A 47,265-nucleotide genomic window follows, 5' to 3' on the forward strand; every position below is an offset into this window, starting at 1 on the left:
AGTTGATCAGACCTTCCTTAGCCCGCGAAATCCAACCGCGCATTCACCCAAGCCGCGACAATGGCAGCGGCAACCTGTTCGGCTTGCCTGGCCGGCATGCGCTTTTCGCTTGCCACCCAGGCGGCTGTCTCTGCGCGCACCTTGGGCAACAGCGTGCGCATGGCGTTACGCTCGGCTACCGGCCAGTCGCTGTCCTCGCCGGACCACGCAGCAATCGCCTGATCCGGATCGTTGCCGTAGCGCTTGCGCAATTCCGGCTGCAGATACAAGGCCGGCGACACGGCAGCGCGCAGCGCGATGATTTGCCACTCCGCGTAGCTGGCGTAGCGAATGGTGCCCGCGTCCTTGCTCAAGGCTTCGATCAGCCCTGCGAACCCGGCATCCAGCTGTTTCCAGCTCGGTCGCGCGAACAGCCCACCAGGCGGCTCGCAGATCGGCGCGAAACTGTCGCGTGTCGAGCCATAGAGCGGACCGAACGCGTCATAGGCCGGCTCGCCCACTGCAGCGAAAATGAAGCAATGCACGTACGGCCGCTCGGAACGATCCTCGCGCTCGATCCACATGCGCAACAGGGTCAGCACACGCTGTTGCTGTTGCATGGCAGGCGCGCCATCCACATCGTCGAGCAAGGACGCTGCGAAATCGTCGGTCTTGCGTAATGCCTTGCGTGCGCTTTCAAAACGCGCGTTCGCCAACGCCGCATCCACGCCTGCGGCAGGCACGAAGTGATGCAGATACGCCAGCCATGCCGATGCCAGCGGCGCGTCGTAGCCCTGCAACTGGCGCGCAGCGTCCGCTGGCGTTTTCGGGATGCTGGCGATGATGCGGTCCAGCGTTTGCTGCTGGGCGTCGAGTGTCTTGCCCAGCGCATCGACCCTGGCCTTCAAACTGCGTTGCAGGCAGTCATCCACCTTGGCGTCCTGCGCGCAGGCATTGCGCTGGCGCAACCAAGCGCGTTGCTGATCGCGTACTGCGGTGAGCGAGGCACGCGGCGCGGTGTCCAGCACGCCGCGATACGCCTCATCCAGTTGATCGTCCAATTGACCGAGCGCAGGCACGGCGCACAGCCGCTTTTCCACCGGCGTCCCCGCCTGTTTGCAGTCGAACGACGCCGACCATGCGGCGCCAGCACTCAGCACTAACGCACCGCCCACAATGCACCGCACAACCGGCATCCGATCAATCACTGCAACGCCTCCTTGCGCGCTGGCAGCAGCGACAGCAACAGCAGCGTCGCCGCCAGGGTCACATAGGCACCGACGAACTGCCAGCTGATCACCCGCGCCAGGCCTTGCAGCGACCACGGCAGATAGATGCCGCCGCGCGGGTCCACCGAGTGGATCAGGCCGAACAGGGTCAGCCCGGCAGCCACCAGCAGGAAGACCGCGCCGCGTCGTAAGCGGCCATCGATCATCGCCGCCACCGTGGCGATCCACAGCATCGCGGTGATGATGAAGCCATTGCCCAGCGCGAAGATCACTGCCAGCTCCGGCAGGCCGTGGCCATCGACCTTGCTGGTCAGCGCGACCAGCTGATCCGGCGCAATCCAGCCCGGCGCCTTGATGGTCAACAGGTACGCCACCGAGGGCAAAAAGCCCAGCACCATCGCGCCGGCGTGCTGTTTGGGCGTGGCCTGGAATGCCTGGGTGGTGATGTCGATCGAGACGTACACGATAATTGGCGCCAGCACGGCCAGCGGCAGCCATTGCACCAAGCCGCTGATCACCCCGAGCATGCCACCGATCCCGACGAAGACCCCGGTCAGCAGCGTATAACCGGAGCGCGCGCCCATGTGCTTGTACGCGGGCTGGCCGATGTAGGGCGTGGTCTGCGCGACGCCGCCGCACACGCCGGCCACCAGCGTGGCCAGGGCTTCCACCAGCAGGATGTCGCGGGTGCGGTAATCATCGCCGGCCGCACGCGCGCTCTCGCTGACGTTGATGCCGCCCACCACCATCAACAAGCCGAACGGCAACAGCAACGGCAGGTAAGCCACCGTGGCCGGCAGGCCGTCGATAAAGCCCAGCGTCGGCAGCGGCAGCACGATCTGCGGCGGATTCCACGCCGGCAAGGCGAAGCCGGGGGCACCCAATCCCGCCAGGCCAAGCCCGTAATACAACGCGGTGCCGATCACGAACGCCACCAGCACGCCGGGCAATTTGGTCGGGAGGCGGCCCTTGGCGAGCAGCACGTACAGCAGCAGGCCCAGGGTGACGAAGCCGGCCACCGGCGAACGTAGCGTTTCCAGCAGCGGCAACAAGCCCATCAGCACCAGCGCGATACCGGCGATGGAACCGAGCAAGGCCGCACGCGGCAGCGCGCGCGTCACCGCTTCGCCTGCGAACGACAGCACCAGCTTGAGCAGGCCCATCACCACCAATGCAGCCATGCCGAGTTTCCAGGTGGCGATCGCGGCGGCCTGCGGGTCCAGCCCCTGCGCCTTGAAACCGGCAAATGCCGGGCCGAGCACCAGCAGCGCCATGCCGATGCTGGTGGGCGCGTCCAGGCCCAGCGGCATGGCGGTGACGTCGTCGCGCCCGGTGCGCGCGGCCAGCCGCCGCGCCATCAAGGTGTAGAGGAGATTCCCCACCAAGACGCCGAACGCGGTGCCGGGGAACATGCGCGCGAACACCACCTCGGCCGGGAACTGGAAGATGCCGACCAAGGCCATCGCGATGAAGCCGAGGATGGACAGGTTGTCGACCACCAGGCCGAAGAAACCATTGAGATCGCCAGCGACGAACCAGCGCGGATCAGCCGCAGGACGCGAAGAGGGAGCCGACATGAGAACCAAACAAGCGTGGGGGGTCGGCCGATGGTAGCCGCTGCATTGCAAGGGCGACAGCGGCGCGGTGGATCAGAGCGTGTCGTGGCCAGAGGCCATCGGGCTGTCCGTGAGCAGGCAGCCCGGCGCCATCGCCCGCTACTGCATCGCTGCATCCACATCGATCCAGCCCAGGCTGTCGCTGCGGCCGGCACTGCGATAACGCACCTGCAGCCGCCTACCATCGGCGCTGACGTCCAGCGCATCGGCCTGATCGCCGCGCACCAGATAGCGCTTGCTGGCAGTGGCCGTCGGCGTGGCGTACAGCGGCAAACGCGCCACCTGTACGTGCAGTTGCACCGGCATGGGTTCTTCGAGCGTGGTGCCGATTTCGCTTGCCACCTTGGTGCCGCGCGGGTCGTACATCGGCCACACCGATAACGGCATGCCATCCTCGCTTCCCGAATCCAGCAAGGTCTGGATCTGCGGCGACTCGATCCGCTGCTGCGTCCGCCAGACGTACAACCGCCCGCCAGCGTCGTAGCGGTAGACATCCGCGTACCACATCGGCCCACTGCGGCAGGAACTGGTCAGGCTGCGTTGCTGTTGATCCGCAACCAGATTGAAGAATCCTTCGCACTGCACCGTCGGCCGCGTCGGTGCAGCGAGCGCATGAAAGCGGCGCTTTGCAGGATCGAACACAAAGACCCACACCGCCTCGTTGACCTGACCCAGCATTGCCGACACCGCAAGATCCGGGCGCCCATCGAAGTTGTAGTCGTCGCTGCGCAGCTGCGCGCCGCCCTCGCCATCGTCCACATTCGCGTCGAACCATTGTTCGGCATCGCCGGGAGACAGCACCACATGCAGGCGCTGGCCGACCAAGGTGGCGGTCGCATGGGTGTGCGCATCTAGCGTTAAACGAAGACTTGTGTCGTCTGCCGCAGCGCCGAACGCCAGCCCGCCTGCCATCGCAACCAACAGTGCGCACGCGGTGCGCATGGACGGCAACTGCAACGCGCCAAGGCGCATGCGCAGCTGGCCAGAAACGGTGCGCAGATACGCGCTCCCCGACGACGCATGCGATACCCGCCCGCGCCGGAGGACGCGCGGCATACGACCACCAACGCCGGCGAGCGTGGTGGCCGGCACCTGTACGGACCTGTCAGTGCGCAAGCCAGGCCACCGACTCAGAACGAGACCTCGACCGGCTGCCGCGACCACAGCACCGACTGGTGTCTGGTGGCCTGCTTCCAGGCCAGCCGGATCGCCTCGATGTCGCTGCGCCGTTGCGGGGTGTCTTCGTGCAGGATCACCAGCACCTTGGTCCCCAGCCGGTTCGGCTCCTTGGCGCCGCGGAACAACCATTGGCCGTAGGCGTCGAACACGGTCAGACCATCGGGGAAGCGCGGAGTCACTTCCTTGTCCAGAAACGCGCGCCATTGGGTTTCGTCGATGGTGCGGGTCTGCGGGCGGTCGGCCGGGCCGGATTCCTCGCCGACGCCGAAATACAGCTCGCTGCGCACCCAACCCCGTGCCGCCGCCGGCCGCGCTGCATCGCCCTGCAGGCTGGCAGTGGTCGCGGTCGGCGCGGTGCCGGGCGTGGTGGCGCATGCGGTCAGCGCCAACATGGCGGCAAGCAGGCAAGACGGCAGCAACTTCATCGACTTCTCCACAACAGATCGGGGGACAGGATTTGGGGCAGGCTCATGCAAGGCTGATATCAGCTCATGCCGGCGCGCACGGACTGTGCCATCTCGCGCCGGCCTGAACAACGCGATAATATCTTTCCATCCGGATGAATGTGGACAATCCGCCCTCTTTGCGCCCAGCCCGGCCGGATGCCGACCGCGCGGCGCGTTGCAGTTGCAGGAGAGAGAACAGCATGACCCGCCCCACCCTTTCGGTGATTGGCCTGGCCATCGCCGCCGTGCTCAGCGCCAACGCGCAAGCCCAGCAGGCCGATGCCGGCGCCACCACCCTGGACACCGTGATCGTCACCGGCACCCGTGCCAGCGACCGCACCGTACTGGAATCGACCGTGCCGGTGGACGTGCTCACCGCCGAAGACATCCGCAAGGCCGGCGTGGTCAACGGCGAGCTGGGCAGCGCACTGCAGGCGCTGCTGCCCTCGTTCAACTTCCCGCGTCAGTCCAACTCCGGCGGCGCCGACCATATCCGCGCCGCGCAGCTGCGCGGGCTCTCACCCGACCAGGTGCTGGTGCTGGTCAACGGCAAACGCCGCCACACCTCTGCGCTGGTCAACACCGACAGCAAGATCGGCAAGGGCACCACGCCGGTGGATTTCAATTCGATCCCGATCAACGCGATCAAGCGCATCGAAGTGCTGCGCGACGGGGCCGGGGCGCAATACGGCTCGGATGCGATTGCCGGGGTCATCAACGTGATCCTGGACGACAACCCCGAGCGCGGCGAACTGGAAGCCAACTTCGGCGCCTACAACACCGATGTGAAGCCGATCGACCGTCGTGTCACCGACGGCCAGACCAGCTACGCCAGCGCCAAGGTCGGCTCGCTGCTGGGCGACGACGGCGGCTTCTTCAAGGTCGGCCTGGAACTGAAAAACCGCGAGGCAACCAACCGCGCCGGCTTCGACCAGATTCCCTCGTTCGAAGAACAGACCCCGGCCAACCTGGCGCTGCGGGGCCAGCGCAATTACGTGCTCGGCGATGGCGCCACCAAGGGCCTCAATGCCTGGCTCAACACCAAGGTTCCGTTCAGCGCCAGCGGCGAGTTTTACGCCTTCGGCACCTACAACCAGCGCGATACCGAAGGCGCCAATTACTTCCGTTACCCGGACAGCAGCGCCAACTGGCGCGAGATCTACCCCAACGGCTACCGCCCGATTTCCGAAGGCGAGAATCGCGACCTGCAACTCGTGGCCGGTGCGCGCGGGCAGTGGGGCAACTGGGATTACGACGCCAGCGTCAACTACGGCCGCAACGACTTCACCTACCGGCTACGCAACTCGCTCAATGCATCGCTGGGGCCCGGCAGTCCCACACGCTTCAAGACCGGCGATTTCGCCTTCGCGCAGACCGTGGGCAACCTCGACCTGACCCGCGTGTTCGACGCCGCCGGCGCCACCCATACCTTCGGCACCGGCGCCGAGTTCCGCCGCGAGCAATACCGCACCCACGCCGGCGACCCCGCCAGCTACGCGGCCGGCCCGTTCACCGATCGTCCCACCGGCTCGCAGGCCGGCGGCGGGCTCACCCCGCAGGACGAAGCCGACCTGTCGCGCAACGTGGCCAGCGCCTACGCCAACGTCTCCAGCCAGTTCGGCGACAAGTTCTCCACCGACCTGGCCGGCCGCTACGAGCATTACCAGGATTTCGGCAGCCAATGGACCGGCAAGCTGGCCGCACGCTACGCGTTCGCACCGGCCTTTGCGCTGCGTGGTGCCATCTCCAACAACGTGCGCGCGCCTTCGCTCAGCCAGATCGGGTATGAAGCCACCTCCACCGGTTACGACGCCGCCGGCCGCTTGACCCAGGGGCGCCTGTTGTCGGTCAACAACCCCATCGCGCGCGGCCTGGGCGCCACCGATCTGAAGCCGGAAAAGTCGGTCAATTACAGCCTGGGCTTCACCAGCAAGCTGGGCGATCACTTCGACGTGTCGCTGGACTTTTTCCAGATCGATATCGACGACCGCATTGCGCTGTCCGAAGACATCACCGGCGATGCGCTGACCAGCTTCGTGCAGCAGAACTACGGCGTTACCGGCGTGCAGAGCGCCAGCTATTTCCTCAATGCCGCCGACACCCGCACCCGCGGCGCCGAGCTGGTCGCCAACTGGCGTCAGTACGCCTTTGGCGGCGACCTGCTGCTGACCGGCACCTACAGCTACGCCAAGACCGAGTTGGAAAACATCATCGCCACCCCGGCCCAGCTGCTCGCACTGAACCCGGAGTACGTGCTGTTCGGCGTGGAAGAAAGCAATACGCTTACCGACGCCGCACCGCGCACCCGCGCCTCGCTTGCCGCGAACTGGAGCAACGAGCGCTGGAACCTGCAGACGCGCGTCAACCGCTACGGCAGCGCCACCCGCGTGTTCGATTTCGGCGGCGACTTCGTACCGCGCCAGACTTACGGCGCCGAGTGGCAACTGGACCTGGAAGCCGAATATCACCTGGGCACGCAATGGACGCTGGCCATCGGCGGGCAGAACATCCTGGACAACTACTCGGACCGTTCCATCGACGACATCGCCTACTTCGGCAACCTCCCTTACGACGTGCTCTCGCCGATCGGCAGCAACGGCGCGTACTGGTATGGGCGGGTGCGGTACAGCTTCTGATGCGGGAATCGGGATTCGGGATTGGCATGAGCAGCATTGCTGCGAATCCCTAATCCCTAATCCAGATTGGCCTTGCCTCCACTACGACACCGTCCAGGCAATCGGCAATCGTTGGCATTGGAGATTCGAGATTGGCAGGCGTGGCCCTGCCATGCATACCCGGTGCCCAAGACGGTAGCGGAACTGACTGGCAGGGCCATGGCGAACGCCATCAAAGGCGGTTCGCGATCGGGATTGGCGCGCCCTGCTTTGCACGAATCCCCAATCCCGACTCCCCAATCCCCGCCGTTCCATAACCTGAATCTCACACCGCTTTGCGCACACTGACCTGATGGCAGACGCGCATCCCCCCCTACCGTCGCCGCCATTGCTGGACGATGCATGTGCATTGTTCCTGGACGTGGACGGCACCCTCATCGACTTTGCCGACCGCCCCGAGGCGGTGCAGCTATTGCCCGAAGTGCGCGAGGCCATCGGCCTGCTGAGCAAGCGCCTCAAGGGCGCCGTTGCGCTGGTCAGCGGCCGGCCACTTGCCCAGCTGGATGCTCTGTTCGCCCCCTTGCTGCTGCCGGCCGCCGGTCTGCACGGGCATGAACTGCGCAGCGATCTGGCGGCACGCGCGGCAATGCCGCAAGACAGCTCCGAGTGGCTGCACGGCCTGCATCAACGCGCCGCGGCGCTGACCCACCAACACCCGGGCGTGCTGGTCGAAGACAAGGGCGCCAGCGTGGCGCTGCATTGGCGCGCCCGGCCGCAGGCCGGCCCCGAGGTGCTCGCCTTCGCGCAGCAGGAAATCGCACGGCTTTCCGGCTATCGCCTGCAGCCCGGCGACCACGTGGTGGAATTCGTTCCCGAGGGCAGCAACAAGGGCCTGGCGGTCGAACAGCTGATGCAGCACGGCACCTTCGCCGGCCGCACGCCGGTGTTCGTCGGCGACGACCTCACCGACGAATTCGGCTTCGACGCCGCCAACCGGCTCGGCGGCTGGAGCGTGCTGGTGGGCAATCGCGCCCAGACCAGCGCGCGCTTTCGCGTCGATGGCACCGCCGACGTCCACGCGTGGCTGCAGCGCAATGCACGCAATCGCTGAGCACAGCGCACCTTCTCTCCTTCACTTCAACAGGATCGTTTGCACTCCATGACCGAGCCAAACCTGGATCTGGGCGTCATCGGCAACTGCAGTTTCGGGGCACTGGTCGATCGGCAGGCACGTGTGGTGTGGAGCTGCCTGCCGGCATTCGACGGCGACCCGGCCTTTTGCACGCTGCTCTCGCCCAAGACCGAAGGCGGCGACTTCGCCGTGGAACTGGAAGATTTCGCCAGCAGCGAGCAGCACTACCTGCCCAATACCGCCGTGCTGCGCACAGTGTTGCGCGACAGCAAGGGCGGCGAGGTGGAAGTCATCGATTTTGCGCCGCGCTGGCGCAATAACGGGCGCTTCTATCGGCCTGTCAGCATCATTCGCCAGATCCGTCCGCTGAGCGGCAACCCACGCATCATCGTGCGCGCCCGCCCGCTGGCCGATTGGGGCGGCCGCACGCCGGACACCACCTGGGGCAGCAATCACATCCGTTGGGTGTTGCCGGAATTCACCCTGCGCCTGACCACCGATGTGCCGGTGCGCTTCGTACGTGACGGCCTGCCGTTCGTGCTCAGCCATCCGGTGAGCCTGGTGCTGGGCGTGGACGAATCGCTGACCCGCTCGCTCACCGGTTACGTGCAGGAAGCGCAGGAACGCACCGAAGAATATTGGCGCGAATGGGTGCGTTACCTGTCCATTCCGCTGGACTGGCAGGAAGCGGTGATTCGCAGCGCGATCACGCTCAAGTTGTGCCAGTACGAAGACAGCGGCGCGATCATCGCGGCAATGACCACTTCGATTCCGGAAGCGCCCAATACGCCGCGCAACTGGGATTACCGCTATTGCTGGCTGCGCGATGCCGCCTTCGTAGTGCGCGCGCTCAACCGGCTTGGCGCAACCCGCACGATGGAGCAGTTCATCGGCTACATCTTCAATATCGCCACCACCGACGGCACCATGCAGCCGCTGTACGGCATCGGCTTCGAATCGCAGCTGGAAGAACACGAAGTTGACACCATGGCCGGTTACCGCGGCATGGGTCCGGTGCGGCGCGGCAACCTGGCATGGATCCAGCAGCAGCACGATGTCTATGGCAGCGTGGTGCTGGCGTCCACCCAGCTGTTCTTCGACCTGCGCCTGAAGGATCAAGGCGATGCGGACACCTTCCGCCGGCTTGAACCGCTGGGCGAGCGCGCCTATGCATTGCATAACGTGCCCGACGCCGGCCTGTGGGAATTTCGCGGCCGCGCCGAAGTGCATACCTACACCGCCGCGATGTGCTGGGCGGCATGCGATCGCCTGTCCAAGATTGCCGACCGGCTGGCGCTGCCCGAGCGCAGCACCTACTGGCGCGAACGTGCCGACAGCATCCGCGAGCGCGTATTGAACGAGGCCTGGAACGAGGAACGCGGCCATTTCACCGATACCCTCGGCGGCCATCGGCTCGATGCCTCGCTGTTGCTGCTGGCCGATATCGGGATCGTGGCCAATGACGACACTCGCTTCGTGCGCACGGTCGAGGCGGTCGGCCGCGTGCTCAAGCACGGCGATGCGCTATACCGCTACATCGCACCGGATGACTTCGGTGAGCCGGAAACCAGCTTCACCATCTGCACCTTCTGGTACATCGACGCACTGGCCGCGATCGGGCGCAAAGACGAGGCGCGTGAATTGTTCGAGCGCATCCTTTCGCGCCGCAATCACCTTGGCTTGCTGTCGGAAGATCTATCGTTCGAGGACGGCGAAGCCTGGGGCAACTTCCCTCAGACCTATTCGCATGTTGGCTTGATCATCGCAGCGATGCGCTTGTCGCGGAGCTGGCAGGAGGCGTCATGAGTCGTTTGGTGGTGGTATCCAACCGTGTTGCAGTGCCTGGCGAAAACCGCGCCGGCGGCCTGGCGGTTGGCTTGTTGGCAGCGCTCAAGGAGCGCGGTGGCATGTGGTTTGGCTGGAGCGGCAAGACCGTGCGCGGCGACAGCGGTGGCATGCACGAGCAGACCGAAGGCGACATCACCTTCGTCACCATGGACCTCAACAAGCGCGACATCGATTCGTACTACAACGGCTTCGCCAACCGCACGCTGTGGCCCTTGTTGCACTTCCGCCTGGATCTGGTCGATTACGATCGTGCCACCCGCGAAGGCTATCTGCGCGTCAATCGGCTATTTGCCGAAAAACTCGCGCCACTGCTGAAAGACAGCGACACGCTGTGGATCCACGATTACCACATGATCCCGCTCGGCGCGATGCTGCGCGAGCTGGGCGTGGGCTGCAAGATGGGCTTCTTCCTGCACGTACCGATGCCATCGGCCGATCTGGTGCAGGCCATGCCCGATCACGCGCGCCTGTTCAGTACCTTCTACGCATACGACCTGGTCGGCTTCCAGACCCAGCGCGATGCCGAACGTTTCAAGGCCTATGTACGCCTGTTCGGCGGCGGCCGCATTCTGGAAGGCGATCTGGTGGAAGGCCCGGGTGGGCGCCGCTTCACCGCTTCTTCGTTCCCGATCGGGATCGATACCGACCTGATTGCCCACCAGGCCAAGGCGTCTGCCGGCAAGCAGGCGGTACGCGATCTGCGCGAAAGCCTGCGTGGCCGTCAGTTGGCCATCGGTGTGGACCGCCTGGATTATTCCAAGGGCTTGCCGGAGCGCTTTCAGGGTTTCGAGCGCTACCTGGAGCGGTACCCGGATCAATCCGGCAGCCTGACCTATCTGCAGATCGCGCCGGTCTCGCGCGGCGATGTCACCGAATACCGTCAATTGCGCAGCCAGCTCGAACAGATCGCCGGCCACATCAATGGCGGACATGCGGAGCCGGACTGGACGCCGCTGCGCTACGTCAACCAGAACTTCAGCCATGCCACGCTGACGGGCTTCTATCGCGCGGCGTCGGTATGCCTGGTCACGCCACTGCGCGATGGCATGAACCTGGTTGCCAAGGAATTCGTGGCTGCGCAGGACCCGGCAGATCCGGGCGTGCTGGTGTTGTCGCTGTTTGCAGGTGCAGCCGATGAAATGAAGGAAGCGCTGCTGGTCAACCCGCACGATCTGGATGGCGTGGCCGACGCGATCGCCACAGCAGCAAGCATGCCGCTGGCAAGCCGCATCGAACGCTGGCACGCAATGATGGACCACCTGCGCAAGAACAATATCAACCACTGGCGCCAGCGCTATCTGCAAGCGCTGTCTGAGGTGTAGGGCAAACCTTTTCCCACCAGCCATTGTTCTCCTCGATAAAGGAGACGGTGCCCGAAATGCGGACGTGGGTGCGGCCGCAATCAGACTGAAGTTCTGATTTTCCAGAGACGCGCTGCGTGACGCAGCCATATTGAGCAGCTGCGGCGTTTGGCCAATGCGTGACGCAGCCATATTGAGCGGCTGCGGCGTCTGGCCAAGCTGCCCCGACGCGCAAGGGGTGAATACCTCGCACGTCGACAGTCTGCAGCTGCGATCGACGCGGCAGTCACACGCAACGCCACGTGCGCCCCTGCATCCGGCTCTTCAATCGTAGTCGCGCTCAGCAGCAGCGCATGTCGCCGACGGCTGTGCAAGTACCGCACGCACTTCGCGAGGCGTTCAAGATCCGCATGTTACCGGTGCCAAACGTGCAGGTTGGAACGCTGGTTCCTATTCCGTCACGGACAAAGGGCGTTCGGGGGTCTAAAATATTTGCATGATTAGCGCTGAGGACCCTGGGAGGGGCTGCGCGTTCATAGCGTTCGACGTTCGTATCTAGATCCTGGGCCGCGTGTTGGCGCCTGCGATCGCTCTCCCTCCACGACTCGCCACCGCTCGCTGGTGCCTGAGTCCTTCCTGACATCTCAAAATGACTGATCAATCCTCAAAACGTGGGCTAGGCACCTGGTTGCTGGTGGCCTATGCCGTGGTGATCGCCGTGCTCGGCGCGGTGCTCGCCTATCAGGGCAGCCGCCTGGTGGCCGTGGGCGGCTCCTGGTATTACCTGATCGCGGGTATTGCCCTGTTCCTGGCGGGCGTCCTGCTCGCGCTGGGCAAGCGCGCCGGGCTGTGGCTGTTTGGCGCCACGCTGGCCGGCACCATCGCCTGGGCGCTGTGGGAAGTGGGCCTGGATGGCTGGGGCTTGGTGCCGCGCCTGGCCATGATGTCGGTGCTCGGCCTGGTGCTGCTGCCGTTCTGGGGTGTGGCGCGTCGTCGCATGCAGCCACTATCCGGGCCGGGCTATGCGCTGGTGACTGGCGTGCTGCCGATCCTGGGGGCGGCGCTGATCCTGTGGCCGCTGCTGATGCCGCGCAATGTCGAGCTGGCCAATGCCTCCACGCTGCCGGCCGACAACGCAACGGCCTTCAGCCGCGGCACCGTGCCCAGCCCCGACGGCAACGTCGCGGCCAACCACGACGCCAGCAACTGGACCTCCTATGCCGGCTCCAACCTGTCCAACCACTACACCCCCGGCGCGCAGATCACCCCGGACAACGTGAAGAACCTCAAGGTGGCCTGGGAATTCCACACCGGCGATCTCAAGCCCAAGGATTCCAAGCTGGGCTACGCCTTCCAGAACACCCCGCTCAAGGTCGGCGACCTGCTCTACATCTGCACCCCCACCCAGAAGGTGATCGCGGTGGAAGCAGCCAACGGCAAGGAGCGCTGGCGCTTCGATCCGCAGACCAACCCGAAGGCGATGGCGGGTGTGGCTGCCACCACCTGCCGTGGCGTGTCGTATTACCAGGCACCCGAAGGCACCGCCGAGTGCCCGACCCGGATCTTCTGGCCGATGGTCGATGGCCGCCTCGGTGCGCTGGACGCGCAGACCGGCAAGCTGTGCACCAGCTTCGGCAACAACGGCTATGTCGATCTGAATGCGGGCACCGGCAACACCAAGCCGGGCTTCGTCGGCCCGACCTCGCCGCCGGTGGTGATGCGCGGCGTGGTGATCCAGCCGACCGGCCAGGTCCGCGATGGTCAGGAAGGCGATGCGCCGTCCGGCGTGGTGCGTGGCTTCGATGCGCTCACCGGCCAGCTGCGCTGGGCCTGGGACCTGGGCAACCCGGCGATCACCGCCGAGCCGCCGGCCGGCCAGACCTATACCCGCTCCACCCCGAACGTGTGGTCGCTGATGGCCGCCGACGATGAGCTGGGTCTGGTCTATCTGCCCACCGGCAATGCGTCCGGCGACTTCTTCGGCAAGGGCCGCACCCCGCAGGACGAGGAATACACCGCCTCGCTGGTTGCGGTGGATGCCGCCACCGGCAAGGAGCGTTGGCATTTCCGTACCGTCAATCACGACCTGTGGGATTACGACATCGGCCCGCAGCCGAACCTGGTCGATTGGCCGGTCGCTGGCGGCGGCACGCGTGCTGCGGTGATCCAGGCGACCAAGTCCGGCCAGGTGTTCGTGCTGGACCGCGCCACCGGCGAGCCGATCATGCCGGTCAAGCAGATCCCGGTACCGCAGGGAACCGACCACGGTGACTGGACCGCTGCCACGCAGCCGATCTCGCCGGGCATGCCCAACACCGTGGGCGCGCCGAGCCGCGAGTTCGAAAAAATCATCGAATCCGATGCCTGGGGCATGACCCCGTTCGACCAGTTGGTGTGCCGTATCCAGTTCAAGCAGCTGCGCTACGAAGGCATGTTCACCCCACCCACACTGCAGGGGTCGCTGGCTTTCACCGGCAACCACGGCGGCATCAACTGGGGTGGCGTTTCGGTGGACCTGCAGCGCGGCATCATGGTGATGAACAGCAATCGCCTGCCCTACACCCTGCAGGTGTATACCCGCCAGAAGATGGACGAGCTGGGCGTGGTCTCAGTGTTCGACGGCAAGAGCAAGACGCCCGGCTACATGGCGCAGAAGGGCCTGGCCTACGGCGCACGCAAGGAGCCGTGGATGTCGCCGCTCAACACCCCGTGCGTGGCACCGCCGTGGGGCTACATCGCCGGTGTCGACCTGCGCACGCAGCAGGTGATCTGGCGCCGTCCGTTGGGCACCGGTTACGACCAGGGGCCGATGGGTATCCCGTCCAAGACCAAATTCGAGATCGGCACGCCCAACAACAGCGGCTCGCTGGCCACCGCTGGCGGGGTGACCTTCATCGGCGCGACCCTGGACGACTTCATGCGCGGTTTCGACAGCCGCACCGGCAAGCAGGTCTGGGAGACCCGCGTCCCCGCCGGCCCGCAGGCAGCGCCGATGAGCTACACCATCAACGGCAAGCAGTACATCGTGGCTGCCGTCGGTGGACACGACCGCATGGAAACCAAGTCGGGCGACAGCGTCATTGCCTGGGCCCTGCCGGACGATGCGCAGGCCGCGCCTGCCAAGTGACGGCCGCGCTCCACGCACCGCGCGGCCAGGCAGTGCGCTGAGGCGCATCAGCGCATGCAGTCTGCACTGCATCGGCCGCTGCGCCTCACCCGCCTGGCTGCGTGCTGGCGCATAGGCAACCTGCCGTCGGCCCGGGGCCGACGGACGCATCAATCAAACCGGTCGTCGCGAGACGGCCGGTTTTTTTGTGCGCGCGCATCCCGGTGCGGCCAAGACTCATGGGGTCCAAGTCGGGGATGTCCGCCCAGCGCAAGACGCGCGACCGACGTGCGTTGGCTGTCAAACCTGCGTCGCGGACGTCCGGATACACGCCAACCTCCGAGGCCGGCGCCCCCATGCAGCAGCCAAAGGCCTGTGTGGGTGCCAATCCAGAGCCCGCGCAGGTCGACAAGCCAACCCGCACCATTTCCGGAGGGGTTTGGCCACCCTAAATCGCAGTTCGCCGACATTGCAGGGCATTCGACCCGCATAGAGATTTTTCACGCGGAATTTACAATCAAATTGACGCGCGGGCGCATTTGATCGCACCCGACGCACATACCCTGACGAACTGAAATCGCTTCCATATCAATGACATCCCGCCATTTCGAGACTTGGTTTCCACATTCTGACGAACGGCGCCTTCACATCATCATGATTCGGACTCAGCCGCCGATACCCCCATTGCGGGCCATGGACTGCCGATACCGCTCCCCCTTCTCAGATCACCCAGCTGGACTCAGCCTATGTCGCTTGCACACGATGCCGCCCCCGTTGCCCAACCGCCTGCCGGTCGGCACGTTGCGCGCGCTACCTGGACCGCATGGCTGCCCGCCGCTGCACATATCGCGCTGCTGGCGTTGCTGGCCTGCTATGCCGCCACGCTGGTACCCGGCGGCTTCCTGAGCGGGCTCGGACGCGTGCTGCCCGCCCTGCTGGTGTTGGGCGCGGCAAGCGCCGGGCTCTGGTGGTGGTCGCGCCGGCGTCACGACGGCCAGTTGCAGCAGGCAATGCGCGCGGCGGTGGCGATCGGCGAAGGACGCACCCAGCGTCTGGACCTGCGCAACGCCTCCGGCGACCTCGCGCCGTTGCTGCATGCGTTGCAGGATGCCAAGGACAAGCTCGCCATCCGCATCGACGTGATGGAGCAAGGCCTGCGCCATGGCCAGTTCGTGATCAAGGCGCTGGACGATCTGGACACCATGATCCGCATCGCCGACGACGATGGCCAGGTGCTGTTTGCCAACCGCAAACTGCTCGCCATGCTCAAGCTGATCGAGCCGGATGTACAGAGCTTCCGCCCCAGCTTCCATGCCGAAGGCTTCGTCGGCGGCAGCATCGGCGACATCTATCCCGACAGCCAGGCCGCGATCGACCGCATGCGCGCGTTGAATGCCTCCAAGGCCGTGCGTGCGCCGTTCTTCGGCCGCCAGATCGACTTCGTGTACAGCCCGATCATCGCCGCCGACGGCACCAAGCTCGGCACCATCGCGCAGTGGATGGACGTCACCGCGCAGGTCAATGCCGAGCAGGGACTGATCCAGATCATCGACGCCGCCTCCGCTGGCGATTTCAGCCGTCGCATGCAGATCGACGGCATGGACGGTGTGCTGCTGAGCCTGGCGCAAGGCATCAACCGCATCTACGACTCGGTGGAAACCCATCTGGCCGCACTGGCGCGCGTGATCGGCGCGCTGGCCGAAGGCGACCTCACCCAGCGTGTGGATGGCGATGCGCACGGTATCTTCGCGCGCTTGCGCGACGACACCAACCAGACCGTCACCCGCCTGACCGAGATCATCGGCGGCATCCAGACCGCATCGGACACCATCCGCCAGGCCGCGGTGGAAATCGCCGCCGGCAACATGGATCTTTCCGAGCGCACCGAGCAACAGGCGGCCAATCTGGAAGAAACCGCCAGCTCGATGGAAGAACTCACCTCCACCGTGAAGCAAAACGCCGAGAGCGCGCTGCAGGCCAATCGCCTGGTCGTCGGCACCGGCGACGTGGCGCAGAGCGGCGGCCAGGTGATGGACGAGGTGGTCGCCACCATGGGCCAGATCAGCACCGCCTCGCGCAAGATCGGCGAGATCATCGGGGTGATCGACGGCATCGCGTTCCAGACCAACATCCTGGCACTCAATGCCGCAGTGGAAGCCGCACGTGCCGGCGAACAGGGCCGCGGTTTTGCGGTGGTCGCCTCGGAAGTGCGTGCCCTGGCGCGGCGCTCGGCCGATGCGGCCAAGGAAATCAAGACGCTGATCGCCGATTCCACCGACAAGGTGGAGCTGGGTTCGGGCTTGGTGCACCGCGCCGGCGCGACCATGCGCGAGATCGTCGGCTCGGTCAAACACGTCACCGACATCATGAGCGAGATCACCTCGCCCAGCGCCGAGCAGTCCAGTGGCATCGAGCAGGTCAACCGCACGGTCGCGCAGTTGGACGAGGTCACCCAACGCAACGCCGCGCTGGTGGAAGAAGCCACCGCCGCCGCGCGCAGCTTGGAAGAACAGGCGGTGGAACTGGCCGATGCGGTCTCGATCTTCCGCCTGCAATCCGACACCCGCCCGAGCACCTCCAACCTCGCGCGCGCCAGCTTCCACAACGCGGCATAAGCCCGGCATGCTTGGCGATTCGTAGGAGCGCACCCGGGCGCGACCGGGTTTGGGCAGAAATGCCATCCATCAACAGCTGCGCTGCTGAGGCCAGCCGAGCGAGGCGCAGCATCGCCCCGTTCCTGCGTAGGTTCGCGTTGCGTTGCGTTGCATCGCAATGCGATGCGATGCAGCGCACCTCAGGCCAGCGCCCCGATGCCGGGCGCACTGCGTCAGTCCAGAAACCGCGCGTGCTGCTCGGGCGTGGGCAGCAGGCAGTGATCGCTGCGGCCGAACCAGCGGTAACGATTGCGTGCGATCAGCCGGTAGCCGAGATCGCGCACGCGACGTGGGACCAGGCGCAGCACCCCACTCAGCCGCCAGAGTCCGCCCAATCCCGCAAGCACGCGCACGATCGCGTCGCTGTCGGTCCAGGCACCGGTGGCGTCCACCAGTAGAAACGACAGGGGGTCGTCTGGGTCCAGACCGTGCTGCTGCAACAGTGCGCGCCCGGCTTGCCCCTGCATGGCAGCAAAGCGATAGCGCCCACGCCGATCGTGGCGCAGCAGGAATTTGACCCAGCCATTGCAGAGCAGGCACACGCCGTCGAAGACGATGGTGGCGCGCCCCACAGGCGGCGCAGCAGGCGATGGATCAGCGCGGTTCAAGCCAGCCCTCGTAACGAATGAACGGTCCTACCAGCGGCAACTGCACGTCCACCAGAAACCCGTAACGGCCGTCGTCGGCATGCTCGCGGCAGCGCACCTGCCGGAACCAGCGTGCAGGCAACCGCATCATCCCGAACGCCCACACGCCGGTAGCCTGCCAATACAACGATTGCGCATCGGCCTGCAGCGAAAATTCAAAGCGCACCGCACCCAGGTGTTCGCCCAAGCTGTCGCCATGGCGCCATAGCCGCGAATGCATCGGCATGCCGTCAAAGCGCCGATGCCAGCGCTCGCCGTGCGTGTCGGCCAGAAAGTCCACTTCCACCGCCACCTCGCCGCTACGCGGCAGACGGCTCAGCAGCGCCAGCAACGGCACCAGCGCATGTCCACCGCGCTGAATCTGTGCGCGTCCGGCAAAGCGCTGCCGCTGCCGCACCGAGTGCAGCGCGCGCACTGGCGCAGGCAGTTGCGCGAACGCGTCCTGCCCCAGCACTTGGGCGAACAGGGGCGTGTTCAGGGGACAATCCAGGCCAGTGTGGCCATGCGTCCGCTGCGGCGATCGCGACGGTGCGAGAAGAAGCGTTGCGGCTCGGAAATGGTGCACAACCCGCCGCCATGCACCGCATCGGCCGGCACGCCGGCCTGCTGCAGCCGCTGGCGTGCCAGCGCATACAGATCCACCCGCCAGTGCCCCGGGCGCGTGGCGACAAACGCGCGTTGCGCCTGTGCATCGTGCGCAACGAAGGCGTCGAACACGTCCTCGCCGATTTCATACACCTGCGGTCCCGCGGCCGGCCCCAGCCAGGCCACCAGTCGCTGCGGTGGCGTCCGCATTGCGGCCATGCTGCGCTCCAGCACGCCGTCAGCCAGCCCGCGCCAGCCGGCATGCGCAGCAGCAACTTCGCTGCCATCGACGGCGGCGAACACGACCGGCAGGCAATCGGCCGTGAGGATTGCCAGTACCACGCCAGGCGCCGACGTCACTGCAGCATCGGCGACCGGTTCGTGCGCGCCTGGTCGCTGATCCGCCGCGCGCTCGGCGGAATCGGGCGCAGCGGGTGGTGCATCCAGCCGCACCACGTCCACGCCATGGACCTGCCGCAGCCAATGCGGCGTGCTCGGCAGCTGCAGGGTCGCGGCCAGCAGCGCTCGGTTGCGCTCCACCTGCTCGGGCACATCGCCTTCGGCGCTGTTGCGGTTACCGAGGTTGAGCGTGTCGAACGGCGGCAGCGAGCCGCCCAGACAGTGACGCAGCGTGGTCAGCGCACGGATGCGCGGCGGCGCCGGCCAGTCGGCTGGCAGGATGAAGGCCGCAGCCATGGACATCTCAGCGGCGTGCCAGCTCGGCGGCGCGTGCGCTGTCTTCGCGCAGCACAGTCATCAGGCGCTGCAGATCGGCCGGCACCGGCGCGCTGGCCCGGACCGGCTCGCCGCTGACCGGATGCAGGAATTCCAGGGTTTCAGCGTGCAGCGCCTGGCGCTTGAAGGTGCGCAATTCGTGCACCAGCTCATCGGTGGCGCCCTTGGGCAGCTTGAGCGCGCCGCCGTACAGCGGGTCGCCGACGATTGGCGATTTCAGGTGCGCCATGTGCACGCGGATCTGATGGGTACGCCCGGTTTCGAGCCGACATTCCAGCGCGGTGTGCGCACGGAAGCGCTCGCGCAGGCGGTAATGCGTGACCGCATCGCGGCCATCGTCGCGTACCGCCATCTTCAGGCGGTCGCGCGGGTGGCGATCGATCGGGGCATTGGCGGTGCCGCCGGAGACCAGCGCGCCCACCACCACGGCCAGATACTGGCGATGCACCTCGCGCGCGGACAGCTGCTCCACCAGCGCGGTCTGCGCCTGCACGGTGCGCGCTACCACCATCACGCCGCTGGTGTCCTTGTCCAGGCGATGCACCACCCCGGCGCGCGGCACCGAGGCCAGCGCCGGGTCGCGGAACAGCAGCGCATTGACCAGGGTCCGGTCCGGATTACCGGCGCCCGGATGCACCACCAGGCCGGCCGGCTTGTCGATCACCAGCACCTGCTCGTCTTCGTACAGCACGCTCAGCGGGATGTCCTGCGGCGCAGCGTGGGTCTGGGTTTCCAGCACCACCTGCACCTGCACGCTCTCGCCACCGCGCAAGGTATCGCGCGGGCGCGCCATTTCGCCGTCCAGCAGCGCATCGCCGGACTTGATCCATTCCGACAGCCGCGAGCGCGAAAATTCCGGGAACAGCTCGGCCAGCACTGCGTCGAAACGGCGTCCGGCGGCGTTGTCGGGCACGATCGCCTGGCGGATGGACGGGTCGAGGGGTTCGGCAGATGGGTCGGACATGGACACGGGCACTCGGGCAAAAGCGGGAATTTGGGGGTCCGGGCGGCGGGAGTCAGTCGCCGGACAGGCCACTAGGCTATCATCGCGCTTTCGTTTTCCTGATGCGTCCTGCCCAGACCCATGATCCGACGGTCCACGTTTTCCGCGCCTGCGCGCCTGATTGCCCTCATGCTGGTCATGGCGTTCGTCGTCACCGGCTGCCACCGCGGCGCCAAGGACAAGAATCCCGACGAGGGCATGCCGGTCGAGCAGCTCTACGGCAAGGGTCATAACCTGATGGAGAAAGGCAACTGGGCCGGCGCCGAAGCCAGCTACAAGCGCCTGATCGCCCAGTACCCGTATGGCCCGTACACCGAGCAGGCGATGATCGAAACCGCCTACGCCCAGTACAAGGCCGGCAAGCACGACGACGCCGTCTCCAGCGTCGACCGCTTCATCCGTACCTACCCGACCCACCGCAACATCTCGTATCTGTACTACCTGCGCGGGCTGGCCAACAGCAACCGCGACACGGTGTTCCTGCGCCGCGTGTGGTCGCTGGACCCGAGCCGCCGCGACCTGTCTTCGCCGCAGCAGGCCTACAACGATTTCAATACCGTCACCGATCGCTACCCCAACAGCCGTTACGCCGCCGACGCACGCAAGCGCATGATCGAGTTGCGCGACATCTTCGCCCAGCATGAATTGGACAACGCGCTGTACTACCTGCGCCGCGATGCCTGGGTGTCGGCCGCCGGTCGTGCCAACTACCTGCTCGAAACCTATCCGCAGAGCGCCTTCCAGTACGACGCGGTCGCAGTGCTGGCCGAGGCCTACACGCACCTGGGCAACAAGACCTTGGCAGCCGACGCACGCCGCGTGCTGGAGCTCAACGACCCGCAGCACCCGTGGCTGACCGGCAACTGGCCGAAATACCCGTGGGCCATCCGCAAGCTCAACCCGTTTGCCGGCGAAAAATCCGCCGCGACCGGGCAAAGCAATTCGCAGATGAATCGCGACTGAGATATCAGGCGCAGCGCATGACCGAAAAGAGGCCGAAAGGCCTCTTTTTTGTTGCGGCGATGCTGACGGCAGCACCGCACGTGCAACACCGACGACGACACGGCGGCGATTGCCGCCGCTAACGCACCTGCGGCGTGCAGTCGCTTGCCCTGCGCGCAAACGCATTGCCGGAGCCTGTGCGCGCATCCTGGAACCTTGCCGGAGCCGGCATCTGCCTGGAACCGGCCCCAGGTCACCTCATGCCTCGGGCCTGCTGTCTATACTCATCCCGAACCAGTTCCGACTGCCTGCGAGCGCCAGCCAAGGAAGCCGCATGTCTCGTGCCCTCATCGCTTTGCTGCTCATGCTCTGGCTGACGGCCGTGACCGCCAGCGCCACCGCAGCCCCCATCGTCTACGGCGTCAACGCCCACGACAGCCGCCCCGGCTACGCCCTGACCCAGGCCGAGGCACGCTTCAAATTGCTGGCAGCACGCAACCTGCGCAGCTACCGGTTCGATATCGATCCGCGCGACTACGCCACGCTGGATGCGCTCGTCCCCTTGGCGCGCAAGTACGGCATCACCCTGCGCCCGATGGTCTACCCGATGTCGCGCGAGATCGGCTACCAGCTGGCACGCCGCTATGCCACAGACATCAAGGTCTGGGAAATCGGCAACGAACAGGATCTGGTCCGCGCCGAAGCCGACACCCGCATCGCCGCAATGACCACGATGTACCTGGGCATGCGCCAGGCATCCGACGAACTGGGCGCCGGCCTGCGCTTCACCATCAACATCACCGCCTGCAATAGCGACGATCGCAGCGCCAACGCGCGTTGCCCGGGCGATCGCAACGGCTCCCTGTGGTTTTTGGCAAAGGCCAAAGCGGCCGGCTTCAACTTCGACCACATCAGCTTACACTACTACGCGTTCTACCAGGATGCCGGTTACTGGACGGACTTGTATCTGGGCCAGCTGCGCACTGCCGCGCGCACCTACAACACCCCGGTGTTCTTCAACGAGCTGAACTGTGCGGAGATCTATACAGGCAGCACCACTGGCGGCAGCGCAGGTGACCGTGGCTGTTACGACAGCCTGGCGCAGCTGTTGCGCAATGTGCGTGACAACTATGCCGACGTGGTGGCCGAGGTGAATGTCTACGAATTACTGGACCAGGCCACCATCCAGGGGCCTGAAGGCCACTTTGGCCTGATGTACGACCTGGCCCGACCAAAACCGCCCCTGGATCTGCTCACGCGGTTCGCCCAGCCGCCAGCCAGCGCAGCGGCAACCACTGCGTCAGCCGAGTGACCGGATTCGCTGTTCGAATTACTGCCCGCGATACCCGTTGGTGATCGGATAGCGCCGTTCGCGACCGAATGCACGCCGCGACACTTTGGGCCCGGGCGCGGACTGATGGCGCTTCCACTCATTGAGCCGCACCAGGCGCAGCACATGCTCGACGGTATCGGCCGCGTAGCCGGCCGCAACGATGTCGTCGCGCGACTGCTCCTGATCGACGTAGCGATACAGGATGCCGTCGAGCACATCGTACGGCGGCAGCGAATCCTGGTCGGTCTGGTTGTCGCGCAACTCAGCCGACGGCGGGCGCGCGATCACCGCCGGCGGAATCACCGGTGCGCCGCCGACGGTGTTGCGCCATTTCGCCAGGCCGAACACCTCCGTCTTGTACAGGTCCTTGAGCGGCGCATAGCCACCGCACATATCGCCATAGATGGTGGCGTAGCCCACTGCGTATTCGCTCTTGTTGCCGGTGGTCAGCACCAGCCCGCCGAACTTGTTCGACAGCGCCATCAGGATCACGCCACGGCTGCGCGACTGCAGGTTTTCTTCGGTGATGTCCGGCTGGGTACCTTTGAACATCGACCCCAGCGCGCCGAGCAGGCCTTCGAACGCCGGCTCGATCGCGATGGTCTCCAGCTTCACGCCCAGCGCGCGGCATTGCTCGTCGGCCAGGTCGTTGGACAGATTGGCGGTATAGCGCGACGGCAGCCGCACGGCGGTCACGTTGTCGCCGCCCAGCGCATCCACCGCCATCGCCAACACCAGTGCCGAATCGATGCCGCCGGACAGGCCCAGCCAGACCTTGCTGAAGCCATTCTTGCGGCAATAGTCCTGCAGCCCGCGCACCACCGCGCGCCAGGCCAGCGCGTCCATGCTCTCGTCGCCGTCATCCACCCATACCACCGGCGTGAAGCTGCGCTCGCCGGCCGCGTAGTCCACCACCAGCCACTGGTCCACGAACGCTGCCGCGGCGGGATGCACGGTGCCGTCGCCATCGGCAACCACCGAGGCGCCATCGAACACCAGTGCATCCTGCCCGCCCACGACGTTGAGATAGGCAATCGCTGCCCCGCTCTCGCGGGTGCGTTCGGCCAGCAAGGCATCGCGTTGCGCATGCTTGCCACGCTCGTACGGCGAGGCATTGGGCACCAACACCAACTCCGCGCCTGCCCGCACCGTGTTGGCCAACGGCTCGGCGAACCAGAGGTCTTCGCAGATCACCACGCCCACCTGCACGCCCTTGACCGTGACCACGCAGTTCTCGCCATCCGGGTCCACGTCGAAATACCGACGCTCGTCGAACACCGCATAGTTGGGCAGTTCGCGCTTGCGGTAGGTGGCTTCGATCCGCCCGTCGCGCAACACGCTGGCGGCGTTGTAGACCACGCTGCCGGCGCTTTGCGGCCAGCCGACCACCGCCACGATGCCGCGCGTGGCCGCCGCAATCCGTGCCAACGCCTGTTCGCAATGAGCGAGGAATCCCGGCCGTAATAGCAAGTCTTCCGGCGGATACCCGCTGATCGCCAATTCGGGAAACAGCACGATGTCGGCCTCGAACTCGTCGCGCGCCGCTGCGATGTACTCGATGATGCGATCGGTATTCTGCGTCACGCCGCCGACCGGGAAGTCGAACTGGGCCATGGCGATGCGGAGGGTCTGGGACATATCGGCAGCCTTTTGCAGATTCCTACCGAACGCCGGAAGGAGGAAGAGAGAAGCGGGCAACGCACAGCCGTTGCGCAATCGCGTCGCAGACAGCGTCGGTGCGCACCAGCACTTCATTATTCCAGAAGCGCAGCAACTGGAAGCCTTTTCGGTGCAGGAAGGCCTCGCGCGCGGCATCGGAGGGCGCATCCAGATGTTGGCTGCCGTCAAGTTCTACGATCAACGCGCGTTCCAGACAGGCGAAATCGGCGACATACGGGCCGACCGGACACTGCCTGCGGAACTTGAATCCCAACAGACGCCGATCACGTAGTCGGTACCAAAGCAAACGCTCGGCAGCGGTCATCTCGCGCCGCAAGGTTCTTGCAAAGCGGATCTTTTCACCGGTGCGCATCGGAAGCTCCCAGGTCTGGGGAGCTCACAGCTTGGTGTCGAGCGCCACTGCTCGCTATCGGCTGCGGCCGTTGGGAGGTGTAAGGAAAGCGCCCTCACCCCTGCCCCTCTCCCGCACGCGGGAGAGGGGAAATCCAGGGCGAAAGGCAGTCGGTGGATCGGTCTGCGTCTAACCTTCTGCTACTGCTACTGCTACTGCTACTACTGCTACTGCTGCTACTGCTTCTGCTGCTACTGCTTCTGCTGCTTCTGCTTCTGCTGATGCTGATGCTGATGCTGATGCTGCACAGTCGTAGCTCCTATCGCCACAACACTCACACCTGCGCTCGCCACTCCCTTCTCCCGCCTGCGGGAGAAGGTGCCCAAAGGGCGGATGAGGGCAAGCTCCCACGCCCCAACAACAAGAAAGGCCGCCCGAAGGCGGCCTTTCTGACGCTCACACGCTTGCGCGTGGGGCGTGCTTACTTCACCAGCGCAGCGATCGCCGCACCCAGATCGCCCGGCGAACGGACGGTCTTGACGCCAGCGGCTTCCATCGCCGCGAACTTGCCTTCGGCCGTGCCCTTGCCGCCCGATGCGATCGCACCGGCGTGGCCCATGCGCTTGCCGGCCGGCGCCGAGGCACCGGCGATGAAGCCGACCACCGGCTTCTTGACGTGGTTCTTGATGTACTCGGCACCGGCTTCCTCGGCGTCGCCACCGATTTCGCCAACCATGATGATGCCTTCGGTCTGCGGGTCTTCGTTGAACAGCTTGAGGCAGTCGACGAAGTTCAGGCCGTTGATCGGGTCGCCACCGATGCCGATGCAGGTGCTCTGGCCCAGGCCCACTTCGGTGGTCTGCTTGACCGCCTCATAGGTCAGGGTGCCCGAGCGCGACACGATGCCGATCTTGCCCGGCTTGTGGATGTGGCCCGGCATGATGCCGATCTTGCACTCGCCCGGGGTGATCACGCCGGGGCAGTTCGGCCCGATCAGCACGGTGTCCGGATGCGAACGGGTCAGCACGTTCTTGACGCGCAGCATGTCCAGCACCGGGATGCCTTCGGTGATGCACACGATGACCTTGATGCCGGCCGCAGCCGCTTCAAGGATCGCATCGGCCGCATACGGCGGCGGCACGTAGATCACCGAGGCGTCGGCGCCGGTGGCCTCGACCGCATCGGCGACGGTGTTGAACACCGGCAGATTGATGTGGGTGGTGCCGCCCTTGCCCGGCGTCACGCCGCCGACGACCTGGGTGCCGTACTCGACCATCTGAGTGGCGTGGAAGGTGCCCTGCTGGCCGGTAAAGCCCTGCACGATCACCTTGGTGTTCTTGTTAATCAAAACGGACATGGATAATTCCTTCGGTGTCGTGGATCAGGCGGCGTTCTTGACAGCTTCAACGACTTTCTTGGCACCGTCGTTGATGTTGTCGGCCGGGATGATGGCCATGCCGCTGTCGCGCAGCAGCTGCTTGCCTTCTTCCACGTTGGTGCCTTCCAGGCGCACCACGACCGGAACCTTGACGCCCACTTCCTTGACCGCGGCGATGATGCCTTCGGCGATCATGTCGCAGCGGACGATGCCGCCGAAGATGTTGACGAAGATGCCTTCGACCTTGTCCGAGGACAGGATCAGCTTGAACGCCTCGATAACGCGCTGCTTGTTCGCACCGCCGCCCACGTCCAGGAAGTTCGCCGGCTCGCCGCCATTGAGCTTGATCACGTCCATGGTGGCCATGGCCAGGCCTGCGCCATTGACCATGCAACCGATGTTGCCGTCCATCGTGACGTAGTTGATGTCCAGCTCCGACGCGGTCACTTCGGTTTCGTCTTCCTGCGTCTTGTCGCGCATGGCGACCAGCTGCTTCTGACGGAACGCGGCGTTGTCGTCGCTGTCGAACTTGCCGTCCAGCGCGTACAGGTTGCCGTCGTCCAGGATCGCCAGCGGGTTGATTTCAACCAGCGCCAGATCCTTTTCGTTGAACAGGCGATACAGGTTCACCATGATGCTGGCGAACTGGCCGGCCTGCTTGGCGTTCAGGCCGAGCTTGAAGCCGAAATCGCGGCCGTGGTAGCCCTGCACGCCTTCGACGAAATCCACATTGAGCGCGTGGATCAGCTCAGGGGTTTCGGCCGCCACCTGCTCGATCTGCACGCCGCCCTCGCTGGAGGCGATGTAGGTGATGGTCTTGGTCCCGCGGTCGACCAGGATCGACAGGTACAGCTCCTTGACGATCTCACCGGCCGTGGTGACCAGCACCAGGTTGATCGGCAGCTCGACGCCGGCGGTCTGGTAGGTGGACATCTTGGTGCCGAGCATCTTGGCTGCTGCGGCCTTCACATCGTCGGTGGTCTTGCAGAACTTGACGCCGCCAGCCTTACCGCGGCCGCCCGCGTGGATCTGCGCCTTCACCATCCAGGGGCCATTGCCCAGGGAATTGGCGACTTCAACCGCTTCGTCCGGGGTCGCCGCGACCTTGCCGGCCGGAACGGGGATGCCGTACTCGGCAAGCAGCTGTTTTGACTGGTATTCGTGGAAATTCATGCGTCACCGTGGGAAAAGGAAACGACCGCTGCGTGCAACGCAGACCGCCGGGGCGGCACGTCATGGGACGCGAACGGGCCGCCTATTGTGGCCGACCACGCCGTGCGGCGCAAAATTCGACGGGATTGGCCGCCCGATCGCAGCGCTTGCGCGCCGGCCGACTCTGTGCGCAAGCGCTGCGCAGACCGCGCACCTGCCTATACTCGCGGCTCGCTCCAGCGGGGAATCGGCTTGGCATCCATCGCATCGCTCATCGCCCGGATCCAGTCCGCGCCGCAGCGCGAGCTGTACTTTTTCTCGCTGTACCGGGTGCTGGTGGCCGGCCTGATCGCCGCACTGGTGTTCAGCCCCTTGTCCGACGCCATCCCCGAGCCGCGCTACCCGCGCCTGGCCGCCGGCGTGGCGATCGGCTACCTGTGCATGGCGATCCCGCTGCTGTTCTGGGGCCGCGGCGAACGCCGCCTCACCCCGACCGTGCTGTGCGCGGTAATGGCCGACATCCTTGCCGCCACCCTGGCCACGCACGCGCTGCCCGGTGCCAGCGCCGGGATTGCGATGATGCTGCTGTTCAACGTGGCGGCCGCCTCCATCCTGCTGCGGCTGCGCTACGGCATGAGCATCGCGGTACTCGCCAGCGCCGCCATCCTGCTGGAATACCTGTGGACCCTGCTCGAAGGCGGCGGCGCTACCCGCCCGGTGGCGGAGCTGGCAATGTTTGCCACCAGCTACGTCGCGGTGGCCTTCATCTGCGAACAAATCGCCGCGCGCGCCCGTCGCAACCAGATGCTGGCCGAAGAACGCGGCGCCCAGGTCGCCAATCTGTACGAGATCAACGAGCTGATCATCCGACGCATGCGCACCGGCGTGCTGGTGGTGGATACCCACAACCATATCTCGTTGGCCAACGAAGCGGCGCTGAGCTTGCTGGGCGATGGCGACCAGCGCACCCCGTCCACCGACCTGTCGCTGGTGGCGCTCACCCCGGAACTGGCGCGCCGGCTGCAGCGCTGGCGCAGCGGCTGGCGCGAGGAAGAAGCGCCGCTGCAACTCGGCGCCGACCGCCCGGAAGTGCAGCCGCGCTTCGTGCGCCTGCTTGCCGACAGCGACCTGGCGCTGGTGTTTCTGGACGACGCCACGGTGGTGTCGCGCCGTGCCGAGTCGCTGACCCTGTCGGCCATGGGCCGCTTTTCGGCCAGCCTGGCGCACGAGATCCGCAACCCGCTAGCCGCCATCAGCTACGCCTCGCAGTTGCTGGAGGAATCGCCGGACATCGGCGATGCCGACCGCCGCCTGCTGCAGATCATCCACCAGCAATGCCAGCGCACCAACGGCATCGTCGAAAGCGTCCTCGCGCTGGCGCGCCGGGAACGCGCCACCCCGGACAATCTGGACCTGGCCGCATTCGTGCGCCGCTTCGTGGTCGAATACCGCCAGACCTTGTCGATGGAAACCGACATCCTGGAGGCCGGCATCCAGGGTAGCTCCGTGCATGCCTTGGTCGACCCCAAGCACCTGCATCAGATCCTCACCGCGCTGGTGCACAACGCACTCAAGTACGGCCGGGTGATGGATGAACCGGCACGGGTCAAGCTGCACGTCGAACGCCTCGAGCGCAAGGCAGTGATCGATGTGATCGACCGCGGCCCAGGCATCCCCGACGCCGTGGCGGCACAACTGTTCCGCCCGTTCTACACCACCTCCGAACACGGCACCGGCCTGGGCCTGTACATCGCCCAGGAACTCTGCCGCGCCAACCAGGCGCAACTGGACTACGTCGCGGTCCCCGGCGGCGGCGCGTGCTTCCGGATCTCGTTGCAAGGCCCCAACGGATTGCTCGGCAAGTAAGGACCTGGCGATCGGTCGAGCGGGATGCCTGATGTGACAATAACGAGCAGAGCGAGCAGCGTGATCGATAGCAGACCGTTGCAATTGGCGAAGACGCAAACGCCATGCGGTAGTTGGCTTGCAGGGCTTGCGGGCCTGCGCAAGCAAGGCTTTCGTATGCAGACGCGTTTGGCGACGCAGCACATCTACAGCCCCGCATCGCCGACTGGCATCGGCGCCTTGCAAACGTGCTGAAAACCGCAACGATGCGCCCGCGCAGCAGGTGAACGGTTGGGCGGCGACCCGCTCGACAATTGTCGACCGTCATCACGCTGGGCTATCGTGCGTCCCATGAACGAACCCAAAAGCGCCCTGGTTGTCGATGACGAGCGTGATATCCGCGAGTTGCTTGTTCTCACCCTGGGCCGCATGGGCCTGCGCATCAGCACCGCTGCCAACCTGGCCGAGGCGCGCGAGTTGCTGGCCAACAATCCCTACGATTTGTGCCTGACCGACATGCGGTTGCCAGACGGAAACGGCATCGAACTGGTCACCGAAATCGCAAAACACTACCCGCAGACGCCGGTGGCGATGATCACCGCCTTCGGCAGCATGGACCTGGCCGTGGAAGCACTGAAAGCCGGCGCCTTCGATTTCGTCAGCAAGCCGGTCGACATCGGCGTGCTGCGCGGCCTGGTCAAGCATGCGCTGGAATTGAACAACCGCGACCGCCCCGCTCCGCCACCGCCGCCACCGGAACAGGCCAGCCGCCTGCTTGGCGACTCCAGCGCCATGGAAAGCCTGCGCGCCACCATCGGCAAGGTGGCGCGCAGCCAGGCGCCGGTCTACATCGTCGGCGAATCGGGCGTGGGCAAGGAGCTGGTCGCACGTACCATCCACGAACAAGGCGCACGCGCCGCCGGCCCGTTCGTGCCGGTCAACTGCGGCGCCATTCCCGCCGAGCTGATGGAAAGCGAATTCTTCGGCCATAAGAAAGGCAGCTTCACCGGCGCGCATGCCGACAAGCCCGGGCTGTTCCAGGCCGCGCACGGCGGCACCTTGTTCCTGGACGAAGTGGCCGAATTGCCGTTGCAAATGCAGGTCAAGCTGCTGCGCGCCATCCAGGAAAAGTCGGTGCGACCGGTCGGCGCATCCAGCGAATCGCTGGTGGATGTGCGCATCCTCTCGGCAACCCACAAGGATCTGGGCGACCTGGTCTCCGACGGCCGCTTTCGGCATGACCTGTACTACCGCATCAACGTGATCGAGTTGCGTGTGCCGCCGCTGCGCGAACGCGGTGGCGACCTGCCGCAGCTGGCCGCGGCCATCATCGCGCGGCTGGCACACAGCCACGGCCGCCCCACTCCGCTGCTGACCCAATCGGCGCTCGACGCATTGAATCACTACGGCTTCCCCGGCAACGTGCGCGAACTGGAAAACATCCTCGAACGCGCCCTGGCCCTGGCCGAAGACGACCAGATCAGCGCCACCGACCTGCGCCTGCCCGCCCACGGCGGCCACCGTCTGGCCGCCCCCTCAGGAGGTGCCGCGGCCGAACCGCGCGAAGCCGTCGTCGACATCGACCCCGCCTCAGCCGCGCTGCCGTCCTACATCGAACAACTGGAACGCGCCGCGATCCAGAAGGCGCTGGAAGAAAACCGCTGGAACAAGACCAAGACTGCTGCGCAGTTGGGCATCACGTTTCGGGCGCTGCGTTACAAGCTGAAGAAGCTGGGGATGGAGTAGCAGAGCAGGAATCGGGAGTGGGGAATCGGGAATCGTAAAAGCGCAGTTGCCGGCCTCGATGGCCTGTGTGGGAGACACTGCGATGGACCGGCTCATGCGTCAGCTCCCGGTAGCCGGCTGCAATGCTCGACGCTGTTGTCCAGACAAAACAGCCTGGACCGTATGGGTCCCAGGCTATTCCGGGTCACCAAGCTGTTCCGATTCCCTAATCCCGACTCCCCGATTCCCAGCCCTCTTCCTTGGTTACTCGAGTGATTTCCGCCAGGCCGGTCACCGCGTGCGCAGCCTTCATCAACGCCGACTGCCGCAAATCGCGGATACCGATCGCCTACGCGGCCTCGGCGATCTGCATCGCCGTCCCGCCCTCTTCTCCCGCTTGCGGGAGATCGCGTTGCAGCTTTCTTCTCCCGCTCGCGGGAGAAGGTGCCCGAAGGGCGGATGAGGGCGCTTAGTCCTTCGTCACTCGATTGATCTCCGCCAGGCTGGTCACCCCGTGCGCAGCCTTCATCAACGCCGACTGCCGCAAATCGCGGATACCGATCGCCTGCGCGGCCTCGGCGATCTGCATCGCGTTGCCGCCCTCCAGCACGATCGCGCCGATTTCGTCGGTCATCGGCATCACCTGGTAGATACCGGTACGCCCCTTGTAGCCTTCGGTGCACTCATCGCAACCGACCGCCTCATACAGCTCGATCCCGGCGGCAAGCTGGGCAGGCGTGAACCCTTCGGCCAGCAATGCGTTGTCAGGAAGCGTCGACTTGCGCTTGCAGTTGTTGCACAACCGCCGCGCCAGACGCTGCGCGATCACCAGCGTCACTGACGAGGTGATGTTGTAGGGCGCAATGCCCATGTTCATCAAACGGGCGATGGTCTGCGGCGCATCGTTGGTGTGCAACGTCGACAGCACCATGTGACCGGTCTGCGCCGCCTTGATCGCAATCTCGGCCGTCTCCAGGTCACGGATTTCGCCGACCATGATGATGTCCGGGTCCTGTCGCAGGAACGAGCGCAAGGCTGCCGCGAAGGTCATGCCACGCTTGTTGTTCTGCTGCACCTGGTTGACACCAGGCAAGCGGATTTCGACCGGGTCTTCCGCAGTGGAGATATTGCGCGTTTCGTCATTGAGGATCCCCAGCGCCGTGTACAGCGAGACCGTCTTGCCCGAACCAGTCGGCCCGGTCACCAGTACCATCCCGTACGGCTTGTGGATCGCTTCCAGGAACAACTTCTGCTGGTCCGCCTCATAGCCCAGCTTGTCGATACCCAGCTTGGCCGCGCTGCCGTCCAGGATACGCAGCACCACCTTCTCACCGAACAGGGTCGGCAAGGTACTGACACGGAAGTCGATCTGCTTGGTCTTGGACAGGTTGAGCTTGATGCGCCCGTCCTGCGGCACCCGCTTCTCGGCGATATCCAGCTGCGACATCACCTTCAAGCGTGCTGCGATGCGCTGATTCAGCTTGACCGGCGCCTTGGCCACATTCTTCAGCAGGCCGTCGATGCGCAAGCGCACCCGGTAGTCGTCTTCATACGGCTCGAAATGGATGTCCGAGGCTCCCCGCCTGATCGCATCCACCAGCACCTTGTTGACGAACTTCACCACTGGCGTGTCATCACCCTTGGCATCGACCCCGGAATCCCCCCCGGCGCCCATGTCCTCGTCGCCGGCCGAGACGTCGAGATCCCCCATGCCCTCCTCGTCGTCACCGAGCGCGGAGCCCAGTGCAGCATTGCTGGCCTGCCATTGCTCCAGGGTGCGACGGATCTGATCTTCATCCACAAGGATGGGCTCAACTACCAAGTTCGTGTGGAACTTGATGTCATCCAGCGCCCGGGTCTGGGTCGGATTGCTCACCCCCACGAACAGCCGGTTGCCGCGCTTGAACAGCGGCAGGACTTGGTGTTTCTGGAGTAGTTCCTCACTCACCAGCTTGACCGCGTTTTGGCTGGCGTCGAACGCCGACACATCCAGCAGCGGCATACCGAACTCGACCGCATTAGCAGCGGCGAGCTGGGAAGCAGTGACCAACTTCTTCTCAGCAAACCATTGCGGCAGAGGAACTTTTGCCGCATATGCCTGATCCATCGCAGATCGCGCAACTGCCTCTTCGACAGCGCCGTCCTGTACCAGACGGCGCGCGATGCCCGTAATTCCCACCAAATTTGCGGTCACGGCGCTATTCATCATTGTTTCCAAGTGGCCCATGTCAGACCAAAAATACAGCCACCAAGCTCTAACACGAGACAAACTAGCGGCATGATGCAGGGGCGAAGCGATCTTTGTCTACCGGGGGCAAATCCGTGCTGCATGTCCAAATACCATTTGCATCCCGGGCCCACGTGAGCTTGGCGCCATTGACACGTGGATTGCCGCGCAACGTGCAATCTATAGCGTGTGCTTGAGCACCACTAGCATCAGGTGCAAGCACACTAATGCCACTGCATCGACTGGTAGCAGTCGCAGTCAAACCAATTGCGGAGGCTGAAGTTAGTGTGCTGCCCTCGCTGTCATTGACCAAAATCTCGTAGCGCGTCTTCCCGGGGCTGACTTCGGCCAAGCCGGCTGCCACCTGAGATTTGGCAACGTAGGTCTGATATTGCGGGATCGCTATGGAAGCAAGCAGGGCGATTATAGCGATTACAATCATCAATTCGATCAGTGTGAAGCCTTTAATCTCCTTATTGGCGAAGAACTCAATCCGCATATCAGCTCCCCTCAGCCGGGAATTCACTAGGACCCGTTACGATAAAGTCGGCGAAATGATCAAAAAAAACCCCGACCTAAGTCGGGGTTTTTAATGAGAGGTTCAAATATTACTGACAGGTAGCTGGAGCGAACTTTGCCTTATCACCAGTCGCGATATCAGTCGAGCAGGTCCAAACACCGTTGGTATCACGAGCCCAAGTGATCTTCTTACCAACAATACGCGGACTACCGGCCAGCGTGCAGCTCAAAGCGTTAGTCTGCGCACCGGTGGTAGCATCCGGAGCCAACACCGTAATCGTCGAACAGCGATTGGTGGTCGACGAGGCCTGCAGACCAACTGCATCAGCAGTCGTCAGCGTCGAGCCCTTGCCTTCGTTCAAAAGAGTTTCGTACTGCGTCTTGCCCGGGCTCAGCTCGGCCAGACCAGCAGTGACCTGCGACTTTGCGACATAGTTCTGGTACTGCGGCAGTGCGATGGCGGCCAAGATTGCAATGATCGCGATGACGATCATGAGTTCGATCAGAGTGAAACCCTGTTGCTTCTTCATAAATATCCCCTAGAGTAATTAATGTCTTCGCCCACGGAGCACTCCCTTTGGGCGCCGCGTAGCGAGGTGCCACGTGCAGAGTACCTGTAGCAGAAAGCGTGCCAGTTTTCTGCACGCCGTCAAAGTGCTCCCGGATCAGATGATGCAGCAGTACCGCAGCGGTGCACAGAGGCAGAAACGCGAACTGCGACCCACTTCTTGCCGAGCCCTCGCGGGTCACTAGGTGACACAGAACGTCAGGTCCAGGCTGGCGGTTGGGGAGCTATCTGCTACCTGAAAATTAGGTGCCAGCGATCCAGTAACGGGTTACCATCCTTCAGGTATCCGCCTGGGGATGGCGGATGAGGAATTCACATGTCAGCAGTACGTAACGCAGTCAAGACGAAGACCGCCGCACTGGCGGAGCAGATGAGCCCGTTTATCTGGGAGGGAACAGACAAGCGCGGCGTCAAGATGAAAGGCGAACAAACGGCCCGCAATGCAAATCTGCTGCGTGCCGAGCTGCGACGCCAGGGCATTACCCCCCTCGTTGTGAAAGTTAAGCCGAAGCCACTATTCGGCGCTGCAGGAAAGAAGGTCTCCGCAAAAGACATTTCATTTTTCAGCCGACAGATGGCAACCATGATGAAATCGGGCGTGCCGATTGTCGGCGCGCTAGAGATCATTGGTAGCGGCCAGAAAAATCCGCGCATGCGCACAATGGTTGGCCAGATCAGGACAGATATCGAAGGCGGGGCATCGCTTTACGAAGCCGTAAGCAAGCACCCGGTGCAATTTGATGAGCTCTATCGGAATTTGGTCAAAGCAGGCGAAGGCGCAGGCGTACTGGAAACTGTGCTCGACACCGTCGCCACTTACAAAGAGAACCTTGAAGCCCTAAAAGGCAAGATCAAGAAGGCCCTGTTCTACCCTGCCATGGTAATGGCGGTGGCGATGTTGGTCAGTGCAATCCTGCTTGTTTGGGTGGTCCCCCAATTTGAAGATGTCTTCAAAGGCTTTGGCGCTGAGCTGCCTGCTTTCACACAGATGATCGTCAACCTGTCTCGCTTTATGGTGTCTTGGTGGTGGCTGATGCTGTTCGCACTTATTGGCGCTGCAATCGGTTCTGTTTTCGCGTACAAACGTTCACCAGCAATGCAACATGGCATGGACCGTTTAGTGCTAAAAGTGCCAATCATTGGCCAGATCATGCATAACAGCTCAATTGCAAGATTCGCCCGGACAACGGCGGTTACATTCAAGGCCGGCGTACCGCTAGTCGAGGCGCTGGGCATCGTGGCCGGTGCTACAGGCAACTCGGTCTACGAAAAAGCAGTACTGCGCATGCGCGAAGACGTCTCGGTGGGCTACCCGGTCAACGTAGCGATGAAACAGGTCAACCTGTTTCCGCACATGGTGGTGCAGATGACCGCCATCGGCGAAGAAGCGGGCGCGCTGGATGCCATGTTGTTCAAGGTGGCTGAGTATTTCGAGCAGGAAGTCAACAACGCGGTCGATGCGCTCAGCAGCCTGATCGAACCCCTGATCATGGTGTTCATTGGTACCATCGTCGGCGGCATGGTCATCGGCATGTACCTGCCCATCTTCAAGCTCGCCTCGGTGGTTGGATAAGACGTAATGGCATTTCTCGACCAGCATCCCGGTCTCGGCTTCCCTGCCGCGGCCGGACTGGGACTGCTGATCGGCAGCTTCCTGAACGTGGTGATCCTGCGCTTGCCCAAGCGTATGGAGTGGCAGTGGCGGCGGGATGCGCGCGAGATTTTGGAGTTGCCCGATATCTACGAGCCGCCGCCGCCGGGGATCGTGGTGGAACCCTCGCACGATCCGGTGACCGGCGACAAGCTCAAGTGGTGGGAGAACATCCCCGTCCTGAGTTGGGTGATGCTGCGCGGCAAGTCGCGCTATAGCGGCAAGCCGATCTCGATCCAGTATCCGTTGGTGGAGCTGCTCACGGCCTTCTTGTGTGTGGCTAGCGTCTGGCGGTTCGGCTTTGGTTGGCAGGGCTTCGGTGCAATCGTGCTGAGCTGCTTCCTGGTGGCAATGTCGGGCATCGATCTACGTCACAAGCTATTGCCGGATCAGCTCACCCTGCCCTTGATGTGGTTGGGCCTGGTCGGTTCGATGGACAACCTGTACATGCCGGCCAAGCCGGCGCTGTTGGGCGCGGCGGTGGGCTATGTCTCGCTATGGACGGTCTGGTGGTTGTTCAAGCAGCTCACCGGCAAGGAAGGCATGGGTCACGGCGACTTCAAACTTTTGGCCGCGCTTGGTGCGTGGTGCGGGTTGAAAGGCATCCTGCCCATCATCCTGATCTCCTCGCTGGTCGGCGCCATCCTGGGCTCGGCCTGGCTGGTCGCCAAGGGCCGCGATCGCGCCACGCCGATTCCGTTCGGCCCCTACCTCGCCATCGCCGGCTGGGTGGTGTTCTTCTGGGGTAACGATCTGGTGGACGGTTACCTGCGCTTCGCGGGGTTGCGTTGACTCTGGCACGACGATGAGCGACTTCATCGTCGGCCTGACCGGCGGGATTGCCTCCGGCAAAAGCGCGCTGGCCGCGGAGTTCGAGAAGCTGGGTGTACCGGTCATCGATGCCGATGTGGTTGCGCGGCAAGTCGTCATGCCGGGTCCTGTTCTCGATTGCATCATCGACCGCTTCGGACAAGGCGTCCTGCTGCCGGATGGCACGCTGGACCGCTCCGCGCTGCGCAAAATTGTTTTCGCAGATGTGACGCAACGCAAAGCGCTCGAAGCAATCACGCATCCGGCTATCCGTGCAGAGTTGCAACGCGCGGCACAGGCGGCTGAAAGTCCTTATGCCATCGTTGCGATCCCTTTGCTCACTGAAGCGGGTGGCCGCATAGCCTACCCCTGGTTGGATCGCGTTCTGGTGATCGATGCACCAGTCGAACTGCAACATGCAAGATTGATGCGCCGCGATGGCAGCACGCCGGAATTGGCGGATCAGATGATCGCTGCGCAGGCGTCCCGCGAGCAGCGTCTGGCGCTAGCGGACGATGTCGTGGTCAACGATGGCCAGCCGGCACATCTGATTCGAGCGGCGCACGAGCTCGACGCGCGCTATCGCCAGCGCACGAATTAGCATGTCATTTCTGCAATTGCGTACACCCCACGGCCGGAAGCGGAAAACATGACAGGTCGCAACGACGACCTAGCGATGAAACGCCAATGTCGCAATCACGCCTCGCTCCTGCCCTGGCCGCACGCTGACCCGCCAGCCGTACAGATCGCAAAGACGGCTGACGATCGATAGACCGATGCCACCACCCTGCGAGTGCCCGGCGTGGGTGCCGCGGTAGCCGCGCTGGAACAGCTTGGCGGCGTCTTCCTCGCTCAGGCCGGGGCCCGAATCGATCACTTCGACGGCATCGCCCAGCACGCGCACGCGCACCTGGCCATCCTGGGTGTATTTGACGGCGTTGCCGATCAAGTTGCCCAGCGCCACCGACAAGGCGGATTCGGGCGCGTCGATGACCAGATCGCGTACGCCCTCCAGTAGCAATTCCACTGGTTTTCCGCCGAGCTGCGCGCGGTGCGAATCGATCAGTTGCTCGGCCACCTTGGCGACATTGCTGCTGCCCTGCCCGCGCTCGTTACGCGAGAGCAGCAGCAACGAGCCGATCAGATCGCTGCATTGCTGCTCGGCGCGCTGGATGCGTTGCAGCCGCTGCAACACCTTTTCGTCCAGGTTGGGCTTGGTGAGCAGCAACTCGGTGGCGCCGCGGATCACCGCCAGCGGCGTGCGCAGTTCGTGGCTGACGTCGGCGTTGAATTCGCGGTCGCGCTGCACCACTTCGGTGAGCCGCGCCGAGTAGTCGTCGAGCGCTTCGGCGAGCTGGCCGACCTCGTCGTCCGGGAAGTGCGCGGCCAGTGGCTTGGGTTGGCTGTTGCCGCCGCGATAGGCACGCAGGCGCGCGGCCAGATCGGAGACCGGGCGCATCACCTTGGACGCAGACCACCAGCCGATCAGCAGCGAAAACCCGCTGAACACCAATACCGACAAGATCAGGGTGCGCTTGAGCTGGATTTCGCCCTTCAGCGCCTGGGTCATGTCGTAGGCAAGGAAGAACCACTCGCTGGGCGTTTTGCGCACCGCAAGCTTGTACGAATAGGTATTGCCGCTTTCGTCGACGCCGGTGATGGTGTGGATGCCGTCAGGCAGCTGGTACCACTCCGGTTGTTCGCGGCGTAGCGCTTCGAACTTGTCGCTTTTGACCACGCGCCCGCGCATCTGCTGCAGCGGCAGATCGGGGTTGCGCATCGGATCGGAATAGAAGCGTTGCGCGAAGGCGTCGATGTTGCGGTTCATCACGTCTTCGACCAACTGGTTTTCCACGCGCGAGCGCGCCCAGTTGGTGGCGAAGGCGAACAGCGTTGTCAGGCAGAAGCCCAACAACACGAACGACAGGATGATGCGGCTGCGCAGGCGCCGCCGATAGCGGCCGCGCCTACGCGCCGGCCGCGTCTCGCTCGTACTTTCAGGCATCGGGCGAGGCGATGCGGTAGCCGATGCCGTGGCGGGTCTGGATCATCGGCACATCGAACGGCTTGTCGACCACCGCGCGCAGGCCGTGGATATGCACGCGCAACGAATCCGAATCGGGCAGTTCTTCGCCCCACACGCGGGTTTCCAGTTCCTGGCGTGTGACCACCGCCGGCGAGGCTTCCATCAGCGCCTGCAGGATCTTCAGCGCAGTCGGGTTGAGCTGGAGCAGCTTGCCGCGGCGACGCACTTCCAGCGTATCCAGGTTGTACTCCAGATCGCCGGTTTCCAGCACGCGGGTGTGCACGCCCTTGCCACGACGCGACAGCGCGTTGAGGCGCACTTCCACTTCCTGCAGCGCGAACGGCTTGATCAGATAGTCGTCGGCGCCGGAGTCGAAGCCGGCCAGCTTGTTGTCCAGCGAATCGCGCGCGGTCAGCATCAACACGGGGGTCTGCTTGCGCGCCTCGTTGCGCAGCTTGCGGCAGACCTCGATGCCATCCATGCCGGGCAGGTTGAGGTCGAGCACGATGGCATCGAACTCGTGCACCACGGCAAGGTGGAGGCCGGTCACGCCATCGGCGGCGAAGTCCACCGTGTGGCCCCGGTCCTCGAGGTAATCGCCAAGATTTGCGGCAATATCGCTGTTATCTTCAATTACTAGAATTCGCACTGGAACCTCGTTCGTTAAGCTGTTTTAGCGCTGGCGCCGAGAAATGTCGTCTTGACTCACCGTGGTCTGACAGCGCCGCTGGGCAGCCGTCATGCACTGTTTCGTACTCATCTGCGACCCAATCGCGCGCTCGCGCCGACAAATCAGCCGGCTATCTTCGCGTGCCCTGGTCAAAATTCGGGTGACGAACTCCTGATCGCTGCGAACCGCTGCCAATTGCTCTGGCTGCAGCGCCTGGATATCCGGCTGCGTCTGGAATGCTGCTTCGATCCGATCAAGCGCAGCGCCCACCTTAGCGCGCTCATCCTGACTGATCTCGGAGTACTTCTCGCCATCGGCAAGATCGGTACGGACCTGCTCTGCCTGCGGCTTGAACGGCTTGTCCAGATCGAGCACGACGGCCAGGGCATGACCACTCATCAGGCCAGTGGCGAGCAGCAGTCCCGCAACACTCCAACGCTTTGCCATGCGACGCCTCCTTGTGCCCGACCCATTTAACATTGGCGAATGTAGACGCGAACCCAAACAGCGGCAAGCCGTCCATAAAAAGGCCCAAGTGCGACATCGCACTTGGGCCAAAAGTTCATCCCGATCACCGTCACTGCCGAGAGCGGAGCTACGGTGGGAAGAGGCTAGCGAGGCCGTAATTAGATTTTCGTTAATTTTTTGGTAAAGCCGTTAACCAGCTGTCGGCGGACCGAATGCTCCAGGTGCTGGACAATCGCCTCGGCCACATCCACGCCGCACACGCCTTCCACCCCTTCCAGACCCGGGGTCGAGTTGACCTCCAGCACCAGCGGGCCGCGTCTTGACCGGATCAGGTCCACCCCTGCCACCGCCAGGCCCAAGGCGCGTGCCGAGCGCACCGCGACCTCCTGTTCCTGCGCGGTTGCCTCGGCCACGGCGGCAGTGCCGCCCAGGTGCAGATTGGACCGGAAATCGCCTTCGGCAGCCTGCCGGCGCATCGCCGCCACGACCCTGTCGCCGACCACGAAGCAGCGCAGGTCGGCGCCTTCGGCCTCACCGATGAACTCCTGCACGATGAAGTTGGCGTACAGCCCGCGCAGCGCTTCGACTACGCCGCGCGAAGCGCTGGCCTTTTCGGTCAGGATCACCCCGGCGCCTTGCGCACCCTCGTTCAACTTCACCACGTGCGGCGGTGGGCCGAGCATGGAGAGCAGATCCTGGGTGTCGTCGGGGTTGTCGCCGAACACGGTGACCGGCATGTCGATGCCCTGCGCGGCCAACAACTGATGCGCGCGCAGTTTGTCGCGCGAGCGCAGGATGGCGTCCGACGGATTGGGCGTGTAGGTGCCCATGAACTCGAGCTGGCGCAGCACTGCCGTGGCATAGCGGGTGATCGAGGCGCCGATGCGCGGGATCACCGCATCGAAGCCGGTGATCGGCTTGCCCTTGTAGTGCAGGCTGAAGCCGTCGGCGGCGATGCGCATGTAGCAACGCAGCGGGTCGAGGATGCGCACGGTGTGACCACGCTTGCGTCCGGCTTCGATCAGCCGCCGGGTCGAATAGAGCTTGCTGTTGCGGGAAAGGATGGCGATTTTCATCGCGGCAGGCACACGGCGCGGCTTGGACATGGGCAGAGTCTGATGATGAAGTGACCCAAGTCCGTACAGCGCAGGCCGATTGCGCGTTCGCGGCAGCCCGCGATGTACGCTGCGATCAGGCCGACTGCGACGGTCCCGAGAAGGGAAGAGCGACGGTACCGCGACAAGTCCGAACAACGCTGTGCTGCACGGCCTCAACCGGGCCGATGCTAGCAGGGCGCTGGCGCGTCGCTCAAGCAACGCATGCGCGTGATTGCGCAAAGCACTTCGCGCGGACTTCACCCTGATCGCCGCAAGTAGCTGGCCTTGCCCCCCCCCCCTGCCCGCGCATGGCCGCAATGTGGCTCACCGCGCGTCGTGCAGCGGCGCGTCAAGTGAACGATCCCGACGGCCGCCCTCACGCCACACCTCTGTTGCCGTAACGCGTCTTGCACAGCTGTAGACGCAATGCTTGAGGCCCCTCAATGCCGGCATGCCGGCGAATCCGAGACTCTCCATGCGACGTCCAGCAAGCGCGGCCTATGCCAACCCCTCCCGCATCCGTCAGGGGCGCCCGTTCCCACGCGGTGCCGTCTTCGACGGCAAGGGCACCAATTTCGCGCTGTTTTCCGCGCATGCCACGCGTGTCGAGCTATGCCTGTTCGACGAACAGGGCAACGAAACCCGCGTCGATCTGCCGGAGTACACCAATGAAATCTGGCACGGGTATCTCCCCGATGCCAAGCCGGGCCAGCGCTATGGCTACCGTGTCCACGGCCCCTATGCGCCGACCGAAGGTCATCGTTTCAATCACAACAAGCTGTTGCTGGACCCGTATGCGCGCGAGCTGGAAGGCGATCTGATCTGGGCCGACGAGCTCTACGGCTACACCGTGGGCCACCCCGACGGCGACCTGAGCTTCGACGAACGCGATAGCGCGCCCTTCATGCCCAAGTGCGTGGTGGTCGAGGACACCTACGACTGGGGAGACGACACCCGCCTGCTCAAGCCGTGGAATGAAACGGTCATCTACGAAACCCATGTGCGCGGTTACACGATGCGCAATCGGCAGGTCCCCGAGGCGGTGCGCGGCACTTTCGCCGGCCTGGCCCAGCCGCAGGTACTCCAATACATCAAGGACCTGGGCATCACCGCGGTGGAGTTGTTGCCGGTACACGCGTACCTGGACGACCAGCATCTGCTCGACAAGGGGCTACGTAACTACTGGGGCTACAACACCATCGGCTTTTTCGCGCTGAAGTCGCGCTACCTGTCCAGCGGTCATCGCGATGAGTTCCGCGACATGGTCAAGGCCATGCACAAACAGGGTCTGGAAGTGATTCTGGATGTGGTCTACAACCACACCGCCGAAGGCAGCGAGCTGGGGCCGACCCTGTCGTTCAAGGGTATCGACAACGCCAGCTATTACCGCCTGGCCGACGACAAGCGCTACTACATCAACGATACCGGTACCGGAAATACGCTGAATCTGAGCAATTCGCGGGTGATCCAGTTCGTCAACGATTCGCTGCGCTACTGGGCCGGGGAGATGCATGTGGATGGTTTCCGCTTCGATCTGGCCACCATTCTTGGCCGCGAGCCGAGTGGCTTCGATCAACGTGGCGGCTTCCTGGATGCCTGCAACCAGGACCCGCTGCTGTCGGAAGTCAAGCTGATTGCCGAGCCATGGGACTGCGGCCCAGGTGGTTATCAGGTGGGCCACTTCCCGCCCGGTTGGTCGGAGTGGAACGACAAGTTCCGCGACAATGCGCGCGAATTCTGGAAAGGCGAAGACGGCAAGCTGGCGGAATTCGCGACCCGCTTCACCGGTTCGGCCGATCTATTCGATCGCCGCGGCCGGCGCCCGTGGGCATCGGTGAACTTCATCACCGCCCACGATGGCTTCACCTTGCGCGATCTGGTCAGCTACAACGAAAAGCACAACATCGATAACGGCGAGGACAACCGCGACGGTTCGTCGAACGATGGCTCCTGCAACTACGGCGAAGAAGGCGACACCGATAACGCCGAGGTGCTGCAGATCCGCGAGCGGCAGATGAAGAACCTGCTTGCCACGCTGCTGCTGTCGCAAGGCACGCCGATGATGCTCAGCGGCGACGAGCGTGCACAGACCCAGGGTGGCAACAACAATACCTATTGCCAGGACAACGAGATCACCTGGCTGGACTGGGAAAACGATTCGACCGACGGCCGCCTGACCGAGTTCGTGAAGGCACTGACCCGTCTGCGCAAGCGCTATCCGATCCTGTCGCGGGGCCGCTTTCTCAACGGCCAATACAACGAAGAAGCCGGCCTGCGCGATCTCACCTGGCTCAATCCAGGCGGCATCGAAATGGACGATGCGCACTGGACCGACCCCGCCGCGCGCTCGGTGGGCCTGTTGCTGGAAGGCAAGGCGCAGACCTCGGGGGTCAAGGAATTAGCCGATGACGACACCTTGCTCATCGTCATCAACGCCTATCACGAGGGCGTGACCTTCACCCTGCCCTCCTCCGATGAGCCGGTGCACTGGAAACTGGTGCTCTCGACCGACGAAGCACTGGAGGTGGACATGATGCCGGCCGGTGCCAGCGAATTCCTGGCCCCGCCGCGTAGCGTGTCGGTCTTCGAGTGCAAGAGCGACCAGTAAAGCTGTCCCAGCAACACGCAATCAGGAGCGACGCTTGCTGCCTACCGGCATCGGATGGGCAGCAAGCGTTTTTGTCTCGGTCGATGGAATGACGGAGTGGTCCTGCGCGCTACGCGGCTTACGCGTGGCCAGGATGATGGTGCCGATGGCAATGCCCAAGCGAATCTTTGTGCGACCTCTTACGTTAGGCCACGCCATTGCTTGCTACCTGGATGTGGAGCTGAAATTCGTACGTATCCATCTTCGGGATTTCTGCGAGAAACACGGCGAATACTTCTCCTGCATTTACTGAGCTCGTGGCCTTGCTTGAAAAGCCGGCATCGACTGCGATGTTTGAAAACATGCGGCTTGCGGTTCTCAGACGTGCAGCTGCAGTACATGCTTAAGAGCCAGCAGACATCAGCAAGTCTGCGGCCAACCACACTTAAAGCGTGCAAACACCCAAGCCATTCATCGACGATAGATCATCAAAAATCCAACCTGACTGCGCAGACCACGGAAGATCGGCCAAGCGTCTTGCAATACGAGCGCAAAGCAAAGCGCTGTAGCGCAAACCACTCACCAAAACATCGAAGGCCAAAAGCAACGCCTAACCCACTGCAGGCCTTCGACATCCCGTGTCGAACGACTCAACCCGGATACAGCGGGAAGCGCTTATCCGGATGATTGGCTTTCCATTCTTTATAAGAGCTGGTGCCTTCCCAGGCCTTGAAGGCGCGCGGCGTACGACCACGGCCGGACCAGGTTTCGCCGGAATGCGGAATCCAGTACTTGGCGACCACTTCGCCGGTGGAAGACAGCGGCCCCTTGGTCTTGCCGGTCATCGCCAGCGAGGCGATCTGGGATTTTTGTTTGGCATTGAAACGGCTGCCGAACTGGGTAAGCACCTCGATCACCTGGTCGAAGGCTTCCAGCGTCTGGGCGTATTTCAGCTGCGCTTCTTCCTGTTCAAGCTTGCGCAGCTCTTCCAGCAGTTGAGCCCGGGCGGTGGCGGTGGGTGAAGCGGGCGAATCCTGGCGCATTGGCAAAACATAAGGTATGGGCGGGTCAACGAGTATTGCCGCTGGGCCGCCCAGCGTAAAGCGCCCGGGCCCGTGCGGGTCTGCTGGCGCTCAGCGATGGCGCAGCAGTGCGTGCTCGCGGGCCATGGTCAGGACCGGGCCGATTCGCCCGGCGCGGATCAGTTCGCTGCAGTGCTTGCCGACAAACTCCACCCGCGGGGTGCGAAACCACTGCACCACCCGATCCAATTCGCCGGCATTGATCGACCACGCGTGGTAGACCGTTTCGCCCAGCTCCTCCACCCCAATCAGCCCGAGTTCGCGGATCTGCTCGGGATCGAGCGCGAACATGTCCAGGACCTTGCCCGCATTGTCCGGCGTGACATGGCCGAAGCTCACTTGCTTTGCGAGCCAGGCACCGTAGGCAATCGAGGCCGCCCACGCAGACTCGGCACGGCGCATCCCCTTGATCAGCGCGCCGACGAGTTGGGAATGGGTGGTCATGCCGGTACTATGCGGCGGCAGTAGAGCCGGCTCAATCGGGATCTCCCTGACTCTACGCAAGAAAATTCAGAAGCTGGGATGCCGGCGTGCCTCGGTACCCCGCAGCACCATCACCGTTGCGCCGGTCTCCACCCGGCGTTGGCCGCTTCATTCACCGAACAAAAGAAGCGCTCGCCCTTCGCCGGCGAGATGCGCGTCTTCGCGTAATCGCGCTGGCCCGGCACATGGAAGATCTTCTTGCCATCGCTGGAGATGTTGCCCTTGATCGTGCAAGTGCTTGGCACCGATGCTGCAGCCTGGCGTGTGGCTGCTGTCCGCGCCTTCGTGTCGCGGCGGTAGTCTGCCGGCATCTGAAACGCGCCCTGCCAGAGATTGCGCCGCTGTTGCTGCGCGATGCGCTCGTCTGCTTCGAACGCGGTGGCGTATTGACGATAGGCGACCGCCCAGCCAGAGCGCACCATCCAGGCATTGACGGACTGCCCCTGCACGAAGCATTCGGCGACCGTGCGGCCATAACGATCGGTATCTTTTGGCTGGCAACGCACGGTCTTGTCCAGCAGATAGCTGTCCAATGCCGCTGCAGCGCGGCGGCCGCACGGCCAGGTGCTGCCATCGTGTGCGCTGCACTGTTGCGCGCTCTCCGGCGCATCGATTCCCCACAGGCGGATGCGCTGGTGCGCAACGGTGATGGTGTCGCCATCGGTCACCGTCGCACGACCGACCAGCTCTGCAGCACCCGCAGGTAAAGCCAAAACCACCAGCAACAACATCCAACGTTTCAACAACCTCAACAGCCACTTCCTTTCTAAATCAGCAGACCGCGCTCTGCGTGTCTTGCCTTGTTGCCACTACAGCCGGTCTGGTCAAGCGTTCCATCGACCTGACATCTGCGCCAGCAACCACTGCCAGCGCAGCGGCGGGCACTGTATGCCAATCCATCCGCGATGCCTATCTTTTTCTTCGGTCTTTGTGCGGGCTTCGGATGTCTTCCATGCGCAAAAAGAGGCAAGCGGCGCGTTGGCACGCAAGACAGCGACCACGCCAATAGATAACAGCCTGACGAAATCTGATCCGATGCAGCTCGGCGCTACGCGCAATCACGGAGCGGTCATTCAAATTCGACGCGATAAACTGAACCCAGAGTACCGGTCAAATTTCAATGTAATCCGAGCATAAACCGCAAGTCACCCCTGAGATTTTTCTTTGCGACCATCTGCTCTCACAACGGAGAACCTTATGAAATGTGATCTTTTTGACGAGCGCATGCTGTTGATCGATGGCGCAGTGCCGGTTCTATCTACTCAACGCGGCATCGTGCTGGCAGGAATCGAACAGCTTGGAATCACGGCGGACTGGTCGCCGGGCACAAGGGCGACAACCGCGTACGGAAATGAAACTGACGAGGTTGCCGTCTGGTCTTTGATAGTTCGCCCAATGGAATCTGCAGATCGACTGCAGGCGTGGCTTGATGCTGAGCCGGGCTAAGCGGCGCTAGGAGACCAAGAATTGCGGAGCGCACCGGAGATTGCGGAGCGGCCCGAATCGCTGAAAGCCTCGCGGCACATGGAGCGGGCGATGGGAACAGAATCCTCCCGCGCCAACCAATTGATTTTCCTAGCTTATCCCGGAGTGGGGTGATCCAAAAATGATACCTTTTGTGATACCCCGCGTGATACCCGATCATAGCCAAGCGAGCGGCAGCGCTTCAAGTCTTTGTGCCTGCGAACCTCGGACTTCTTGGGGACCGGGTAGGCTCCCGAGGGAGGGTGGGTGGCCGTTCGGCCTCCCAAGCCTGATAGGCGCATTTCCTCCAGCAAGGCAGAGCCCACTATTTTCCGGATGACCAGGAGAGCGATGGAACTCCACCTATCAACATTGGGCATACCAAAACTGAAATTTGCCTCGTATTCAAATTTGTGAAGTGGGGCCCGAAGCGAGCTCTTGCTTAGCTGAGAATTGTTGGTTGGATGAGGACTTCCCCACACGCAGGAGTTTTCATGACCACCAACCCCCAACAACTTGAGATCGCCGGCCACTTGCTCGCCGGGCTGATGAGCCAGACCCTCTCCGACGAGCCACTGGTGCGCCAAAAAAATGTTTGCAATGCCTGGGCGTCCGCCGGCGAACTGATCGTCTACAGCCAGAAGAAGCCACCAGGTGGGAGCGCCGCCGCCCAATCCTTGGAGCATGCCCCGGCCCAGCCATCCCAGGCTGTGCGCACCCGGGAGGCCGTCATCGTTCGGGAGCTCCCATCGATAGACGAATGGCGCGCAGGCCGGACGCCCAAAGACTCCCAGCTGGATCCAGTGCGCAGCAAGAAGCGCCCGACCCTTCACTGAGCCGGCCAAGCGCCCGCAAACATTGAGCCCCGCAGTGCGGGGCTCTTTGGTTTCAGTGGAGGCGCGGCGGTTTGGGAACGTAGACAGGCGCAGGAGGGACGGAGACGACAGGGCTTGGACGGGGCTGCTCGGGTTCAATCGCCATGTCGAGTTCCACGGGATAGCGCTGGAGCATGTCCCAGCTCCAGGCCTCCAGATGCACCGCGCTGGCCGACGCCTCTTTCTCGCAGAGGGCTTGTTCCTCCGGGGTCACCCGAGCTCTTGCATCGGCCAGCTCTGCGGCTCGGGCTTCGATGTCACCAGCACTTTTAATCTG

At 63.8% G+C, this 47,265-nt stretch carries 38 protein-coding genes and 2 pseudogenes; 16 read left to right on the forward strand and 24 right to left on the reverse strand.

Translation table 11 applies throughout. The features are described from left to right. Positions 1-17: 17 nt before the first annotated feature. From J7367_RS14245 to J7367_RS14260, 4 genes are all read right to left on the reverse strand, one after another. Complete coding sequence (locus tag J7367_RS14245; protein WP_057662508.1) at positions 18-1,184, reverse strand: lysozyme inhibitor LprI family protein; 1,167 nt, start codon at positions 1,182-1,184, stop codon at positions 18-20. Continuing rightward, positions 1,184-2,785: a hypothetical protein gene (locus J7367_RS14250; RefSeq protein WP_057662424.1), complete on the reverse strand. Its 1,602-nt coding sequence runs from the start codon at positions 2,783-2,785 to the stop codon at positions 1,184-1,186. The genes J7367_RS14245 and J7367_RS14250 overlap by 1 nt, the downstream gene beginning before the upstream one ends. Positions 2,786-2,923: 138 nt before the next feature. Continuing rightward, positions 2,924-3,988, reverse strand: a complete 1,065-nt coding sequence (locus J7367_RS14255) for an FG-GAP repeat protein (RefSeq protein WP_057662427.1) — start codon at positions 3,986-3,988, stop codon at positions 2,924-2,926. Next, positions 3,955-4,428: a DUF3574 domain-containing protein gene (locus J7367_RS14260; protein WP_057662432.1), complete on the reverse strand. Its 474-nt coding sequence runs from the start codon at positions 4,426-4,428 to the stop codon at positions 3,955-3,957. The genes J7367_RS14255 and J7367_RS14260 overlap by 34 nt, the downstream gene beginning before the upstream one ends. A 221-nt stretch (positions 4,429-4,649) precedes the next feature. On the opposite strand from J7367_RS14260, the gene J7367_RS14265 reads away from it, so the two are divergent. The 6 genes from J7367_RS14265 (at position 4,650) to J7367_RS14290 (ending at position 17,066) form a co-directional block, all read left to right on the forward strand. After that, a complete protein-coding gene (locus J7367_RS14265) occupies positions 4,650-7,085 on the forward strand; it encodes a TonB-dependent receptor (RefSeq protein WP_057662435.1) in 2,436 nt (811 codons plus the stop codon). Positions 7,086-7,416: 331 nt separating this feature from the next. Then, positions 7,417-8,175 carry a trehalose-phosphatase gene (gene otsB / locus J7367_RS14270; protein ID WP_057662437.1) on the forward strand — a complete coding sequence of 253 codons (759 nt, stop codon included), beginning with the start codon at positions 7,417-7,419 and terminating at the stop codon, positions 8,173-8,175. Positions 8,176-8,223: 48 nt separating this feature from the next. After that, a complete protein-coding gene (locus J7367_RS14275) occupies positions 8,224-10,002 on the forward strand; it encodes a glycoside hydrolase family 15 protein (protein ID WP_057662441.1) in 1,779 nt (592 codons plus the stop codon). Continuing rightward, positions 9,999-11,366 carry an alpha,alpha-trehalose-phosphate synthase (UDP-forming) gene (gene otsA, locus J7367_RS14280; RefSeq protein ID WP_039568127.1) on the forward strand — a complete coding sequence of 456 codons (1,368 nt, stop codon included), beginning with the start codon at positions 9,999-10,001 and terminating at the stop codon, positions 11,364-11,366. The genes J7367_RS14275 and otsA overlap by 4 nt, the downstream gene beginning before the upstream one ends. A 667-nt stretch (positions 11,367-12,033) precedes the next feature. Then, entirely contained in the window at positions 12,034-14,472 is a 2,439-nt protein-coding gene (locus tag J7367_RS14285; RefSeq protein ID WP_176215047.1) for a glucose/quinate/shikimate family membrane-bound PQQ-dependent dehydrogenase, read from the forward strand. 725 nt (positions 14,473-15,197) lie between these two features. Then, on the forward strand, positions 15,198-17,066 hold the full coding sequence (locus J7367_RS14290) for a methyl-accepting chemotaxis protein (RefSeq protein WP_057662448.1): 1,869 nt from the start codon (positions 15,198-15,200) through the stop codon (positions 17,064-17,066). A 212-nt stretch (positions 17,067-17,278) separates the two neighbouring features. Here J7367_RS14290 and J7367_RS14295 read toward each other — a convergent pair whose 3' ends face one another. From J7367_RS14295 to rluD, 4 genes are read right to left on the reverse strand one after another with little or no spacing between them, the layout of a single operon-like run. Continuing rightward, positions 17,279-17,713 (reverse strand): thiol-disulfide oxidoreductase DCC family protein, encoded by a 435-nt coding sequence (locus tag J7367_RS14295; RefSeq protein ID WP_057662452.1) that lies wholly within the window; start codon positions 17,711-17,713, stop codon positions 17,279-17,281. Beyond that, a complete protein-coding gene (locus J7367_RS14300; RefSeq protein WP_057662455.1) occupies positions 17,700-18,206 on the reverse strand; it encodes a DUF4166 domain-containing protein in 507 nt (168 codons plus the stop codon). Before J7367_RS14300 ends, J7367_RS14295 begins: the two co-directional genes overlap by 14 nt. A gap of 20 nt (positions 18,207-18,226) precedes the next feature. Then, entirely contained in the window at positions 18,227-19,039 is an 813-nt protein-coding gene (pgeF, locus tag J7367_RS14305) for a peptidoglycan editing factor PgeF (RefSeq protein ID WP_057662458.1), read from the reverse strand. A gap of 1 nt (position 19,040) precedes the next feature. Further along, the gene (gene rluD / locus J7367_RS14310; protein ID WP_003488615.1) at positions 19,041-20,036 is read right to left on the reverse strand and encodes a 23S rRNA pseudouridine(1911/1915/1917) synthase RluD; all 996 of its coding nucleotides are present in this window, start codon (positions 20,034-20,036) and stop codon (positions 19,041-19,043) included. Between the two features lie 120 nt (positions 20,037-20,156). On the opposite strand from rluD, the gene J7367_RS14315 reads away from it, so the two are divergent. Both J7367_RS14315 and J7367_RS14320 read left to right on the forward strand, forming a co-directional pair. Next, positions 20,157-21,038, forward strand: coding sequence for an outer membrane protein assembly factor BamD (locus tag J7367_RS14315; RefSeq protein WP_005915798.1), 882 nt, complete (start codon positions 20,157-20,159; stop codon positions 21,036-21,038). Between the two features lie 313 nt (positions 21,039-21,351). Then, on the forward strand, positions 21,352-22,329 hold the full coding sequence (locus tag J7367_RS14320; protein WP_057662461.1) for a hypothetical protein: 978 nt from the start codon (positions 21,352-21,354) through the stop codon (positions 22,327-22,329). 18 nt (positions 22,330-22,347) lie between these two features. Here the strand turns inward: J7367_RS14320 and J7367_RS14325 are convergent, their stop codons facing one another. From J7367_RS14325 to sucC, 5 genes and pseudogenes are all read right to left on the reverse strand, one after another. Further along, positions 22,348-23,988, reverse strand: a complete 1,641-nt coding sequence (locus J7367_RS14325) for an NAD+ synthase (protein ID WP_057662465.1) — start codon at positions 23,986-23,988, stop codon at positions 22,348-22,350. Positions 23,989-24,010: 22 nt separating this feature from the next. Continuing rightward, complete coding sequence (locus J7367_RS14330; protein ID WP_057662468.1) at positions 24,011-24,382, reverse strand: endonuclease domain-containing protein; 372 nt, start codon at positions 24,380-24,382, stop codon at positions 24,011-24,013. 54 nt (positions 24,383-24,436) lie between these two features. Further along, positions 24,437-24,669, reverse strand: a pseudogene (locus J7367_RS22310) (hypothetical protein). 173 nt (positions 24,670-24,842) lie between these two features. Continuing rightward, positions 24,843-25,718: a succinate--CoA ligase subunit alpha gene (gene sucD / locus J7367_RS14335; protein WP_005921370.1), complete on the reverse strand. Its 876-nt coding sequence runs from the start codon at positions 25,716-25,718 to the stop codon at positions 24,843-24,845. A gap of 24 nt (positions 25,719-25,742) precedes the next feature. Next, positions 25,743-26,912 carry an ADP-forming succinate--CoA ligase subunit beta gene (gene sucC / locus J7367_RS14340; RefSeq protein ID WP_057662470.1) on the reverse strand — a complete coding sequence of 390 codons (1,170 nt, stop codon included), beginning with the start codon at positions 26,910-26,912 and terminating at the stop codon, positions 25,743-25,745. A 231-nt stretch (positions 26,913-27,143) separates the two neighbouring features. On the opposite strand from sucC, the gene J7367_RS14345 reads away from it, so the two are divergent. Next, positions 27,144-28,757, forward strand: a complete 1,614-nt coding sequence (locus J7367_RS14345) for a HAMP domain-containing sensor histidine kinase (protein WP_007965357.1) — start codon at positions 27,144-27,146, stop codon at positions 28,755-28,757. A gap of 270 nt (positions 28,758-29,027) precedes the next feature. Then, on the forward strand, positions 29,028-30,482 hold the full coding sequence (locus J7367_RS14350; protein ID WP_176215044.1) for a sigma-54 dependent transcriptional regulator: 1,455 nt from the start codon (positions 29,028-29,030) through the stop codon (positions 30,480-30,482). Between the two features lie 448 nt (positions 30,483-30,930). Here the strand turns inward: J7367_RS14350 and pilB are convergent, their stop codons facing one another. The 3 genes from pilB to J7367_RS14365 form a co-directional block, all read right to left on the reverse strand. After that, positions 30,931-32,640 (reverse strand): type IV-A pilus assembly ATPase PilB, encoded by a 1,710-nt coding sequence (gene pilB, locus J7367_RS14355; protein ID WP_176215049.1) that lies wholly within the window; start codon positions 32,638-32,640, stop codon positions 30,931-30,933. A gap of 91 nt (positions 32,641-32,731) precedes the next feature. Next, positions 32,732-33,187 (reverse strand): pilin, encoded by a 456-nt coding sequence (locus J7367_RS14360; RefSeq protein ID WP_039568290.1) that lies wholly within the window; start codon positions 33,185-33,187, stop codon positions 32,732-32,734. A 109-nt stretch (positions 33,188-33,296) separates the two neighbouring features. After that, positions 33,297-33,737: a pilin gene (locus tag J7367_RS14365; protein WP_057662474.1), complete on the reverse strand. Its 441-nt coding sequence runs from the start codon at positions 33,735-33,737 to the stop codon at positions 33,297-33,299. Between the two features lie 354 nt (positions 33,738-34,091). Here J7367_RS14365 and J7367_RS14370 point away from each other — a divergent pair, with 354 nt between their 5' ends. From J7367_RS14370 to coaE, 3 genes are read left to right on the forward strand one after another with little or no spacing between them, the layout of a single operon-like run. Then, positions 34,092-35,348, forward strand: a complete 1,257-nt coding sequence (locus J7367_RS14370) for a type II secretion system F family protein (RefSeq protein ID WP_057662477.1) — start codon at positions 34,092-34,094, stop codon at positions 35,346-35,348. A gap of 6 nt (positions 35,349-35,354) precedes the next feature. Further along, positions 35,355-36,218: an A24 family peptidase gene (locus J7367_RS14375; RefSeq protein WP_017155144.1), complete on the forward strand. Its 864-nt coding sequence runs from the start codon at positions 35,355-35,357 to the stop codon at positions 36,216-36,218. 13 nt (positions 36,219-36,231) lie between these two features. Beyond that, positions 36,232-36,837, forward strand: coding sequence for a dephospho-CoA kinase (coaE, locus tag J7367_RS14380; RefSeq protein ID WP_057662480.1), 606 nt, complete (start codon positions 36,232-36,234; stop codon positions 36,835-36,837). 69 nt (positions 36,838-36,906) lie between these two features. On the opposite strand, the gene J7367_RS14385 is transcribed toward coaE, so the two are convergent. From J7367_RS14385 to rimK, 4 genes are all read right to left on the reverse strand, one after another. Then, a complete protein-coding gene (locus J7367_RS14385; protein WP_057662483.1) occupies positions 36,907-38,241 on the reverse strand; it encodes a HAMP domain-containing sensor histidine kinase in 1,335 nt (444 codons plus the stop codon). Continuing rightward, positions 38,234-38,911: a response regulator transcription factor gene (locus tag J7367_RS14390; RefSeq protein ID WP_003490678.1), complete on the reverse strand. Its 678-nt coding sequence runs from the start codon at positions 38,909-38,911 to the stop codon at positions 38,234-38,236. Before J7367_RS14390 ends, J7367_RS14385 begins: the two co-directional genes overlap by 8 nt. Before the next feature lie 24 nt (positions 38,912-38,935). Further along, a complete protein-coding gene (locus J7367_RS14395; RefSeq protein ID WP_057662485.1) occupies positions 38,936-39,412 on the reverse strand; it encodes a hypothetical protein in 477 nt (158 codons plus the stop codon). 146 nt (positions 39,413-39,558) lie between these two features. Beyond that, on the reverse strand, positions 39,559-40,506 hold the full coding sequence (rimK, locus tag J7367_RS14400) for a 30S ribosomal protein S6--L-glutamate ligase (protein WP_176215045.1): 948 nt from the start codon (positions 40,504-40,506) through the stop codon (positions 39,559-39,561). A 466-nt stretch (positions 40,507-40,972) separates the two neighbouring features. On the opposite strand from rimK, the gene glgX reads away from it, so the two are divergent. Then, positions 40,973-43,105: a glycogen debranching protein GlgX gene (gene glgX / locus J7367_RS14405; protein ID WP_057662487.1), complete on the forward strand. Its 2,133-nt coding sequence runs from the start codon at positions 40,973-40,975 to the stop codon at positions 43,103-43,105. A 629-nt stretch (positions 43,106-43,734) separates the two neighbouring features. On the opposite strand, the gene J7367_RS14410 is transcribed toward glgX, so the two are convergent. The 3 genes from J7367_RS14410 to J7367_RS14420 form a co-directional block, all read right to left on the reverse strand. Then, positions 43,735-44,127, reverse strand: coding sequence for an H-NS family nucleoid-associated regulatory protein (locus J7367_RS14410; protein ID WP_057662493.1), 393 nt, complete (start codon positions 44,125-44,127; stop codon positions 43,735-43,737). A gap of 90 nt (positions 44,128-44,217) precedes the next feature. After that, a complete protein-coding gene (locus J7367_RS14415) occupies positions 44,218-44,610 on the reverse strand; it encodes a hypothetical protein (protein ID WP_057662496.1) in 393 nt (130 codons plus the stop codon). 110 nt (positions 44,611-44,720) lie between these two features. Next, positions 44,721-45,380 (reverse strand): thermonuclease family protein, encoded by a 660-nt coding sequence (locus J7367_RS14420; protein ID WP_057662499.1) that lies wholly within the window; start codon positions 45,378-45,380, stop codon positions 44,721-44,723. A gap of 466 nt (positions 45,381-45,846) precedes the next feature. On the opposite strand from J7367_RS14420, the gene J7367_RS14425 reads away from it, so the two are divergent. After that, a complete protein-coding gene (locus tag J7367_RS14425; protein ID WP_081027900.1) occupies positions 45,847-46,095 on the forward strand; it encodes a hypothetical protein in 249 nt (82 codons plus the stop codon). Between the two features lie 512 nt (positions 46,096-46,607). Then, complete coding sequence (locus J7367_RS14430; protein WP_057662502.1) at positions 46,608-46,949, forward strand: hypothetical protein; 342 nt, start codon at positions 46,608-46,610, stop codon at positions 46,947-46,949. Between the two features lie 52 nt (positions 46,950-47,001). On the opposite strand, the pseudogene J7367_RS14435 reads toward J7367_RS14430, so the two are convergent. Beyond that, a pseudogene (locus tag J7367_RS14435) lies at positions 47,002-47,265 on the reverse strand (plasmid mobilization protein); the annotation flags it as partial.

It is taken from the genome of Xanthomonas sp. D-36-1, from assembly GCF_017746155.1.
Classification (GTDB): Bacteria; Pseudomonadota; Gammaproteobacteria; order Xanthomonadales; family Xanthomonadaceae; genus Xanthomonas; species Xanthomonas cissicola.

Coding starts and splice junctions, on each gene's coding strand:
- J7367_RS14275 (WP_057662441.1), top strand. CDS start 8,224: ATGACCGAGCCAAACCTGGATCTGGGCGTCATCGGCAACTGCAGTTTC.
- glgX (WP_057662487.1), top strand. CDS start 40,973: ATGCGACGTCCAGCAAGCGCGGCCTATGCCAACCCCTCCCGCATCCGT.
- J7367_RS14360 (WP_039568290.1), bottom strand. CDS start 33,187: ATGCGGATTGAGTTCTTCGCCAATAAGGAGATTAAAGGCTTCACACTG.
- sucC (WP_057662470.1), bottom strand. CDS start 26,912: ATGAATTTCCACGAATACCAGTCAAAACAGCTGCTTGCCGAGTACGGC.
- J7367_RS14330 (WP_057662468.1), bottom strand. CDS start 24,382: ATGCGCACCGGTGAAAAGATCCGCTTTGCAAGAACCTTGCGGCGCGAG.
- J7367_RS14315 (WP_005915798.1), top strand. CDS start 20,157: ATGATCCGACGGTCCACGTTTTCCGCGCCTGCGCGCCTGATTGCCCTC.
- J7367_RS14375 (WP_017155144.1), top strand. CDS start 35,355: ATGGCATTTCTCGACCAGCATCCCGGTCTCGGCTTCCCTGCCGCGGCC.
- J7367_RS14415 (WP_057662496.1), bottom strand. CDS start 44,610: ATGACCACCCATTCCCAACTCGTCGGCGCGCTGATCAAGGGGATGCGC.
- J7367_RS14420 (WP_057662499.1), bottom strand. CDS start 45,380: ATGTTGTTGCTGGTGGTTTTGGCTTTACCTGCGGGTGCTGCAGAGCTG.
- J7367_RS14265 (WP_057662435.1), top strand. CDS start 4,650: ATGACCCGCCCCACCCTTTCGGTGATTGGCCTGGCCATCGCCGCCGTG.
- J7367_RS14250 (WP_057662424.1), bottom strand. CDS start 2,785: ATGTCGGCTCCCTCTTCGCGTCCTGCGGCTGATCCGCGCTGGTTCGTC.
- J7367_RS14325 (WP_057662465.1), bottom strand. CDS start 23,988: ATGTCCCAGACCCTCCGCATCGCCATGGCCCAGTTCGACTTCCCGGTC.
- J7367_RS14370 (WP_057662477.1), top strand. CDS start 34,092: ATGTCAGCAGTACGTAACGCAGTCAAGACGAAGACCGCCGCACTGGCG.
- rluD (WP_003488615.1), bottom strand. CDS start 20,036: ATGTCCGACCCATCTGCCGAACCCCTCGACCCGTCCATCCGCCAGGCG.
- J7367_RS14385 (WP_057662483.1), bottom strand. CDS start 38,241: ATGCCTGAAAGTACGAGCGAGACGCGGCCGGCGCGTAGGCGCGGCCGC.
- otsB (WP_057662437.1), top strand. CDS start 7,417: ATGGCAGACGCGCATCCCCCCCTACCGTCGCCGCCATTGCTGGACGAT.
- J7367_RS14320 (WP_057662461.1), top strand. CDS start 21,352: ATGTCTCGTGCCCTCATCGCTTTGCTGCTCATGCTCTGGCTGACGGCC.
- otsA (WP_039568127.1), top strand. CDS start 9,999: ATGAGTCGTTTGGTGGTGGTATCCAACCGTGTTGCAGTGCCTGGCGAA.
- rimK (WP_176215045.1), bottom strand. CDS start 40,506: ATGTCCAAGCCGCGCCGTGTGCCTGCCGCGATGAAAATCGCCATCCTT.
- J7367_RS14260 (WP_057662432.1), bottom strand. CDS start 4,428: ATGAAGTTGCTGCCGTCTTGCCTGCTTGCCGCCATGTTGGCGCTGACC.
- J7367_RS14365 (WP_057662474.1), bottom strand. CDS start 33,737: ATGAAGAAGCAACAGGGTTTCACTCTGATCGAACTCATGATCGTCATC.
- J7367_RS14290 (WP_057662448.1), top strand. CDS start 15,198: ATGTCGCTTGCACACGATGCCGCCCCCGTTGCCCAACCGCCTGCCGGT.
- pgeF (WP_057662458.1), bottom strand. CDS start 19,039: ATGTCCATGGCTGCGGCCTTCATCCTGCCAGCCGACTGGCCGGCGCCG.
- J7367_RS14395 (WP_057662485.1), bottom strand. CDS start 39,412: ATGTTAAATGGGTCGGGCACAAGGAGGCGTCGCATGGCAAAGCGTTGG.
- J7367_RS14410 (WP_057662493.1), bottom strand. CDS start 44,127: ATGCGCCAGGATTCGCCCGCTTCACCCACCGCCACCGCCCGGGCTCAA.
- J7367_RS14430 (WP_057662502.1), top strand. CDS start 46,608: ATGACCACCAACCCCCAACAACTTGAGATCGCCGGCCACTTGCTCGCC.
- J7367_RS14425 (WP_081027900.1), top strand. CDS start 45,847: ATGAAATGTGATCTTTTTGACGAGCGCATGCTGTTGATCGATGGCGCA.
- coaE (WP_057662480.1), top strand. CDS start 36,232: ATGAGCGACTTCATCGTCGGCCTGACCGGCGGGATTGCCTCCGGCAAA.
- sucD (WP_005921370.1), bottom strand. CDS start 25,718: ATGTCCGTTTTGATTAACAAGAACACCAAGGTGATCGTGCAGGGCTTT.